Consider the following 45,075-nt stretch of genomic DNA (forward strand, 5'->3'; position numbering starts at 1 on the left):
TCTCGCGCCGTGTCCGACCGCTGGTCAGTGCCAGCCTGACCGCTTCGCGCCGAAACTCTGGCGTCGGTCTGTTTCCGCTTCCCATTGAACACCTCCTGGTTCCTCAGTTGGTGCTCTCCACATTTCCCGGGCAAGTCCAAGGCGGTGAAGAATGACATAGCCACCGGCACCAATCTTGTGCCGCGCTGAGCAACCCGGTACCTCGTATAAAACCACTGCCAGAAAGGCCCTCTGAGATGACCGCTGCTGACCCGATCACCTGTCCCGTTTGCGCTGGTCAGACGTATGAGGTACTGGGCCCCTACCGGTCCACGACAGTGTCGCTTGGCAATCGCGACAAGGTCGAGTGCAGCGCCTGTGGGATGGTTTTTGCGGCCCCGGTTCCAGATGAGGCACTGTGGGATGCCTACAACGCGGACTACTTTCAGGAGGCCCATGGCGGCGCGACCGAGGCACCTCAAGCAATCCTGTTTCGCAAAGCTATTGCACATGTGCGGTATGCCTTTGTCAAACAGGCCGCCACACAGATGGGTCTGGAGCTGAAAGCGGTTCTGGAGGTTGGTGCGGGCCATGGCGAATTCATGGAAGACGCGCTGCGCGATACGCCCGGCCTGTCTTATACCGTTATCGACACCGACAAGTCGGCTCTGGCCGCGCTGAAGGCCAAGGGTGGACAGCCCGTCACGGATTTCGGAGTCGTGCCCGCCACATCGCAGGACCTTGTGGTGCTCAGCCACGTGCTTGAACATACACGTGACCCGGTTGGGTTCCTGCGCGCCTGCTCCAAGACACTGCGCGCGGGCGGGATTGTCTATGTCGATGTTCCTTGTCTCGATTATCTCTACAAAGACATCGACGAGCCGCATCTGTTGTTCTTTGATCGCCCGTCCCTGGAAAACGCCCTATCCAACGCCGGTCTCAGTCTCCAAGATATCGGCTATTTCGGTGCGCTTCATGCGGATATTCGCACCGAGATACGACGGCCTCGCGCGCTGCGGCTGGCCCGCAGACTGGGCTCGCTTGCCACCAGCTGGAGCCTGCCCCAAATGCCCCTCGCCGAACGTGCGGTCATTGCGGGTTTCGCGGCTCAGAAACGTCAAGAGGGGCCGGCGCGATGGTTGCGGGCGATTGCGCGCAAATGAAGGGCTCCAATCCGTCTGTCAGAAGGGAAGATGGTCAGGAGATGTGGCTGGGGAAAGCTAATCTGCCAGGATACCCTTCGTTGAAATCGAACTTGCGGACTGGACCAAGGTAATGGATATTCGGCTAGCTGGGGTACTTGCGGGCTATCACGTGTTCTCCCAGTACATCATTTAGCACCAAGGCGAATCGATTTTGCATATATTATCTGCCTCGTCTCGTTCGCAATTTTCGAATGCCTTTGCGCACTCGTCGGCACAGGTCTACATAAGACATTTGGTAGAGTATGTAGCGCGCCAATGGGCAGTATCGGGTGGGCGTCTCAACACCTTCCGGCCCGGTTTCTTTCCCACCATATGGAACCGCGAGCATTTCATAACACCTGAACGAGAGGCCGCGGCCTTGGGTCATACATCGATGAAACGCTACGGAGGAGTTGCCGAATTGGTTGGTGCCTTTATCTGGTCTTTTTCGAACGTAAAGAACTTCGTAAGAGAGGCCGAAGTCGCATTTGACGGCGGTTACTCCGCCATGACGATCTGAGGCGCGGCATGGCTGGAACCGTAGCCATCACAGGGGCGAGCCGAGGCCTCGGTCGCGATCTCGCCGTTGCATTTGCGGCGGCAGGTTGGTCGGTGTTCGTCGGCGCCCGCACGGAAAGTGGTATTCAAAACGCCGCTCACGGGATCTGTTTCGTGGCCATGGATGTGCGCGAGGAGCAAGAACATCACAAACTGGCGGCGCAAGCAATTGAAGAAACCGGGAGACTGGATTGCTACATTAACAATGCCGGAGTGTCGGCATGGCGTCCCATCGAACGCATTGATGAAGATTTTTTGGACGAAATGCTCGCAGTCAACCTCAAGGGTGCCTTCTGGGGGTGCAAGGCTGCCGCTGCTCGCCTAAGCGCAAGCGGCACAATTCTCAATATTTCGAGTTTGGCTGCCAAACGTGGAACCATCAACAATTCTGCCTACTGCGCGGCAAAGTTCGGCATAACAGGCCTGACCCAGTCCATGTGCAAAGAGCTTGGGCCACGCGGAATTCGTGTCAATGCACTATGTCCAGTGTTGGTACGCACTCCGGGCCTAATGAGCGCCCTTGCCGAGAACGACGCACCTGCTGCGGGCGATCCGGACACCTTTCTTGACCAGTTCCGGCAGACTCAGACGGCTTTAGGTCGTCTGCCTGAAGGGAATGAGGTTGCGGCGTTAGCTCTGTTTTTGACATCTCCCGCGGCGTCCGCGATCACCGGGCAAAGCATCAATGTGGATTGCGGAGTTTTGCCGCAGTGACCGATAAACAGCGAATCATTGGGGTTATTCCGGCGCACCTCGCTTCGGTTCGTTTCCCGCGCAAAATTCTTCACGATTTTGCTGGATTGCCGATGATTGAGCATGTCCGCCGTCGAGCAAAGCTTGTTCAAGGGCTAGATGATGTAATCGTGGCTACTTGCGACGATGAAATCGAGGCGGCGATAACGGCATTCGGGGGATCGGTGGTCAGGACAGGCAACCACCACCGCAACGGCACTTCACGCGCTTCTGAGGCGGTCATCGGAATGGATTGTTCTCATGTCGTTCTATTGCAAGGTGACGAGCCGCTCCTACTACCGCGCCATATCGAGGCGTTGATCGTGGAAATGCGGGCGCGACCTGAGGCCGATGCTTGGAATGCTACCGGGCAAATTCAGTCCGACGAAGAACTTGATCGGCATTCCTTTGTGAAGTGCTCGATCGGCGCCAACGGTCAGATATTATACTGTTTCCGGAGATCGCCATCGACCGCTTCCACGGAAGTGCAAAAAAGCTATATACGAAAGATACTTGGCCTTTTCGGGTTCACCCGTGGCTCGCTGCTCGCGGTCTCGTCAGCCCAACCCTCAGTGGTTGAGCAGCGAGAGTCCATTGAACAGATGCGTATTATTGAAATGGGCGGGCTGTTACTGTCAGTCCCAGTTGACATCTCTCTTCCATCGGTCAACGAGCCACATGAGGCTGCGATTGTCGAAGAACGATTAATAACTGATCCCGAACAAAAGGCGCTGCTCGCCGAGATCGGTGTTCGGTAGTGCCCACAGTTCTTGAGGCGCACCCTGACTTGGCCCGCGTGCGCCTGCTCAGCTGCGATGTGGACGGAGTTTTGACCGACGGGGGACTCTACTACGGAGCCGAGGGCCAAGAAATGCTTCGGTTCAATGTTCTGGATGGTCTTGGTTTGCAGAAACTGATGATTGCTGGTTTGACCGTCGTTATCGTCTCGCAAAGCGAGAGTCCTATTATTACTTCGCGCGCCAGAAAACTGGGAATCTCACATTGCCTGACTGGGATCGACTGCAAACGCGCGCCGATTAAGGCACTTGCCGACCGAGCGGGGTTGTCGCTAGCCGAGGTTGCGCACATTGCCGACGACGAAAACGACCTATCCCTTCTACGGTCCGTTGGCGTGGCAGTCACGGTGCCGAACGGCTTGGCGAAGGTTCAAGCGGTTGCAAGGTTCGTTACGCGAGCGCACGGCGGAAACGGAGCGGTTCGCGAATTAGCAGAGGCAATCTTGTCATCCCGCGTCCATTTTGGTGCGGACCCCGGACATTCATGTCCCTAGTAGGCCTGTTTAGCGTAAGCGCGGACCGGACAGATCTAGGTGCTTGAGCACCGGAGGATTCTTGGACTACGCGTTGACGATCCGCACCCTGTTGCTGCCGGATACGTCATCGGCCAGGACAGCCCCGCGAAGTTGGATGAGGTCGCAGGACTGACGGCGCGGGATATTGCTGGCACGGCGCTGAGCATAGCACAGATGCGCTTCGGGGTCATCACGGGCTAAAGCCGAGGTGCGGCAGGCTTGTGCTGCACCGTTAGTCGACTTAAGGGATTTTCGAATGCACGCAGACCAGCCTCACGGGTCCTCAAGTCAAAAGCCGAAAGTGGTTCTTCGGGTCCTCCTATTTTGCGCCTTCGCTCTGCTCAGCACCTCACCAGGTGGGACCGTATTCATGGCGCTCTTTGCGTTGCCCGCGCTCTACTTGGTCCTTACGCGGCAGTGGTGTCTCGTTTCTGACGCACTTTCCACCCTCCTTTGCGTTTCAGGGTACGCTATGCTCGTTGTGGTGGACCTCCTGAACGGCGCACCAGCTTCCGCACTTAAGGGGACCGCGATAAACTACCTGCCGATCTTGGCGATCCCTTTTGTCGCGACTGGTGTCAGCAATCTGAGGATATCGTCAAAGGACATTGATTTCGGATTCAAACTAGCGGCATACGTCGCGATTGCTACGGGATCGTTCAATTACCTCACAGCCCTCGATTCCGCGGAAGAGACGGTATCGAGAGGGATCAATCTCAACCAGATCCCCTATGGATTTATCTGCGGGGCACTGAGTGGCCGCTTTCTCGCGGTCTCGATAAAGGGAGTAGGATTCCGCCTAGCACATGACCTGACTATCGCTGTAGCCTTGTTTGTTGTCGTCGCACTGACCTTCAGCAAGCTCGCTTGGGCTTCATCCCTGACAATTATCTTCTGCGTATTGGCTCTGAATGTCTCGATAAGATTTCTGCCCCTATTGGCAATCGGGTTCGTCGCGACGACGGCGGCTTTTCTGGCGCTGTTCGCGATCTTCGTTCCCGCAGCCTGGGTCGAGGTCACTAATTTTGCGGACGCCCTGAGAACACTCTCGCAGACTGGCTCTTCAGACGACGGATCAGTGGGCAGTCGTTTGCTGCTGTGGCAACTGGGCCTCACGGTTTTTACGGAGAACCCGATCCTTGGCGTTGGGCTGAACGCGGTCTCAGCAGAGGCACTTGCGGTTGCCCAAGATACTGCAGCAGATCGCACTGCCTTGGTTGGCACATTCTCACATCTCCACAACGATATTATCGTTCATCTGGCTGCTTTTGGCGTATTTGGTGCGATCTTCGTGCTAGGGTTCTTCTTGTTGATCTGGCGGACCGCACGCGAAACCAGTCTGGAGGGCCACCAGGTATTCCTCTGGTCTCTCATCCCGGGAACACTTGTATACATGAGCGCTGATGTTGTCTTCAACATGGACGCAATCACTGCAGCCTTCGCGCTAATCCTTGGGACGTCGATGTCCAGCCGAAGACGCAGCTAAACCTCACCCCTTCGCAACGGCTGCGAAAATCCGGTCCGTGTGTTCTTCGAGGTAGATCCGCAGCCAGGGCGTGAAGCGGTCCGGCCAGCGGCGGACTTCGGCGGCAAGGTCGTGGAGGTCGATCCAGCGGGTGTCGCAGACCTCGGCGGGGTCGGGGCCGAGGCGCAGCGTTTCGGTAGCCTCGGCGACGAAGATGTCCACCACCTCGTGTTCGGTCAGCCCGCCGCCCACGTCAGCGCGGTATTCGACGCGGTCGCGGAAGACGGGGGAGAGGCCGGTGATGCCAAGTTCTTCTTTCAGGCGGCGGACGGCGCAGGCACTAGCGTCCTCGTCCCATGCGGGGTGGGTGCAGCAGGTGTTCGCCCAGAGGCCGGGAGTGTGATATTTGCCGAGCGCGCGGCGCTGGATCAGCACGCGGGTCCCGGCCATCACGAAGACCGACACCGCCTTGTGCTTGAGGCCGCGCTGGTGGACCTCCAGCTTTTCGACCGGGGTCAGGGTGCCGTTGACCCAGGCCGGGATCATGTCGGTCATGTGTAGGCGGCAGGGACCAGCCGTGTCAGGTGCGCAAGGTTCTTCAGCCCGATCTTGATGTGCGCCATAGGGCGCGCCGCGACGAGCTTTTTGTTCATATAGGCCTCGAACGTCAGCTTTTGAACGTCGACATCGTGACACAGGGACACGAAGCGTTCGCGCCTCTCATCCGATTTGTAATAGGCGTCCTGCATCGAGCGGAGCACCTTGAACACCGTCTTGTGCTCTTTCATGAACAGCTTGCGGGCCAGCATCAGATCCTTCGCGCGCCCGGTGGTCAGCGCGGCCTGCACGGCGGTTGCCGCGACGCGGCCCCCGACCATCGCGTAATAGATACCTTCGCCCGAGGACGGTGCCACGACGCCCGCGGCATCACCCGCCAGCACCACGTCGCGGCCGTTGTCCCATTTGTCGAGAGGTTTCAACGGGATCGGCGCGCCCTCCTTGCGGATCGTTTCGCAGTCGGTCAGCCCGCTTGCGGCGCGCAGGGCGGTGGTCGCCGCTTTCAGGTCCACGCCATCCACGCCGGTGCCCATGCCGACAGAGGCATGCGCGCCGTGGGGGAACACCCAGCCGTAGAAGTCGGGGCTGATCTTGCCGTCATAGATCACATCGCAGCGCATCGGATCGTAGATCGCGGTCTTGGCGGGGGCGGCGATGATCTCGTGGTAGGCGATGACGTAGGGGATGCGGTCGCCGCCGGGCACCTCGGCGCGGGCGAGGTTCGAGCGGGCTCCATCGGCGCCGATGACATATTTCGTGTGCAGGCGTTCGACCGATCCGGTGACCTTGTCGCGGTAAACGATGGTGGTGTGATCCTCGGCGTGTTCGATGCTCTGGAACGTGCCGGTGATCCGGGTCGCCCCGGCCTTTGCCGCACGGTTCCGCAGGAATTCGTCGAAATGCTCGCGGTCGACCATGCCGACAAAGCCGTTCTCGATCGGGATGTCGACGGCGCGCTGCGTGGGCGAGATCATCCGCGCGGTGGTGATCTTGGCGACGATCTGCGCATCCGGGATGTCGAAATCGGCGATCAGGCGCGGCGGGATCGCGCCGCCGCAGGGCTTGATCCGGCCGGCCCTGTCCAGCATCGCAACTATGCGGCCCGAGCGCGCCAGATCCTCGGCGGCGGTGGCGCCTGACGGGCCTCCGCCCACGACCACGCAATCGTAGATCATCGTCATTCTCCCGGAACGAGGGGGAGGGCGGGCATTTGCCGACCCTCCATGATGCGCAGCGCCATGACGGCGGCGGCAAGGAACAGGGCGGCTTCGATCAGGAACACCGTGCCGAAGGCGGTCGCGTCGGGCAGGCCAAGCCGCAGGACATCGACAGCCGCCGCACCGGCAAGGCCGCCGAACCCGGCGGCGATGGCCTGCGCCGCGCCCCATAGGCCCATGCGCGTGCCTTCGCGGCGACCGCGTCCTTCACCGGCCAGTGCCATCATCGACCCGATGGCCGCGACCGCAAACATGCCGTTGAACAGGCCGAGCGCGACGACGGCGGGCACGAGCGGTGCGCCGGGGCCGAATGAGCCGATAATAGAGATTATGGTAAGCGTTCCCGCCGATCCGATGCAGCCTGCAATGACCCAATTGCGCAAGGAGCCGAACTTGAATCCCGTTGCCGCGATGCCGACGATCAACATTCCAAGGAACACGCCACCATTCTGTGCGCCCGACAAGCTGGTGGATTGCCCGGGCGTAAAGGCGAACACGCGTCCCGCATAGGGTTCAAGGATCAGTTCCTGCATGAAATACGCGATCATCGACAGGAACACGAAAACGGTGAAGTTGCGCGCCTTGGGTTCGGCCCAGATCTCGGCAAGTCCCTCGCGAAACGGCAGCGTCTCGGGGTCGCGGTCGATCTTCAGGCCGCGTTCGATGCCCCAGGTTGCCAGAACGGTCAGCAGCACGGCACCGCCCGCAACCGCACCGACAATGCCAATCAGCCGCGCGGGACCGTACGGGTCCAGCATCGCGCCCACGACGCCAGCGGTCATGGCGATGCCGAAGATCATCATCAGCCAGGTGATCGTCGCGGCCGCCGCCCGGCGACGCGGCTCTGTCGCGGTGGCCAGAAGCGCCAGAAGCGACGTGCCGGATGCTCCGACGCCCAGCCCGATCAGCGCATAGGCGACCACGGACACGGCAAGGCCGAGGGCAAAACTGCTTTCGATCAGCACGACACCCGCAGCGGCGCCAAGCCCGCCAAGCGCCAGCACGATCATGCCGCCGATGATGAAGCGCGTTCTTTGCCCGCCGGTGTCCGACCGGAAGCCCCATTGCGGCCGCGTGATCTGGATGCCGTAATGCAGCGCCACAAGCAGCCCCGGCAGAACGGCGGGCAACGCCAGCTCGACCACCATAAGCCGGTTGAAGGTCGACGTGGTCAGCACCACGATCGCCCCAAGGCACATCTGCACGAGGCCGAGGCGAACGATCGACAGCCAGCCAAGCCTCATGGCAGCACCTCGAGCGACCGGATCGCGAAGGCCGAAACCATCATGCCCGCGACATAAAGCACGACGCCTGTGCCGTTGTACCAGGGCGCCTTGGCCTTGGGGTCGCGCAACAGGACCCGCATCGCGGCAAGCTGCGCCAGAACCAGCGCTATGACCGCAAGCGCGTGCAGCGGACGGTCCCACAGGAACAGCAGGCAGATGACGACAAGCTGCGGAACCGCCATGCCGATGCAGGCGATCCGCGCGGCAACCTCAGGCCCTTCGGTCACGGGAAGCGAGCGCACGCCGGTCTGGCGGTCACCCTCCAGCGCCTTGAAATCGTTGAGCGTCATGATCCCGTGTGCCCCGAGCGCGTAAAGCGTGGCAGTCAGGATCACCGGCGCGGCGGGGGCGCCCTGCGCCAGAACGGCGGCACCGGTGAACCAGGGCAGACCCTCATAGCAGAAACCAACCAGCCCCGGCCCCCACCAGCCCGACCGCTTCAGCCGGATCGGTTTCGCCGAATAGGCCCAGGCCGCGATCACGGCGGCGACGGTGGCGTAGAAGCCCCATGTGCCAAGGAACGAGCCGAGCCACAGCGACAGCGCCGTCATGGCGAGCGCGATATACAGCCCCCAGCGTCCCGGAATGCGCCCTGACGGGATCGGGCGGTGTGGCTCGTTGATGGCGTCGACGTGGCGGTCGCACCAGTCGTTCGCCGCCTGGCTCATCCCGCAGACGACCGGCCCGGCCAGCACGATGCCCAGCACCACCAGCCCCCAGCTCGACCACGGCGACACGCCCGAGGAGACCACGCCGCACAGATACGCCCACATCGGCGGGAACCATGTGATCGGCTTTATCAGCTCCAGCGCGGCGGCGGGCTGCGGAAATCGGCGGGGCTGTATTTGATCGTAGACACTCATGTGTCAATCAAACATGACACTTTTCCCAGAGGCAAGGATTCTCTGTCAGGCAAGCCCATGTTCAACAGTGTTGGCAACTGTTGAACATGCTGCTATGTACAACACCAGTTCGGAGTGTTGAACATGATCCGCCGCCATTCTGCATTGGTGCACGCCGCGTATACCGATCTGCGCTCGCTGCTTGAGGACGACGCAGGATCTGGCCTCATCGGAACCGCGACGCGGGTCGAGCGTGGCGGCCGGGTCTATTGGTATGACAGCTACCGCGTCGGAACCGACGTGCGCAAACGCTACATCGGCGAGGACAGCGACGCGTTGCGCGCCCGCCTCGACCGCGCGATGGACCTGCACGCCGCCACCCGGTCGCGCGACAAGGATCGCGCGCGGCTGGTCCGCCTCTTGCGCGCCGAGGGTGTCATGGGTCTTGATCCGACGACCGGCAGCCTTGTCGCGGCTCTGGCCAAGTCGGGCGTGTTCCGGCTGGGCGGCACCATCGTCGGAACCCATGCCTTCCGTCTCTACGAGCTTGAGTTGGGCCTGCGCTTCGGCGTCGACGATGCCGCCCAGACCGACGATCTGGACATCGCCAGTTTCGAGCGCCTTTCGCTGGTGCTGGACGACCACGCGGAACCGCCGGTCACCAGCGTGCTTGCCGATTTCGCCTTTGATCCCGTGCCCGCGCTCGAGCCCGGGACGACATGGCGCTGGCGGCAGACCAAGGGCACGGCGCTGGTCGAATTCCTGACCCCCGCCTTTGGCGAGGAAGGCCGCCGCCCCCTGCCCGCGCTTGGCGTCAGCGCGCAGGCGCTGCATCATCTGAACTACCTGATCGCAGAGCCGATCACCGCCGCTGTTCCCTACCGGTCCGGTGTCCTTGTGCAGATCCCGAGGCCCGAGCGATTTGCGATCCACAAGCTGATCGTGGCCGACCGGCGTGAGGGACGCGACAGGCTCAAGGCGGAAAAGGACCGCAGGCAGGCGGCGTTCCTGATCCCCGCGCTGGCCGAGGATCGCCCGGGCGATCTTGCCGAAGCCTATGAGGATGCCCTGTCGCGCGGGCCGAAATGGCGCGCCCGGATCGCCGCGACGTTGGCGCGGCGCCCGGACCTGCGCCGGTATCTGGGGCCCTGATCTCACCTGCTTCGAACCGTCAGAGCCGACGCTCAATTTATGTGGGGGCTCAACGCGGACGACGGGCGGTATCGATCACCTCAGCGACGACGGCAAAAATGCCACAAGCCGCCAGAGACGCGCGCTGGGGCCATACGGCAGATCGTTCCGACTTGTCTCTCAAGACAATGAATGCATCACATATTTTCGTTGGGGCAAATTTTCGTTCTGCCGTGCGTCCCGGCCCCTCAAAATCCCTGCCCGCTCATGGGACCATCGCTTCAGGAAAGTTTCCCATGCGCCTTGTTCATGCGTTTGCCTGCTCGTCCGTCCGTCAGTCCGGTATTCGCCAGCGCAGCCTGCGCGGCCGGTGCCGCCTTGGCCGCGCGACGGAACTTGTGTTCGTTATGGCGACGGGGCTCACGCTGGCGCTGGCCGCTCCAGCGGTCGCGCAAACCACCACCTATACCAACAACCAGATCAACAACGATGCACTCAGCACAGATCCAGCCGGGATCACGCTGACGGTCAATGGAATGGATTTTGCCGAACAGCGGGGAATTGTCTCGGGCGGCGGCGGGGTAACCAAGGCGGGAAGCGGTCGGTTGCAGTTGGCGGGCGTCAATACCTACATGGGAGCAACGGTCGTGAGTGCCGGATCGCTTTCGGTGAATGGAAGTGGAAGGCTGGCATCGACCAATATCAGCATCGCGGCTGGTGCTACTGTGGTCACGGATGGCGGTTCTTTTGCCAGCGGTTCGGTGATCGAGAACGCGGGCACCTTTCAACTCCTTGGTGGCTCCGAAAGTATCGCCAGACTGTCGGGAGCAGGCGCTGTGGGCCTTCGTGACGGCACACTGACCCTCACGTCCGGCACCTCCCAGATCGATGGCACAATAACCGCCATAATCGGAGGGCGGGTGGTGGTCGCAAACGGCAGTACGACGACGCTGTCCGGGACGAACACGTTTGCAGGGGCTTCCTTAACCAGCGGCGAGCGGGGCGGGATCACGGTCGGCGGTGGCGGCGCCGGGACGGCGACACTGATCCTTGCGTCCGGCGGGGCGGCTGGGGGTGCGGCAGGACAGATCACCACCGTTGGATCGGTGATCGGCTATACCAACGGCGTGAACATGGCCACGCCCATCGTCCTGAACAGCAACGACACGCAGCTACAGGTGCTCGCAGGCGCGAGCGCGACGCAATCCGGCGCGATCTCGGAAACCGGCGGCGCGCGGGCGCTGGAGAAGATCGGCGCGGGCACGCTGACGCTGACGGGGACCAACACCTTCAGCGGCGGGCTGGCGATCAACGCGGGTGTCGTTCGGGTGGCCAACATCCAGGGCGTGAACACTGCGCTGGGGGCCAATACCGGGCGGGTGACCGTGGCATCGGGTGCAGTGCTGGAGCTCACCGGAGATGGCACCAACTTGAATCCGATCACGATTTCCGGGATCGGAACCGGGTCGGGCGCCATCCTGATGAACGGCTCGAACAGCAGCCTGAACGGTGGGATCATATTGGCGGCGGATGCGACCATCGGCGTCAACGCCGGTATCCTGAACATCGGCCTTCCGATTACCGGAACGTCGCAGACACTCACTTTTTCGGGCGCGCAAATTAAGTTCGTTACCGGGGCCATCGAGACCGGCACGGGCGGTGTCATCAACACCGCTGGCGATCTGTATCTGACTGGGACCAACACATACACCGGCAAGACCATCGTCAATGGTGGACGCATCATTTTGCGCGGTGGCAGCGCGATTACGGATACGGGCGAAGTCGAGGTCAACGCGGGCACACTGTATGTCGATGCCTCGGAGACGATAGGTTCGCTGTCCGGTGCCGGAGCCCTCTTCATCAATTTCAACAGGACGCTCACAACCGGGGGGAACAACGCCTCGACAACCTTCTCGGGCAATGCCACGGGCAATGGCGGTGCGTTGATCAAGCAGGGCACCGGCACCTTCACCCTGACCGGGACCAACACCTACCGCAACGGCACCACCGTGTCGGCGGGCACGCTGGCGGTGTCGGGGGGTGCTGCGCTGGCCGACACCGGCGCGGTCACCGTCGAGGCCGGGGCGATCCTGCGGTTCCTGTCCAGCGAGACGACCGGCACCCTGACCAACCGGGGCAAGGTGGACCTGTCGGGCGGGGCCATGACGCCGGACACCGTGGTGACCGTGGCGGGCAACTATTCCGCCGCCTCGGACCTGATGATCGACGTCACGCTGGGCGATGACACCTCGGCCAGCGACCGGCTGGTGGTCACGGGGGCGACCGGCGGCCTGACGAACGTGCATGTGATCAACAGCGGCGGCACCGGCGCGCAGACCACCAACGGAATTCTTGTCGTCGATGTGCAGGGCGCGTCGAACGGGACGTTCACGCTGGCCAATGGCGATGTTGCCCTGCCCGGCGGCGAGACCGGCCTGTCCGCCGGAACCTACGTCTACGTGCTGCGCAACGTGGGTGGCGACTGGGTCCTGCAATCGGAGTTGCGGCCGACGAACGTGGTGTTCGAGGCGCTGCCTTCGGCGCTTCTGGGCCAGATGCAGGCGGGCAGCCATTCCCAGCGGATGGCCGGGCGGCAGATGCTGACACAAAGCGGCGGCGCGGATGTCGGCCGGGCCACGCTGTCGTTCCAGAACATGCCGCGAGCGGCTGCGCTGTCGGGCGCCTGGCTGACCCTGCGCGGCGCGCACTTCGACGTGACACCGGGCCAGTCCGGCACCGGCTTGTCCTATTCCCAGACGACATGGCGGATGCAGGCCGGTCTTGATCTGGTGCTGGCAGACGGCGCGGGCGGCGTGCTTGTCGGCAGCGCGAGCCTCTTTGCGGGCGGCGGCAGCCTCGATGCGACCTCGACACTCGGGGGCGGCACCGTCTCGAGCGATGCGCGCGGCGTTGCACTGACCGCGACATGGCTTGGCGAGACGGGGTTCTATGCCGACGCCCAGCTGGAATACAGCCAGTTCGACAGCGCGATCACCTCGCGCACGGCTGGCGCGCTGGCAAGCGGCGTCGGCGGCACCGGCTACCTCGCCTCGCTTGAGGTCGGGCAGGCGTTCACCTTGCAGAACGGCCTGACGCTGACCCCGCAAGCGCAACTGTCCTGGGCCGAGGTGCAGATGAACAGCTTCACCGACAGCACCGGCGCCACCGTCGCGGCGGGCGCAAATAACAGCCTGAAGATGCGCTTCGGCCTTGCGGCAGAGCGGTCCTGGACGTTTGGCGGCGGCGCGGACGCAACGGTCTACGGCATCGCCAACGTCACCCACGAGCTGCAGGGCGCCAGCCGCGTGCTGGTCAACGGCACCGCGCTGCAAGCCTCCGCGCCGGACTGGACCGCCGAGTTGGGCATCGGCGGCTCCTACGACTGGCAGGAGGGCGGGCGGCAATCGTCGCTCTACGGCGAGATCACCGCATCGCGCGCCATCTCGGGCGGCAGCCTGTCGGGCCTGTCCGGCGCCGTCGGCCTGCGCATGACATGGTGAGGGCGATGCTGAAGGCGGGATCGCAAACCTGGCACCCTTTCAGGAAATCGTCCGCCCGCAGGCGCAAAGGTTTTGACTCGCTGACGCTGCGGAAGGACACTTAATCCATTCTTTCCGGGTTTGCGGAGACGGATCATGCCCCGGCTCTCTACGGCGACTGTCCTGATTGCATTGTCATGCCCCGGTCTTGCGGCCGGTCAGGATCTCGTGGGTTTTGACCGCGCGAGTTTCGGCAAGGTGGTGCTGTCGCAGGCGCAATCGGGGTTTCCGCAGGTCCAGCTTGAATCCGCGGTCGGCAACTACAACAATGAATCGATCCAGAATTATTCCCCCGGCAGCATCTTTGCGCAAATGGGCCGGTCGGTCGGACGGCTCGATATCCTGACCGATGCGGGGATCTTTCCCTGCACCGCCTTCATTGTCGATGACACGCATCTCTTGACGAATCATCACTGCGTTCCCGGCATCCTCGACAACCCGCAAACCGGGGCGACGCGGATCGAGGCGGTGCAATTCGTCGCGGGTTACACCCGGCAAGGAGTCGAGGAGGGCACCGAGCGGTTCGTGGTGAACCCCGCTCCGGTCGAAGCGCACAGGGACCTCGACTATGCACTTCTGGAAGTGACCGGCAATCCGGCGGCGCGGTTCGGAAGCCTCGCGTTGTCCGACCGCATCGCCGAGGGCGGCGATCCCTACTGGGTCATCGGGCATCCAATGGGCGAAGCGCAGCGGATCAGCCGAGAACAATGCCGCGCCAATGTCCCGCCGCTGTCGGGCGGAGAGTTGCTGCACACCTGCGACACGCTGCCGGGCAATTCCGGCTCGCCGGTGATCGATGCGTCGTTGCAGCGTGTCGTCGGGCTGCATCACGCCGGATCGAAGCGGGACAGCGTGAACTTCGCGATCCCTATGGCCTCGATCCTTGAGAGGTCTTCGGTGTTGCGGGCGGCGCTCGATGCACCTGAGGCCCCTGCCCCGCTGTCAGCCTGTGACCGGATCTTTGCCGAAGCGAAGGAAAGCGGCGCCTGCCATGCCTACGAGGCGATGCAGAGTGTCTGCGCGGGCGATCCGATGGCGGCGCTCGCCACTGCCTTCATTGCGCGCAACTGCACGGCAGAGGCGGTTGCAGTGCCTGCGCCGCCAGTTGTTGCGGCACCGCGGCCTGTCGCGGCGCCTGTTGCCGCGCCAAGCGCGGAGCCGGACGGCGATCTTGCGGCCTTGAAGGCCGAAGAGGCGCGCCTTGCGCGGCAGTTGAACGACGCGATCCGCGCGCTCAACGTGGCGACGATCCTGGGCGACAAGGCAAAGATCGACGCCGCCCGTGCCGACGTTCGCGCGGCCGAGGTGGCGCTGAACGGCGTGACCAACCGGATCACCCGGCTTGATCTGGCCTCCGCGATGCAGACGTTCAACGATCAGGCGCGCGGGCCCGGCATCGACTGGGAACACGGTCAGGTGCGCGCCGACATCCTGCCGCCAGCCAAACCCGGCGATGCAGACCCCTATGCCGATGCCGCACTTGCTGCCGGGCGTCTTGCCGCGATCACCGAAGAACGGCTGACCCTCTGGAACACGCAGACCAACGCTGTGGTGCTGGATCTTGACCTGTGCTGCAAGAAGCTGAAGTCCGTTGCCCTTTCACCCGATGGCCGCTGGATCGCTGTAGGGACCGAGTTCAAGCGGGTCCTCATCTTCGATGCCACGGGCGCGCAGGTCGCGGATTTCGAGGCGCATGGATCGTCCGTCACGGCGCTGGCGTTTGCGCCGGATGGTGCCCGTTTCGCCAGCGCCGCGAGTGACGGAACGTTTCGCATCTGGGCGGCAGACGGCGAGCACATGACAGAGATCGCCGCCCATGCGCGCGGTGTGACGGACCTTGCCTTTGCCGCTGACGGCACGCTGTTCACCACGTCCTATGACAAGACTGCAAGGGCCTGGGACACGGCGACCGGGCGGCAGATCGGCCAGTTCGAGGGGCATACCCAGTTTCTTCTGGCCGCCGGGATCAGCGCGGACGGCAAGACCCTGATCACAAGCAGCAAGGACGGCACGCTGCGCATCTGGGAAGTGGCAACAGGGCGGGAAACCGCCGCGCTCTCGGTCAGCGGTGCGGCGGTCACGGCGCTGGCCCTGTCGCCGGATGGCCGGACACTGGCAACCGGCGATGACGACGGCCTCGTGCATCTGTGGGACATCGCGGCACGGCGCATTGTGCGAACTTTTTCACAGATTCCGTTCAGCGTTGCCGCTACGGTATTCAGCGAGGACGGAACCACTTTGGCCGCCGCAGGGGGAAGCGCAACAGCAGCGCTGTTCCACGCGGCGCGCTAGACGAGACAAGCTGCCGGGCAAACCCCGGCGCAATGGAACCTTTGGGGAGGGACCATGACGATCAGATACCTGGCACTGGCCGCGACCGTGTTGATGCCGCAGCTCGCCGCTGCGCAGGACCTTGTGGGCTTCGACCGCGCGAGTTACGGCAAGGTGGTTCTGTCGCAAACGCAGTCCGCCCTTCCCGGCATGGAATTCGAACTGTCGGTGGGCAGCTACAACAACGAGTCGATCCAGAACTATTCCCCGGACAGCGTCTTTGCGGTGATGGGCCGGTCGGTGGGGCGGCTCGATATCCTGACCGATGCGGGCATCTTTCCCTGCACGGCCTTCATCGTCGACGACCGGCATCTTCTGACCAACTACCACTGCGTGCCGGGTGTCATCGACAACCCCCAGACCAAGGCGACCCGCATCGAGGCGGTGAAGTTCGTCGCGGGATACACGCAGCAGGGCGTCGAGGAAGGCACCGCCAGTTACACCGTGAACCCTGTCCCGGTCGAGGCGCACAAGGATCTCGATTATGCACTGCTGGAAGTGCTGGGTGATCCGTCGGCCGACTACGGCACGCTGCGGCTCAGCCCGCGCGAGGCGAAGGGGGGCGATCCCTACTGGGTCATCGGGCATCCGATGGGCGAGGCGCAGCGGATCAGCCGGGAACAGTGCCGCGCCAACGTGCCGCCGCTGTCAGGGGTGGAACTGCTGCACACCTGCGACACGCTGCCGGGCAACTCCGGCTCGCCGGTGATCGACGCCTCGCTCCAGATGGTGGTCGGCCTGCATCATGCCGGATCGAAGAAGGACAGCGTCAATTTCGCGATACCGATGGGGCTGATTCTTGAACGCTCGTCCTATCTGACGGCCGCGCTGGACTCGCCTTCGGGCGAGCGCCCCGGCGCGGGCACCCGGACGGATGCGCCGGTGGACCCCGGCAGCGCCGAAGTCGCCCTGTGCGACAGCCTTTATCAAGAGGCCAAGACCTATGCCGCCTGCTTTGCCTATCGCGCCTATGCCAACCAGTGCGACGGGCATCCGTTCGTCGGGTTCGCGCGGGCCTACATGGACGACAACTGCGGCGGCGCGCCTGCCCCGTCCGGCGGGACCGAGACGGCAGCGACGACCAAGACCACCCCGCAGCCGCAATCGCAAACACAGCCCCCGGCGCAGACCGGCCCGCTGCGCCCCTGGTGCGCGAATGGCAGGCTCAATGCCACCGAGGCGACGATCTGTCAGGACGCCTACCTTGCCGGTCTCGATGGGCAGCTTGAAGCGGCCTACAATGCCTCTTGGAAGCATGGGCCGACCCAAGCCTACTGGCTCCGCAACACCCGCGACGCCTGCGGCACCGACCGCTCCTGCATCGCCTCCGCCGTCACCGCACGCATTTCGGTCCTCAAGGCCGAGGCGATCGAGAAATCGGGCGGCTCGGGTGCCGCGTCCGGCACCGACTACGTGCTGTCGAACGATCGCTGCTACATCACCGTCGCCTCACGGCAGACGCTGGACGAGGCGCGCAGTTTCGTCTTCGGCACGCTGGCCGATCCCGACAAGGTGCGCATCTTCCAGTCGAACAACGGCTATTACGGCATCACCTACGGCATCGCCCAGCTTGGCACCTCGGACTGGATCCTTTCGCAGTGGAAGGCGCAGGGGCTGATCCCGCAGGACAGTTATTGCTCATCCGGCAGCAATTTCGTCGCCGAAGTCGCATGGTCCGAAGGCGGCGACTCCCCCGCGCCGGAGCGCATGTATGTCGACAACAACGACGACGGCGGCCTGAACGTGCGCACCGGCCCGGGCACGAACTATGACTATTTCACCGAACTGGAACCCGGCACCGAGGTTGAGATCATCGGCGGCGCCGGAAGCTGGTCGAACATCCGCTTTCAGGGCGGCACGCAGGGCTGGGTCTATACCCCGCTGCTGACATCGGCGCGGCCCTATGTGCGCCAGTGCTGGGGCAACGTCGTCAACCTTGGCGCGCGCAACACCTACAACGCCGCCACCGGCGCCGGGTTCCTGTCGGTGCGCAGCGAACCAAACGCCCGCACCGGCGAAAAGCTGACCGAGCTCTATGCCGGCGACCGCGTCAAGGTCCTGGCGCGGCGCAGCGGCTGGGCGCGGGTCTATTGCGTCTCGGGCGCGTGCGAGCGGCCCTATTTCGGCGACCCCGGCGCCAAGGGCTGGTCCTCGGAACTTTATCTGTCGATTTCCTGCTCCTGAGCATTGCACGGAAGGTCCTTGCCATGATCCGCTTTCTTCGCCCCCTTGCCCTGTCGCTGATCGTGGCGGGCAGCGCGGCCGCCGCAAATGACGCGATGCCCCTGCCCGCAGATGCCACCCCGGATGAGGCCGCGGCCTATGCCGTGCTCGACAAGCATTGCGCCCGCTGCCATCAGGACGGCGCGCTCAAGGATGGGCTGACCAAGGCGAAATCCGGCTTCGGCCATGTGCTCGACATCCGGCGACTGGCCGAAGACGCCAAGTTCGTGACCCAAGGCGAGGCGCGCGCGTCCAAGCTGCATACGGTGATCGGGCCCTACAGCTTTCCCTCGATGCCCGACGACTGCACCGAAGATGCCTGTTTCCCCGCGCCCGACGAAATCGCCACCATCGGCGCCTGGATCGACGGGCTGAAAGACGCTGCGCCGCCGCCGCGCAAGTTCCTGCCCCTGCCGGATCTGTTCGCGATGGCGCATCAGGATCTTCTGGCCCAGCCCACCAACCGCCGCGACCGCGTGCGCTATCTGTCGCTGCGCGTCCTGCACAACGACCAGAACGTGAGCCTTGCCAATCTCGATGGATACCGCGCCGCCACGGTCAAGCTGCTGAACGCGCTCAGCTGGAACCCGGTGCCGTATCAGCCGCAATGGGTCGACGAGGAACAGACCCTGATGCGGGTGTTCCTGCCTGATCTCGACTGGGACGCCGCGACATGGGAGCGGCTGGCAGAGGTCTATCCCTACGGCATGACCAGCCCGACCGATCCCAACTTGCGCCCGCTGCAATCGCTGGCGGGAACCGGCGTGCCAGTGCTGCGGGCCGACTGGTTCGCCGCTACCGCCCCGGTGTCGCCGCTGTATTACGACCTCCTCGGCCTGCCGGACACGGTTGCTGGGCTGGAGGCGAAACTGGGCCTGAACATGCTGCGCAACATCCGCGACGAACAGGTGGTGCGCGCGGGATTTCAGGATTCGGGCGTGTCGACGCACAACCGCCTGATCGAACGGCATCCGCTGGGCACCGGGTTCTTCTGGACCTCGTATGATTTCGCGGGTTCGCAGGGGCGTCAAAGCTTCTTCGAATACCCGCTTGGCCCGGTCGAGGCCTTTGGCGAAACCCACGCCTTCCTGCATGACGGCGGCGAGTCGATCTTCACGCTGCCGAACGGGTTTCACGCCTATTACCTCAACACTGCCGATGGCGTGCGGCTGGATGTCGGCCCCACCCAGATCGTGCGCGACGACGACTATACGGATGGCACCGGCGAGGTGGTGAATGGCATTTCCTGCATCTCCTGCCATTCCAAGGGCATCCGCCTGAACGAGGACCGGGTGCGCGATGTGGCGATGGCCGACCTGTCGCTGCCGCCCGACGTGCGCCAGACCATCGATGCGATCTATCCCGGTCAGGACGAGGTCGCGCGCTGGATGGAGCGTGACACCCAAGCCTTCCTTGGCACACTCGCCTCGGCGGGCCTTGACCCCGAGATCAAGGCCGGCGGGCTGGAGCCGGTGCGCGGGCTGTTCGTCTACCATGTCGATCTGTTCGTGAACTTCGCGCAGGCCGCGAACGAACTGGGCCTGACCGAAGACGAGTTGCGCGCCCGCGCGGGATTTGTCGGCGCGGAAATGGCCAGCCTTCTGCTGCGGCTCGACCAGTCACCGATTGCGCGCGACGAATGGACGGCCGTCTATCCCGCCATGCTGGAACGGGTGACGGATTATCGCCCGCTGCCGCACCGGGGACAGGGTTCGGCGGATCTCAGCTATTCGGTGGCGCAAGCGGTCGGTGCCGATTACCAGCCGCCCGCACAGGACGCCGGATACGATCCCGCCGCCCACAGCCTGCCGGTGTCCGGCCACCTGACCGTCTACACCGACAAGCCCACCTACAAGGTCGGTGAGGGCCTCAAGATCATCGTCGAGCCGCGGCAGGATTGTCGCCTGACGCTCATCAACATCGACGACCAGCGGCGGTCCTGCGTGCTATATCCGCACCCGGGCCTGCCGGATGTGCCGATCAAGGGCGGCACGCAATATGTGTTTCCGCCGCAAGGGTCGCTTCGGACTTCGGCGCCGGGGGTCGAGACGATCCTGGCCATCTGCAACGCCGCCGACGCGGCGATCGCGGACGTGCAGCGCGACACCAGCCGGGTGTCCTGCGACGCCTCTGCGCGCAGCGTGGACTATGACGCGATCACCTATGACAGCGTGGTGAACGAGGTGCTGGCGCTGGATTTGTCATCGGACGACAGGACGGCGGGCAACGGCACCACCTATCGCGCCTTGTCCTCGCAAAATCCCGATGTCGCCAAGGCGCAGGTGTCGGCCACCGTGACGGAGTATTGAGCCGATGCGCGCCATTGTCCTTGCTGCCCTGATCGCCCTGCCCGCCGCAGCGCAGGAGAGCGAGATATTCATTCCCGGACAGACCACAGCACCGGTGATCGATGCCGCCCCGGCCAACGCGCTGGCGAACTGCCTTGCCAATCCGTCCGCCGCGACCTGTACTGGCGCCGGGGCCGCGCCCGAGGGGCGCACCTTCGAGAACGCGGGCGGCGGATCGGACATAACCTTCGAGACGCTGATCCTCGATCTCAACGCCGACACCGTGACCGCCTCGCCCGCGCCGCCGCCGGAGACGCCCGACTACGCTGCACCTGTGTCGACGCGCGCCACGGTCGCCCTGCCCTCGGTCGCCATCACCATCGAGTTCGATTTCGACAGCGACCGCATCCGGTATGACCAGACGCCAAAGATCGCCAGCCTGATCGAGGCGTTCCGCGATCCGGCGCTGGCAAGCTACGCCTTCGCCGTGATCGGCCATACCGACGCGAGCGGATCAGACGCCTACAACTGCGATCTGTCGCGCCGCCGCGCGGCCAGCGTGACCGGCACGCTTCTGGCGAACTATGTCGAAGTGTCCCTCACGCCGGTCGGCTTCGGCGAGCATGTGCTGAAGAACACCTACGACCCGAACGCGCCCGAGAACCGCCGCGTCACGTTCCTGCGCCTGCCGGTCGATGCCTCGGCGGTGCTGGCGACCGCAGCATCGGTGTGCGGCGGATACTAAGGAGCGTCGGAAGATCCCCCTCACGAAGGCGTGAGTTTCGAGTCACATCGAAACACTCGGCGAGGTTTCGCCGTGCCTAACGCACAGCCTTGGAACCCTTGGGAGATCAAACCATGAAAAGAACGCTTGTTTCCGGCGCCACCGCCTTTGCCCTGTCCGCCGGCCTCGCCAATGCCGCCGCGCATGAGGCCGCAAACCCCATGGTGGGCGGCGCCGAGATGTTCGCGGACCGCAACATCATCGAGAACGCGGTGAATTCGCCGATCCACACGACGCTCGTCGCTGCCGTCCAGGCCGCGGGGCTGGTCGAGACGCTGCAGGGCGAAGGCCCGTTCACCGTTTTCGCGCCCACCGATGATGCGTTTGGCAAGCTGCCCGACGGCACCGTCGAAACCCTAGTGATGCCCGAGAACAAGGACATGCTGACCGAGATCCTGACCTGCCACGTCATCGGCGCGGCCGCGATGTCGGACGCCATTGGCGGCATGATCGCCGACGACAACGGCGCGCACCCGGTCGAGACGCTGGGCGGCTGCACACTGACCGCCCGCATGGACGGTGACATGATCACCCTGACCGACGAGCAAGGAAATGTGGCCACCGTGACCACCGCCGACGTCAAGCAGTCCAACGGCGTGATCCATGTGATCGACACGGTGATGCTGCCCGCTGCCGAAGAGGCGCCGATGGAAGAGGCCGCGATGGACAGCGACATGTCCGACGAAGAAATGGCGATGGTCGATGATGTGCCCCGTGTCGGCGGCGCCCCGATGTTCCCCTCGCGCACCATCGTCGAGAACGCCGTGAACTCGGCAGATCACACCACGCTGGTTGCTGCCGTGCAGGCGGCGGGCCTGGTTGACGTGCTGTCCAGCGAAGGCCCCTTCACCGTCTTCGCGCCCGTGAACGCTGCATTTGACGCCCTGCCCGCAGGCACGGTCGAGACCCTGCTGCAGCCCGAGAACAAGGACACGCTCACCAAGGTGCTGACCGCGCATGTCGTCGCGGGCACGCTGACGGCAGACGAAATCCGCCGCCAGGAACGCGCCTCGCGCGATGGGTTCTACCACCTGACCACCATTTCGGGTGACGCGCTCTCCGCCCGCGTGGTGAGCAGCGGCAACATCTACATCTACGACGAAAGCGGAAACGCCTACGTCCTGACGCAGACAGACGTGATGCAGTCGAACGGCGTAATCCACGTCATCGAAGGCGTGCTTCTGCCGAAGTAAGCACTGGCCTCTGGTCAAAGCATTGGACCCCTCCGGCAGAGGCCGGAGGGGTCTTTTTGTTGCGGCAGAGAAGCGGATAGAAAAACTCAAGCGCGTGGCGCCAAGCTGAGCGCTGAAGCGCAGTAGTACGTAAGAATGGCCGCAAGGGCACTACCTGCACAAGCAGGCATGATGTTCATGTTCTGCCCCTGAGAACTGGTCTCTGCCGGGACATTCGGCAATCGCCTCGGCACATGCGCCTTCGAGGCTACCGCTCTGATCCAAAACCGAAAAACGCAAGACATCATCCTGAATCGCAAGAAAAAGGCACCCATCTCTGGGTGCCTTTCTTCGTCAATGGTCAGTCGTTCAGCTGGTCAGCCCAGTTTGGCGTCCATCGTAATCTCGGCTGTCAGCAGCTTGGAGATCGGGCAGCCTTCCTTGGCTGCGGTCGCCGCTTTCTGGAACGTCTCGTCGTCTGCGCCCGGGATCTTCGCGGTCACGTCGAGGTGCACCTTGGTCACGGCGAAGCCGCCGTCCTTCTGCTCCAGCTCGACGGTCGCCGTTGTCGCGATTTCCTCGGCGGTCAGGTCGTGCTGGCCAAGGATCATCGACAGCGCCATCGAATAGCATCCCGCGTGCGCCGCGCCGATCAGTTCCTCGGGGTTGGTGCCGGGGGCGTCTTCGAACCGGGTGTTGAAGCCGTATTTCTGGTCCTTCAGCACGCCCGACTGGGTGCTTACAGTGCCGGCGCCGGTCTTCAGATCGCCGGTCCAGATGGCAGAGCCCTTGCGTTTCATGTCGTCTCCTCAAAGATGCTTCAGACTTACGGACCAGATAGTCTGGAATTGCCGATGGCAACCATCAGGTTGCGAAAGTGGTGGCAATGCCCCGGTCCAGCATTGCGTCGAGCGTCTTAGGATCGCATCCGGATTTTCGGCGCGCGATCAGGCCCAGCACCAAGGTAAGCGCGAAGGAGGCCGAGGCCGCCGGGTCGAGCGCCCCGATGGCCCTGTAGCACCGTTCGAACTGGTCCTCGATCAGGCGGAAATGTTCCGTGACGATCCCATCGACAACGGGATCCACGGGCGCGAGTTCCATGTTGCAGTTGGCCAGAAAGCATCCGCGCCGCCCGCCTTCGGGGTCGACGGCCTTGCGTGCCATGTCATGAACCGCGGTCGCGGGATCGGGCGCGGCCCTGCGCGTGGCCTCCAGGCCCCGGATAATCTGCGCCGCGTGAAGCCGCAGCACATGGTGCAACGCCCGCTGCTTGGAGCCGAAGAACGAATAAAAGCTGGACCGCGACAGCCCCGCCTTGGCGATCAGGCTGTCGAGGGTCGTGGCGAAATACCCGTTCTCCCAGAATACGGCCGTGACGTCGCGTATCGCCTGTTCGGCGCTGTATTCTCGTGGCCGGCCGGGCCGGACGATCTGGGGGAGTGTTTCATTCATGTGAGGGAAGCGTCCTCAGGGAATGCTAGTGCAGCTTCACGTCCGGGGGCCAAGGGACGGGCGCGGCTGTGCCGGTCAGCTGCTGTCCTTGTTCACGAGCCCATACTTGCGAAGCTTCACATAGAGCGACTGGCGCGAAAGTCCCAGCATCTCGGCGGCCGCGACGCGGTTGTTCCGCGTGAGTTCCACGGCGGTCTCGATGCACATCTTCTCGACCACGTCGGTGGTCTCGGCGACGATGTCCTTGAGGCTGGCGCTGCCGACCAGCTCCATGACCGACTTCATGCCTTCGGCGTTAGCGGTCATGCCGGGACGGCGCAGCGCATCGACGCGGCTGGCATCGCGCATCACGAAGGCAAAGCACGGGCTGGCCCGGTCATTCAGGTAGGTCGCCGAAATCTCGACGGAGACCTGAGCGCCGTATTCGCCCGACAGCTTGGTCGCATAGAGCCGCATCTGGCCGGACCGCGACGCGTTGTCGGTCAGGACCTTCAGATCGACGGCGCCGCGCGCGAGGTAATCGGACAGCGATTTGCCCTTGGCGTTCGACAGATGCGCGACATCGGCGAGGTTGAGGAAGGATTCGTTGGCCGACAGGATGATCCCCGAGCGGTCGGTAAACACCATGCCGTCCGCGCCGTCCTGGAACAGCGATCCAAGGTTCTCGGCCAATTGGTCGGACACGCCCTCGGTGCCGTCGGCAGTCTCGATCCGGCACAGCAGCAAGCGCTCTCCGGCGGCGCGGAACACGCTGGGCGTGACCAGCAGCTTCTTGCGGGACCGTCGCGCGGTCAGATCGATCGGCTGATCCGAATCGGCGATGGCGGCGCTGGTCAGGTTTTCGAGGAACTCGCCCCGTTTGCGGCCTTCGAATTCCTGCGCAAAGGCGGCGCCCAGAAGATCATCGCGGCTGCCACCGATCTGCAGCGCCGCGGCCGCGTTCAGATCCGCGATGCGGCCCGAGGCGATGTTGACAAAGACCATGGCATCGCGTGTCGCTTCCATCAGGACGCGGTAGCGGGTGTCGAATTCGCGCTTGGCCTCGTAGTCGCGCTCCAGCGCCATCTGCGCCTTGACCAGCTGTTGCTGCATCTCGGCGATGGGGCGCAGGTCGCGGCCAAGCATCAAGAGCGCGCCGTCAGGCCCGATGGAGTGGAACGAATAGCGCACCGGGAATTCCCAAGTGTAGCTGTCCGAATGGTTCAGCTCGATCGGGCGACCTACGAATTCCCCGCCCGAGATAGCCCCGAGCCGGGATTCAAGCTTGGGCACCGATTCCACCGTCAGGACATCGCGGATATCGCGGCCTTCCCAATGGTCGAGCCGACCGTAACTAGCATGTGCGGGATTGATGAGAACCGACAGGATCTTGCCGACATCCGAGATCACGATGGCCACATCGGATGCGGTCGCGATGATGTCGCCCAGAAGATCGGGAGCAATCAGGGGAAGGGAACCGCTGGACCAGTATCTGGATCCGCGCGTCGTCATGCCCTCACCCGGTGGGCCCTGAATTGTGGTGCTGTCATCTGTCAGCGCCTCTCGGTACGACCGGAGCCGTGTTGGGAAGCCATCAGACCGCAAAGGCGCAGAGCCTCGTCAAGATCGTTCGTCGCATGATCAACACCGGTGCGGTTCTTCAGCTCGGCCTCACTTATATGGGTAAGGGACGCGCCGCCCGCAACCAGTGGCACGCCATAACCCAACGACATCCGCAACTTTATGACCAGCTGCGCCACGACATCAAGCTTTTCGCCCTGCGGAACGGTGACAAATGCCGCATCGTAGTTCGCTGATTCGGCGATATCCATCATCGCCCCGTCGCTCTGGCCGATGCACAGGCGCACCGACACACCGGCGCGGCGCAGGCGTCCCACCACGGCGACGGCGCCAAGTGTATGGTATTCATCCTGCGGCACCACAACGAGAGCGGACACCGCGCAGCCGGACTTAACCGACTGCTTCTCGCCCAGCTTTTCGTTCACGTCGCGCAACATCGCCTGAAGCCTCGAGGTACCGATGGTGACATCTGCGAAACTGGTGGTGTCCACACACCATTCATCGCCAAGAAGTCGTGCGGCGGCAGGCACATAGACATCGACGATGGCCTCGTCCGGCACCCGCGCCTTGCGCAGCAGCGCCAGCGCGAAATCCTGCTGTTCAGGCCCCGGACCCCGGATCGCATCGCAGAAGCTGGCAAGAAGATCACTGTCGACCGCCTGCGGCCCGCGCCCTGTTCGGGACACCAGAACATCCAGAACCCGGAAGGCGAGCGACTCGACAGGCTGTCTAATTGGCGCTGTCTGACGCGGCTTTGCAAAGTGCTTGCCGTCAGTCATGGCGAATTCCTCGGGCTGCAGTCTTTGGACCAGATCAAGCCAGGGCGACCAGACCTCCGCAGCGTGAAAGAAGTGTCGGTCAGAGCCCGTGCAATGTCAAAGAGAATTGACAGAGGGCCGCCCGGCCCGGGCAAGCCTTCCCGCCACAGCCTGCAAATCGCCAGCTTTTATTGGCCCGGTTGCGGAAACATCAGGCAGCGCGCCCCGCCGGACGCGCGATTCCGCACGACAATCAAAGTGTAAGTTTGAATTGACACTTTGTCAGGCCGGGGCTTACGCTCAGGTTGACAGTAGGAGGGAGTCGCAGCATGGCCAACCGCCCCGAACACGGAACCGCGGGCGTCCGGCTTTACACAGAGGCCGAGCGCGCACGGCGCGACGCGACCGTCTGGACGCTGGTTCAGGGTGTTCTGGCGCCGCTTCAGTTCCTTGCCTTCGCGGTCTCTCTGGTCTTCGTGCTGCGCTATCTCTGGACCGGCGAGGGGTACGGCGCCGCAACCGTGTCGATCCTCGTCAAGACCGGCTTTCTCTACGCGATCATGGTCACCGGCTCGATCTGGGAAAAAGTCGTGTTCGGCCAGTGGCTGTTCGCGCCCGCGTTCTTCTGGGAGGACGTGTTCAGCTTTGTCGTGATCGCGCTGCACACCGCTTACCTCTGGGCCTTGCTGACCGGGGCGATGGCGCCCGCAGGCCTTATGGTCCTCGCCCTTGCTGCCTATGCCGCCTATGTCGTCAACGCCGGGCAATTCCTGTGGAAGCTGCGCATGGCGCGGCTTCAGGGCGAGGTGGCGGCATGACCGATCAGACCCCCCTGCCCCCCGCACGCGGCTGCCGCGACACGCCCGTTCTCAAGGAACGTGGCCAGCGCGAAGTGTTCTGCGGGCTGACCGGCATCGTCTGGCTGCACCGCAAGATGCAGGACTCGTTCTTCCTGGTCGTTGGCTCGCGCACCTGCGCGCATCTTCTGCAATCGGCTGCTGGCGTGATGATCTTCGCCGAGCCGCGTTTCGGCACCGCGATCCTCGAGGAAAAAGACCTCGCCGGGATGGCCGATGCCCATGACGAGCTGGACCGCGAAGTTGCGCGCCTGCTGTCACGCCGGCCTGACATCAAGCGTCTGTTCCTCGTCGGCTCCTGCCCGTCAGAGGTAATCAAGATTGACCTGTCGCGCGCGGCCGAACGCCTAACCAAGCTGCACGCCCCGCATGTCCGGGTGCTGAACTACTCCGGCTCCGGCATCGAGACGACCTTCACCCAGGGCGAAGACGCCTGCCTTGCCTCGATGGTGCCGGACCTGCCGGAAACCGACGCGCGCGAATTGATGATGGTCGGCGCGCTGCCCGACGTGGTCGAGGATCAGGCGCTGGCGCTTCTGGCGGACATGGGCATCGGCCCGGTGCGCGTGCTGCCCGCCCGCCGCGCCGAGGGCACTCCCGCCGTCGGCCCGAACACCGTCTTTGCGCTGACCCAACCATTCCTTGGCGACACCCATGCCGCCCTGATCCGCCGCGGCGCCACACCCATCGACGCTCCGATGCCCTTTGGCGACGAAGGCACCACCGCTTGGCTCGCCGCCATCGCCCGCGAATTCGGCGTGGATCAGGAAACCTTCGAACGTGTTACCGCTGCCCCCCGCGCCCGCGCGCGCAAGGCGATCGCAGCGCAATCGGCCGCGTTGAACGGCCGCTCGGTGTTCTTCTTCCCGGACAGTCAGCTTGAGGTGCCCCTCGCGCGGTTCCTGACCCGCGAATGCGGCATGACCGCCATCGAGGTCGGCAGCCCCTTCATCCACGGCCAGATCGCCGCGCCCGACCTTGATCTCATGGCCGAAGGCCCGCGCCTGTCCGAAGGCCAGGATGTCGACAAGCAACTCGACCGTTGCCGCGACGCGCGCCCCGACCTCACGGTCTGCGGCCTTGGCCTCGCCAACCCGCTCGAGGCCGAGGGCCTGACGACCAAGTGGGCCATCGAGCTCGTCTTCACCCCGGTACATTTCTACGAACAGGCGGGCGATCTCGCCGGTCTCTTCGCGCGGCCCCTGCGCCGCAAGGATGTGCTCAGGCTGGAGGCCGCAGAGTAACCGATGAAGCTGACCGTCTGGACATACGAAGGCCCGCCCCACGTCGGCGCGATGCGCGTCGCCACCGGGATGACCGGGCTGCACTATGTGCTGCACGCGCCGCAGGGCGACACCTATGCCGACCTGCTGTTCACCATGATCGAGCGGCGCAATCACCGCCCGCCGGTGACCTACACCACCTTTCAGGCCCGCGATCTTGGCTCTGACACCGCCAACCTGTTCAAGACCGCGCTGCAGGATGCCTATGACCGGTTTCAGCCGCAGGCGATCATCGTCGGCGCGTCCTGCACCGCCGAGCTGATCCAGGACGATCCCGGCGGCATGTCGGAAACCATGGGCCTGCCGATCCCGGTGATCCCGCTGGAATTGCCCAGCTACCAGCGCAAGGAAAACTTCGGCGCGGACGAGACGTTCTTCCAGATCGTGCGCACGCTGGCGCAGCCGATGGACCGGACCGAGGCGATCACCGCCAACCTGATCGGCCCCACGGCGCTTGGCTTTCGTCACCGCGACGACATCGAGGAACTGACACGGCTTCTGGCGGACATGGGCATCGGGGTGAACGTCGTCGCGCCGATGACGTCCTCCCCCGCCGACATCGCCCGGATGGGCGCCGCGCATTTCAACGTGCTGATGTATCCCGAGACGGCGGAAACCGCCGCGCGCTGGTGCGAAAAGAACCTTGGCCAGCCCTATACCAAGGTCGTGCCCATCGGCGTCGGCGCCACCCGCGACTTCATCGCCGAAGTGCAGGCGATCACCGGCGTCACGACCCGCCCGGACGAGAGCCGCCTGCGCCTGCCGTGGTGGTCTTCGTCGGTCGATTCGACCTACCTCACCGGCAAGCGCGTGTTCATCTTTGGCGACGGCACCCATGTCGCCGCCGCCGCGCGTATCGCACGCGACGAGATGGGCTTCGAGGTCACGGGCGTCGGCTGCTACAACCGCGAGATGGCGCGCCCGATCCGCGCCCTGGCGCGTGAGATGGGTGTCGAGGCGCTGATTTCCGACGATTACCTGGAGGTCGAGGAAACCATAGAGCGTCTCGCGCCCGAGATGATCCTCGGCACGCAGATGGAGCGCCATATCGGCAAGCGCCTCGGCATCCCCTGCGCGGTGATCTCGGCCCCGGTCCATGTTCAGGATTTCCCCGCCCGCTACAGCCCGCAGATGGGCTTTGAGGGTGCGAACGTCATCTTCGACACCTGGATACACCCGCTGGTCATGGGGCTGGAAGAGCACCTTCTGCACATGTTCCGGGAAGATTTCGAATTCCACGACGACGCGGGCGCCTCGCACCACGGCGGCAAGCACGTCGCGCGGGACGAGACCGGCGATATCCGCCCCGGCGCCGCGCCCGAGCCCGTCGGCACGGGCGACGAGGTTCAGGACCAGACCGGCGCCGACGTGGCCGTCTGGCTTGCCGAGGCCGAGCGCGAACTCAAGAAAATCCCCTTCTTCGTGCGCGGCAAGGCCAAGCGCAACACCGAAAGCTTCGCCGCGATGCGCGGCGTCACCGAGATCAGCGTCGAGACGCTTTATGAGGCGAAGGCCCATTATGCGCGATGACGTGATCAGACCGGCGCCCGCCTACAAGGTGGTGATCGTCACGCTGGACGCCCATTCCGCCGGGCCGGCCGAACGTGTGACCAGACGGCTGGGCGCCGAGTTCCCCGGCCTGACGGTCAAGGTCCACGCCGCCGCCGAATGGGCCGAAAACCCCTGCGCGCTGTCCGAGGCCAAGGCTGATGTCGCCACCGCCGATATCGTGTTGGCGAACCTTCTGTTCATCGAGGAACACGTCGCCGCCATCCTGCCCGAAATGAAGGCCCGCCGCGATCACTGCGACGCGATGATCGGGATCATCGCCGATCCGCAGATCGTCCAGCTGACCAAGATGGGCGATCTGGACATGTCCAAGCCCGCCACGGGCATCTCGAAGCTGATGAAAAAGCTGCGCGGATCGGCCAAGCCGTCCGCTGCGTCGGGCGAAAAGCAGATGACCATGCTGCGCCGCCTGCCGAAGATCCTGCGCTTTATCCCCGGCAAGGCGCAGAACCTGCGCGCCTGGTTCCTGACCATGCAATACTGGCTGGGCGGGTCCGACGAGAACGTCGAACAGATGGTCCGGTTCCTGCTGTCGCGCTACGCAACGCGCCGCGACTGGAAGGGCACCGCGTCGAAGGCGCCGGTCGAATATGCCGAGGTCGGTCTCTATCACCCCGACCTGCCCGATCGCATCACGACCTCGCTGGCCGATCTGCCCAAACCCAAGGCGCCTGTGGCGACGGTCGGCCTTCTGCTGATGCGCTCTTACGTGCTGTCCGGCGATTCCGCGCATTACGACGCGGTGATCCGCGCGTTCGAGGCGCGGGGCATCCGCGTGATCGCCGCCTTCTCGGGCGGGCTCGACGGGCGCCCGGCGATTGCCACCTACCTCAAGGGCAGGGTCGATGCGATGGTCTCGCTCACCGGCTTCTCCTTGATCGGCGGCCCGGCCTACAACGACAGCGACGCCGCGGTCGAGGTGCTGGCCGATCTCGATATTCCCTACATCGCCGCGCACCCGATGGAGTTCCAGACGCTTGGCCAATGGGCCGCGTCGGGTCATGGGCTTGGCCCGGTCGAGACGACGATGCTCGTGGCCCTGCCCGAAATCGACGGCGCGACGAACCCCACCGTCTTTGCCGGACGCCACGGCGCGGGCGGTTGCCAGGGCTGTTCGCACATGTGCCGGGGCGGCGAAGGCAAGGCGATGGCGCCCTGCCATGAACGCATTACCTCGCTTGCCGAGAAAACCCTGCGGCTGGCCACGCTGCGCCGCAAGCAGAACGCCGAAAAAACCGTTGCGGTCGTGCTGTTCGGCTTTCCGCCGAACGCGGGCGCCGTCGGCACCGCCGCTTATCTTTCGGTGTTCGAGAGCCTGTTCAACACGCTGAACCGGATGAAGGCCGAGGGCTACGACGTCAATCCGCCCGCCACCGTGGACGCGCTGCGCGACCAGATCCTGAACGGCAACGCCGCACAGTTCGGGCAAGAGGCGAACGTCGCCGCCCATGTCAGCGCCGACGATATCGTGCGCGGCACCCCGCCGCTGAAAGCAATCGAAGCGGTCTGGGGCCCCGCCCCCGGCAAGATCCAGTCGGACGGGCGCGGGGTCTTCGTGCTGGGTCGCCAGTTCGGCAAGGTGTTCGTGGGCGTGCAGCCGGGCTTTGGCTACGAGGGCGATCCCATGCGCCTGCTGTTCGAGCGCGGCTTTGCCCCGACCCATGCCTTCGCCACCTTCTATCTGTGGATGCGCAACACGCTGAAAGCCGACGTTGTCCTGCACTTCGGTATGCACGGCGCGCTGGAATTCATGCCGGGCAAGCAGGCGGGCCTTGGCGCGTCCGACTGGCCCGACCGGCTGATCGGCGAGATGCCGAACGTCTATCTTTATGCCTCCAACAACCCGTCCGAGGCGTCGCTGGCCAAGCGCCGCTCGAACGCGGTGACGGTGACGCATCTGACCCCGCCGCTGGCGCAATCGGGGCTCTACAAGGGCCTTCTGGAGCTGAAGGATTCGCTGACCCGCTGGCGCGGGCTGGCCCCGGACGCGCATGAGCGCACCGAGCTGGCCGCGCTGATCCGCACCCAGGCCGAGGCGGTCGACATCGCCGAGACCGACCCCGACCGGCTGTGGCTGACCCTGCTGGAAACCGAGGATGCGCTGATCCCCGATGGCCTGCACATCGTCGGACGCGCCAAGACCGAGGCCGAGATCGCCGCCTATCTCGACGTGATGGCGGACCAGTCGGACGATATCCGCGACAAGGCTGCCGCGCTGCTGGCGCTCGATTCCGAACTCGACGGGCTGATGAAAGGCCTGTCCGGGCAGTTCATCCGCCCCGCGCCGGGCGGCGATCTGATCCGGTCCACCGACGTTCTGCCCACGGGGCGCAATATCCATGCCTTCGATCCGTTCCGGATGCCCACAGCCTTTGCGCTGGCGGACGGGGCCAGGCAGGCGGCGCTTCTTCTCAAGACCCACAACGCGATGCCGCGCACCGTGGCGCTGGTGCTGTGGGGATCCGACAACATCAAGTCCGACGGCGGGCCGATGGCGCAGGCGTTGGCGCTGATGGGCGCGGTGCCGCGATTCGACAGCTTTGGCCGCCTGTCGGGTGCCGACCTGATCCCGCTGGAGCAACTGGGGCGTCCGCGCATCGACGTGGTGATGACCCTGTCCGGCATCTTCCGCGATCTTCTGCCGCTGCAGACCCGGATGCTGGCCGAAGCCGCCTGGAAAGCCGCGACCGCAGACGAGCCGCTGGAACAGAACTTCATCCGCGCCCATACCCTCGCCTATGCCGAGGACATGGGCTGCGACTTGGAAACCGCCGCCCTGCGCGTGTTCTCGAACGCGGAAGGCGTCTATGGATCGAATGTCAACGCGCTGGTCGACTCGTCGACTTTCGCCGACGAGGACGAGTTGGCGGACGCCTACGAGGCGCGCAAGTCCTTTGCCTATTCGCGCCACGGCAAGTCCGCCAAGAACCCGGCTTTGCTGCAAAAGGCCCTGAAAGACGTCGATATCGCCTACCAGAACCTCGAGTCGGTCGAATTGGGCGTCACCACGGTCGATCACTACTTCGACACGCTCGGCGGCATTTCCCGCGCGGTGAAGCGTGCCAAGGGGACGGCTGCGCCCGTCTACATCGGCGACCAGACCCGCGGCACCGGCAAGGTCCGCACGCTGCAAGCGCAGATCGCGCTGGAAACCCGCTCGCGCCAGCTGAACCCCAAGTGGTTCGAAGGCATGCTCAAGCACGGCCACGAGGGCGTGCGCCAGATCGAGGCGAGCGTCACCAACACGATGGGCTGGTCCGCGACCACCGGCGAGGTGGAGCCTTGGGTCTACCAGCGCCTGTCCGAGACCTTCGTGCTGGACGAGGCGATGCGCAGGCGGCTGGCGGAGCTGAACCCGAAGGCGTCGGCGCGCATGGCGAACCGGCTGATCGAAGCGTCCGAACGCGCCTACTGGAAGCCCGACGCGGCGACGCTGGCGGCTCTGATGGGCGCGGCGGACGAGTTGGAAGACCGGGTGGAAGGGATCGCGGCGGAATGACCGTGACCTTCGCATATGTGTCGCGCCTGCGGCGCGATCCGGCGGGGGCTCTGCCCCCGCACCCCCGGAGTATTTTGAAGACCAAAGATGAGGGGAACACGCTTCCCCAGAAAGGCACTCCATGAGCCCTCTCGACGCGAAATCCCCGCCCGCCGCCCGCGCCAACCAGCGCGAGCAGGACGGACTGCGCGCCAAGGGACTTGGCGCCCCGCCGCTTTTGCGGGGCCAGGACGGCGAAGGATCGCTGCAGGTTCACCAGGACGATTCGATGAAGATCGAGGGCGCCAAGGTGTTTGCGGTCTACGGCAAGGGCGGCATCGGCAAGTCGACGACCTCGTCCAACCTGTCGGCGGCGTTTTCCAAGCTGGGGCGGCGCGTGCTGCAGATCGGCTGTGATCCCAAGCACGATTCGACCTTCACGCTGACCGGATCGCTGGTGCCGACGGTGATCGACATCCTCAAGGACGTCGATTTCCACGCCGAGGAACTGCGCCCCGAGGATTTCATGTTCGAGGGCTATAACGGCGTGATGTGCATCGAGGCGGGCGGGCCGCCCGCAGGCACAGGCTGTGGCGGCTATGTCGTCGGCCAGACGGTGAAGCTGCTGAAACAGCACCACATGCTGGACGACACCGACGTGGTGATCTTTGACGTGCTGGGCGACGTGGTGTGCGGCGGCTTTGCCGCCCCGCTGCAGCATGCCGACCGCGCGGTGATCGTCACCGCCAACGATTTCGACAGCATATACGCGATGAACCGGATCATCGCCGCCGTGCAGGCGAAATCGAAGAACTACAACGTGCGGCTTGCGGGCTGCGTCGCCAACCGGTCCAAGGCCACCGACGAGGTCGACCGCTACTGCGACGTCGTGGGGTTCAACCGCATTGCGCACATGCCCGATCTGGACGCGATCCGCCGGTCGCGGCTGAAGAAGAAGACGCTGTTCGAGATGCCGGACGACGAGGATATCGTCGCCTGCCGCGCCGAATACATGCGCCTTGCCGAAACGCTGTGGAACGGGACCGAGGGGCTGGCGCCCGACCCCCTGCCCGACCGCGAGATCTTTGAGCTTCTGGGATTCGATTGATGAGCGATCTGTCTTCTCAGCGTATCGATGCGGGCGGCGCGCAGGACAAGGTCCGGGGCGGGATCGCGGCCTATGCCGCGACGCGCGACCGGGTGGAGGCGTATTTCGACCGCACCGCCACCCAGACCTGGGAGCGTCTGACCTCGGACGCGCCGGTGTCGCGCATTCGCCAGACGGTGCGCGAGGGGCGTGACGCGATGCGGGCGCTGATGCTGTCGCGGCTGCCCGAGGACATGCGCGGCGCGCGGGTTCTCGATGCGGGCTGCGGGCCGGGCGTCGCCACGGCGGCGCTGGCCGCGCGGGGTGCGCAGGTGGTGGCCGCCGACATCTCGCCGCAGCTTGTCGGCATCGCGCGCCAGCGGCTTGCGCCGAAGCATGAAGGCCTGGTGCAGTTCCATGTCGGCGACATGACCGACGCAAGCCTGGGCCGGTTCGACTTTGTCTTCGCCATGGACAGCCTGATCTACTACGACCGCACCGCGATCGACCGCGTGCTGGGCGATTTCGGCGCACGGTCTGGCGGGGTGGTGTTCACTGTCGCGCCGAAAACGCCGTTCCTGATGGCGTTCTGGGGCATGGGGCAACTGTTCCCCCGCGCCGACCGCTCGCCGACGATGCAGCCCCACGCGGCAAAGCGCCTTGCGCGCGATCTGCCGGGCGATCTGCGCCGGATCGGGCGGGTCAGCCGCGGCTTCTATATCTCGGAATGCCTGGAGTATCGCCCGTGATCGTCTCGAAGGGTCATATCAAGGCGCTGTCGGCACGGATGCTGCCCTTTGCCGATGCGGTGTCGGACGGGTTGCCGCTTGGCCAGTTGTTGCGGCTGTCGCTGTTCCAGGTGTCGGTCGGCATGGCGTCGGTGCTGCTTTTGGGCACGCTCAACCGTGTGATGATCGTGGAACTGGGTGTCGGCGCGATGATCGTCGCGGTGATGATCGCCCTGCCGGTGCTGGTGGCGCCGTTCCGCGCGCTGCTGGGGTTCCGGTCGGACACGCACCGCTCTGCCATCGGGTGGAAGCGGGTGCCTTACCTGTGGTTCGGCTCTCTCTGGCAGATGGGCGGTCTGGCGATCATGCCCTTCGCGCTGCTCGTCCTTGGCGGCGACACGGTGCACGATGTGCCCTTCGCGGGCGAGGTGCTGGCGGCGCTGGCGTTCCTGTTGACCGGGCTTGGCATGCACATGACGCAGACCGCCGGTCTTGCCCTCGCCTCTGACCGGGCGACGGACGAGACGCGGCCGCGCGTCGTCGCGCTGCTGTATGTCATGTTCCTGCTGGGCATGGGCGTGTCCGCGCTGGTCGTCGGCTGGCTGCTGCGGGATTTCACCCCGCTGACGCTGATCCGCGTCGTGCAGGGGGCTGCGGTCGTCACGATCCTTCTGAACATCATCGCCCTGTGGAAGCAGGAGCAGGTGCGCCCGATGACCCGCGCAGAGCGCGAGGCGCCGCGTCCGAAGTTTTCCGACGCGTGGGCAGATCTGGCGCGGGGCGGCGATGCCGGGCGCCTCTTGGCCGTCGTGGTGCTGGGCACCATCGGTTTCCAGATGCAGGACGTGCTTCTTGAACCCTACGGCGGCGAGATCCTGGGGCTTTCGGTGTCCTCGACCACGCTTCTGACGGCGATGTGGGCGACGGGCGCGCTGGCGGGGTTCGCGCTGGCCGCGCGCTGGCTGATGCGGGGCCACAACACCATGCGGATGGGCGCCAAGGGCATCCTGTTCGGGATTGTCGCCTTCTCGGCGGTCGTATTCTCGGCGCCGATGTCATCGCCAGTGCTGTTCTACGCGGGCGCCTTCGGCATCGGGCTGGGCGGCGGGTTGTTCGCGGTCTCGACGCTGACGGCGGCGATGACGCTGCCGGTCAGCGGGATCGCGGGGCGCGGGCTGGCGCTTGGTGCGTGGGGCGCGGCGCAGGCGACGGCTGCCGGGATTGCCACCGCGATGGGCGGGACGATCCGCGACGTGGTCGATCACGCTGCGATGCAAGGACACCTGGGCGAGGCGCTGGCGACCGCTTCGTTCGGCTATTCAGTCGTCTATCATCTTGAGATCGCATTCCTTTTCGCGACGCTCATCGTCCTGGGCCCGCTGGTGCGGATCACCCTGAACCAACAACCAACTGGCACGGGGGCGGGGCGTATCGGTCTTGCCGACTTCCCGACCTGATTTCGGAGGAACTGACATGGTTGGAGTAACCTTCTTCGGCAACGTCGATCTGGCGCTGCTTGCGATCTGGGCCTTCTGGCTCTTCTTTGCGCTGCTGATCTACTACCTGCAGACCGAGAACATGCGCGAGGGCTTTCCCCTCGAGGACGAGAACGGCGCGGCGTCGGCCAATCAGGGCCTGTTCCCGCTGCCCAAGGACAAGACCTTCAAGCTGCGCGACGGGCGCGGCGAGTTGACCGTTCCGTCGGGCCAGCGCGGCGACCGCACCGATCTGGCGCTTGCGCGCACCTCGGCGTCCGAGGGCTTTCCGCACATGCCGACGGGCAACCCGATGGCCGATGGCGTCGGCCCGGCCTCCTGGGCCAACCGCCGCGACATCCCCGAGCTTGACGGGCATGGCCATGTCAAGATCGTGCCGCTGTCCACCCGCGACGACGTGGTCGTCACCGCCGGTTACGATCCGCGCGGCCTGCCGGTACTAGGCGGCGACGACAACATCGCCGGGACGGTTTCGGACATGTGGTACGACGTGCCGGAAAGCATGATCCGCTATCTCGAGATCGAGCTGAAGGACGGCAGCGGCAAACGCCTCGTTCCGATCCAGATGGCCAAGATCAAGTCCAAGTTCGTGATCGTGCGCTCGCTGACCTCGACCGCGTTTGGCGGCGTTCCGACGACGAAGTCGCCGGCAGAGGTGACGCTGCTCGAGGAAGACAAGATCTGTGCCTACTACTGCGGCGGCACGATGTACGATGTGAACGGATCGAAGGGCTTTTAAGCCCTTCGACGACCACCAGGCACCGGGGAGGACCTGCCATGAGCCATGATGATTTCGCCGTTGAACCGATCCCGGGCCTGCCCGGTGTGCCGCCACGCGGCGAAGCGGTCTTGTGGCAGGGCCGCCCCGACACCTGGGCTTTGGCGCGCGAATCGATGCTGCTGTACTGGGTGGCGGGATACTTCGTCCTGCTCTGCATCTGGCGGGTAACGACAGCGATGCTGTCGGTTCCCACTGGACAGGCGCTGTTGTCAGCGGTGCCGCTGATCGCGCTTGGCCTTCTGGCTTGCGGGATCATCTATGGCATCGCGTGGATCCAGGCACGCGGCACCGTCTACACGATAACCACGGCGCGGGTGGCAGTGCGCGGCGGCGCGGCGTTGACCGTGACCTTCAACCTGCCCTTTGCGCAGATCGAAGGCGCCTCGCTCGATCTCAAGCCTTCGGGCACCGGCACCATCGCGCTTGGCCTCAAGGGCGACAACAAGATCAGCTATCTGGTCGCCTGGCCGCATGTGCGGCCGTGGCGGATGAAAAAGACCGAGCCTGCGCTGCGCTGCATCCCAGAGGCCGCCCGCGTCGCCGACATCCTGCGCGATGCCGCCGAGACGCGCATCAGCCAGCCGGCCGTGTCGATGACCGGCCCCGCCGCGCGCAGCGCCGTGCCTGCCGAATAGGACCTAAGCGATGACCGACAACACAAACACCGCCTTGCCCGACGCCATCGGCTACAAGTCGAACCGTGACCGCGAGATGATCCCGCGTAACCTGCTGCGGGGCATGTTCGCGCTGGCGATGACGTCACTCGCGCTTGTCACCTTCGCTGTGCTGACCGACCGCGACCCCGTCGGCCAGCCAAAACCGGCCGAGGTGACGGAGAGCCGCACGGTCACGCTGGAGGGCGGCGGATCGAAGGCGGTCACCGTCTATGACGAGACCGGCGCGGTGCTTGCCGACCTGGCACACGGAGGCTTCATCACCGTCATCCAGAACGGCATGTCGCGCGAGCGCATGAAACAGAACGTCGCGGGCAACCCGCCCGTCGAGCTGATCCGCTATGCCAACGGACGGCTGACGATCCACGACCCGTCAACGAACTGGTCCGTGGAACTTGGGAATTTCGGAGGGGACAACAAGGCCGCATTCGAACGGCTGATGTCCCGCTAAGTAGCCACTGGAAAGGAACCGACATGGGAGTGTTTACCCGATCAACCGAAACGGCGCCCTGCACCGTCGAGGTCGTTCACAAGTTCGAAGAGCTCAGCGCGCATGTGCGGCTGAACAACGGGGCGGTCATTCACCCCGGTGACACGGTCAAGGTCCACGGCGCGCCGGTGCTGGCGCAATGGGGCGAACATATCGAAGAAGATCGGATCGCGACGATCACTCGGGCCAGCGCAGTGGAACGCCTGTGGACCCGGATGACCGGCGATTTCGAATTCATGGAACTCTGCGAGTTCTCGTTCTCCGAGGAGGCGACGCTATGAACGTCCAGACCAACGCGACGCACACCGCCGACGCCACCACCGTGGAAGAGGGTCTTGCCCTGCAGCAGGAGCAGGCAAAGTTCGACAGCAAGTCGGCGACCGACCTTGCGATGCAGAACACCATCCTGACGCCGCGCTTCTACACCACCGATTTCGAAGAGCTGGACGCCGTCGACGTGACCCCCGTGCGCGCCGACTGGGACAAGCTGATGGACCAGATGCGCAGCGACCCCAACAAGGGCCACTTCCGCAAGACCGAGGACTGGGATCATGTCGACTGGGACGGGATGGAGCCGGAGCTGAAGAAGGAAGTGCTCGACTTCCTGATCTCGTCCTGCACCGCCGAATTCTCGGGCTGCGTGCTTTACAAGGAGATGAAGCGCCGCGGGTCCAACAAGGACATCAAGGAGCTGTTCAGCTACATGTCGCGCGACGAGGCGCGGCACGCGGGCTTCATCAACGATGCGCTGCGCGAGGCAGGCGTCGCGGTGAACCTTGGCTTCCTGACGCGGGAGAAGAAATACACCTACTTCCGGCCCAAGTTCATCTACTACGCGACCTACCTGTCGGAAAAGATCGGCTACGCCCGCTATATCACGATCTACCGCCACCTCGAGGCACACCCCGAGCACCGGTTCCACCCGATCTTCAAGTGGTTCCGTGAATGGTGCAACGACGAGTTCAGCCATGGCGAGGCCTTTGCCCTGCTGATGCGGACCGACCCCAAGCTGACGACAAGCTGGTCGAACAAGCTGTGGATCAAGTTCTTCCTCACCGCCGTCTATTCGACGATGTGGGTCCGCGACCATGCGCGGGTGGCATTCCATGACGCGCTTGGCGTCGACATCGACTGGTATGACCAGCAGGTGTTCGAGAAGACGTCCGAAATCTCGAAGCAGGTGTTCCCGATGGTGCTTGACATCGACCATCCGCGCTGGATGCCGAACCTGCGCAAGCTGGAGACCGCGTTCAACGACATGGACGCGGCGAAGAAGCGCGGCGGCCTCGGCGGGCTTTTCGGGCGTGCCTCGGCCGGGCTTCGGGCGGGGCTGTGCTTTGTCTCGCTCTACACGATCCCGGCGATCCCGAACGAGGTGCCCGCCGACGTGCGCCTGGAGCCGGCGTATTGACCGGGATCGAGCGGTTTCGCGCGGCTGACGCCGCGCGACCGGCTGGGGGGCTTTGCCCCCCAGACCCCCCAGAGGTATTTGGAGACCAAAGATGGGGGGCGCCGTGCTGAGTTCCCCGTGGATCGCTGGCGTTCTGGCGCTGTTCATCTGGTGGTTTTCCACCGGGATCATCCTTGTCGCGGTTAAATCCGCCGACCGGGCGGGACGCGACGGGCATGTGCTCTCGGGGCTGTTGGCCCTGCCGGTGCTGATCTGCGGCGTCTGGGGCGTGATGCAGACGACCGGGCGCAGCGATCCGCTGGCGGTCTACCTTGCCTTCGGCTCGGCGCTGGCGATCTGGGGCTGGATCGAGCTGGCGTTCCTGGCCGGGCTGGTGACGGGACCGAACCGGGCGCCCTGCCCGCCGTTCGTGCCCGAGTGGGAGAGGTTCCTGCGCGCCTGGGGCACCATCGCCTATCACGAGATGCTGCTGGTCATCGCCTTCGTCTGGCTGGCCTGGGTCACCCGCGACGCGGTGAACCCGTTTGCCTTCTGGACCTTCGGCGTGCTGTTCGCCGCCCGCATCTCGGCCAAGCTGAACCTGTTTTTCGGCGTGCCCAAGATCAACACCGAGTTCCTGCCGCGCCCGCTGGCGCATCTGCCGAGCCATTTCCGCCGGGGCCGGCAAAGCTGGCTGTTCCCGGTGTCGATCACCCTTCTGAGCTTCGCGACGGCCTGCTGGCTGGAGCGTCTGTATTCCGCTGAGACCGCGATGGCGGTCGTCGGCTTTGCCCTGCTTTCGGCACTGACCGCCCTTGCCCTTCTGGAGCATTGGCTGATGGTGCTGCCGCTGCCCGACGAGAAACTCTGGCGCTGGATGATTCCCGCGCCCAAACCTGATCCAAAAAGACTGACGAGGGGGGATACCCATGGATTTTGACGCTTTGTTCACTGACCAGATCGACGCGCTGAAGCGGGACGGAAACTACCGCATCTTCGCCGATCTGGAGCGTCGCTGCGGGTCTTTCCCCAAGGCACAGAACCACAAGAGCTGCGGCGATACCCGTGAAGTGACGGTGTGGTGTTCGAACGACTATCTCGGGATGGGCCAGCACCCTGCGGTCATGCAGGCGATGAAGGATGCCGTGGATGCCTGCGGCACAGGCGCGGGCGGCACGCGCAACATTTCGGGCACCAACCACTACCACCTTCTGCTGGAGCAAGAGCTTGCCGATCTGCACGGCAAGGAGGCGGCGCTTTTGTTCACCTCGGGCTACGTGTCGAACTGGGCTGCGCTGTCGACGCTGGGCTCGCGCCTGCCCGGCGCGGTGATCCTGTCGGATGCGGGCAACCATGCCAGCATGATCGAGGGCATCCGCCATTCCCGCGCCGAAAAGGTGATCTGGCGCCATAACGACGTCGAGGATCTGGACCGCAAGCTGGCGGCGATCGGGCCGGACCGTCCCAAGATTGTCGCCTTCGAGAGCGTCTATTCGATGGACGGCGACATCAGCCCTATGGCCGAGATCATTGAGGTCGCGGAAAAGCATGGTGCGATGACCTATCTCGACGAGGTGCACGCGGTGGGCATGTACGGCCCGCGCGGCGGCGGCATTTCCGAGCGCGAGGGACTGGCGGACCGCATCACGCTGATCGAGGGGACGCTGGGCAAAGCCTACGGCGTCGTTGGCGGCTACATCACCGGATCGGTGGCGCTGTGCGATTTCATCCGCTCCTTCGCCTCGGGCTTCATCTTTACCACCGCCCTGCCCCCGGCCGTCGCCGCGGCGGCCACAGCCTCGATCGCGCATCTCAAGCGCTCGCAGATGGAACGCGCCCGGCAACAGCGGCAAGTCGCCAAGCTGCGCGCGGAACTGGATGCCATCGGCATCCCGCATCTGCCGAACGACAGCCACATCATCCCCGTGATGATCAAGGATCCGGTCAAGTGCCGGATGATCTCGGACATCCTGATGGATGACTGGGGAATCTACGTGCAGCCGATCAACTATCCGACCGTGCCCAAGGGCACCGAGCGGCTGCGCATCACGCCCTCGCCAATGCATTCGGACGCGGATATCGCGCATCTGGTCGAGGCGCTTTCAGACCTGTGGTCGCATTGCGCCCTGGCGCGCGCGGTCGCGTAAGAAGCAGCGTGTGGCAGGGTTTTTATCATTGATCGCCTTGCCGCCATCGGCTCTGGTGCTACCGTTGTGCCATCGCCAGCGCGCGGCCATGTCTGGCCCGCCAAGGCCCTGTAACTTGAGATCCAAAGGGAGGAGACTCATGCTCCGTACCACCGCAATTCTCGCCGCAATGACCTTGTCGGCCCCCGCATTCGCGGCAAGCCACGCGACCGGCGACGCCGCTGCGGGCGAAGACGTGTTCCGCCAGTGCATCACATGCCACGTCATCCAGGACGACGATGGCGAGACGATCGCAGGACGCGGTCAGCCGAACCGCGCCGCGCCCAACCTCTACGGCGTCTGGGGACGTCAGGCCGGCACGATCGAGGAGTTCAACTATTCGGACTCGATGGTCGAAGCCGGTGAAGCGGGCCTGATGTGGAACCAGGAAGACTTCGTTGCCTATGTTCAGGACCCGACGGGTTTCTTGCGTGAGTATCTCGACGACAACCGCGCCCGCGGCAAGATGAGCTTTCGCGTCCGCTCCGAGGACGACGCGGCCAACGTCTGGGCCTACCTCGTCCAGTTCGGCGGCGGCGCACCCGAGGGCGAGATGGAAGAAGGCGAAGAGGCCCCGGCCTCGAACTGAGTCATGCTCGATATGCATGATGGAAGCGGCCGCCGGGACCACCGGCGGCCGTATTCGTTTCCGTATCGGCCTGAGGTGAAGATGGCCCTTGCGCAAGGCGAACCCGAGCGACAGCGATGGACATGGCGGACCGCGCGGGATCAATCTGGAGCCTCGATGTCCCGTCCACCAAGAAAACAGTCATGGACATCGATCAGCGGTCGCAGATCATCGCGGCCCGAAGCCGTGAGCCTTTGGCGGCGGAACACGTGGCTCAAGCCACCAGCGCGCACGTTCCCGTTTACGCACCGCCTTGAAACACTGCAATGCTTTGGTTCCATGGAGGAACACATGACGAAGCCCGACTGCTCGTTCCAGTATTCCCCCGCATCAACGCAAGCAATCACGCCAGCCGCCCCCTTCAAACGAATGGGGACAAAGACTGCGGTTTCGCTTAGTCTTCGCGATAACCGTCCCCGGCATTCGAGCTGCCGAATGTCCAATCTTTCGGAAGGCTAGCGCATGAAGATACCCGCCGTTGTCCTGTCGGTGCTGTCAGGTTTGCTGCCTGTCGCCGTATCTGCCGCCGATGATGTGATGATCGTCTACGACGGTTCCAATTCGATGTGGGGACAGATCGACGGCGTTGCCAAGATCACGACTGCTCGGGAAGTCATGGCCGATCTGATCGAGACCTGGCCGCAGTCGACCAACCTGGGCCTTCTGGCCTATGGTCATCGACGCGAAGGCGATTGCAGCGACATCGAACTCATGATCCCGCCGGGGACGGTCGATCGGGCGGCCTTCCTGGAAGCGGTGAACGACATCACGCCGCGCGGAAAGACGCCGTTGACCGACGCCGTGGTGCAGGCCGCCGAGAGGCTGTCGTTCCGCGACAACCCGGCCACGGTGGTCCTGATTTCGGACGGGATAGAATCTTGCCAGGCCGATCCCTGCTCGATCTCGGCTCAGCTTGAGGAACAGGGGATCGCCTTTACAGCCCATGTCATCGGGTTCGACGTCGCTAGTGAGGATCAGCGGCAGCTTTCGTGCATCGCGGAGAATACCGGTGGAACGTTTGTCGCGGCGCAAGATGCCGACGAATTGCGCACTGCACTCGCGCAGGTGCAGCAGGTTATCGAGACGCTTCCCGCCGTGAAACCAGAGCCGGTTCCCGAGCCAGAACCCGAGCCTGAGCCCGAGCCGGTACAGGAGGTGTCGATATCGGCACCGGGAACCGTGGTCGCTGGAACCGTGTTCGATGTCACCTGGAGCGAGGCGCTCAACACGCTCGACATCGTGCTGATCGCTCCGGCTGGATCAGACGACGAGGCGAGGGAAAGCTACGTTCCCGTCCGCACGAATACCGAGGGCGAATTGACCGCGCCCGCCCAGCCCGGGCTCTACGAAGTGCGATACAGGCTGGACGCGGGGCGGGTCATTCTGGCCGCCACGCCGGTCGAGGTGGTTGCCGCAGAGGTCAGCGTGACAGCACCCGCAAAAGTGGTCGCCGGAACCGTGTTCGACGTGACGTGGAGCGAAGCGCTGAACACGCGCGACATCGTGCTGATCGCTCCGGCCGGGTCGGACGACGAGGCGCGGGAAAGCTACATTCCCGTCCGCACGAATACCGAAGGTGAATTGACTGCGCCTGCCCAGCCCGGGCTCTATGAGGTGCGCTATCGGCAGGACGCGGGGCGGGTCATTCTGGCGTCTACCTCTGTCGAGGTGGTCGCCGCCGAAGTCAGCGTCACCGCGCCCGCCAAGGTGGTCGCCGGAACCGTGTTCGATGTCTCCTGGAGCGAGGCGCTCAACACGCGCGACATCGTGCTGATCGCCCCGGCCGGGTCAGACGACGAGGCAAGAGAGAGCTACGTTCCCGTCCGCACGAATACCGAAGGTGAATTGACCGCACCCGCCCAGCCCGGGCTCTATGAAGTGCGCTATCGGCAGGATGAGGGGCGGGTCATCCTTGCCACCACGCCGGTCGAGGTGGTCGCCGCCGAAGTCAGCGTCACCGCGCCCGCCCAAGTGGTCGCTGGAACCGTGTTCGATGTTACCTGGAGCGAGGCGCTGAACACGCGCGATATCGTGCTGATCGCTCCGGCTGGCTCGGA

General features: G+C 64.4%; 37 protein-coding genes and 1 pseudogene. 30 read left to right on the plus strand and 8 right to left on the minus strand.

The window, feature by feature from the left end; translation table 11 throughout:
* Nucleotides 1–236 precede the first annotated feature (236 nt).
* The 6 genes from KTJ87_RS17510 to KTJ87_RS17525 all read left to right on the plus strand — a co-directional run bounded on the left by KTJ87_RS17510 (nucleotide 237) and on the right by KTJ87_RS17525 (nucleotide 5,251).
* Complete coding sequence (locus KTJ87_RS17510) at nucleotides 237–1,142, plus strand: class I SAM-dependent methyltransferase (protein WP_267140451.1); 906 nt, start codon at nucleotides 237–239, stop codon at nucleotides 1,140–1,142.
* Nucleotides 1,143–1,332: 190 nt separating this feature from the next.
* A complete protein-coding gene (locus tag KTJ87_RS18170) occupies nucleotides 1,333–1,683 on the plus strand; it encodes an SDR family oxidoreductase (RefSeq protein WP_407650514.1) in 351 nt (116 codons plus the stop codon).
* 8 nt (nucleotides 1,684–1,691) lie between these two features.
* Nucleotides 1,692–2,435, plus strand: coding sequence for an SDR family NAD(P)-dependent oxidoreductase (locus tag KTJ87_RS17515; protein WP_267140452.1), 744 nt, complete (start codon nucleotides 1,692–1,694; stop codon nucleotides 2,433–2,435).
* Nucleotides 2,432–3,211 carry a cytidylyltransferase domain-containing protein gene (locus KTJ87_RS17520; RefSeq protein WP_267140453.1) on the plus strand — a complete coding sequence of 260 codons (780 nt, stop codon included), beginning with the start codon at nucleotides 2,432–2,434 and terminating at the stop codon, nucleotides 3,209–3,211. The genes KTJ87_RS17515 and KTJ87_RS17520 overlap by 4 nt, the downstream gene beginning before the upstream one ends.
* Before the next feature lie 38 nt (nucleotides 3,212–3,249).
* Nucleotides 3,250–3,744: a KdsC family phosphatase gene (locus tag KTJ87_RS18175; RefSeq protein ID WP_407650515.1), complete on the plus strand. Its 495-nt coding sequence runs from the start codon at nucleotides 3,250–3,252 to the stop codon at nucleotides 3,742–3,744.
* A gap of 391 nt (nucleotides 3,745–4,135) precedes the next feature.
* Nucleotides 4,136–5,251, plus strand: coding sequence for an O-antigen ligase family protein (locus tag KTJ87_RS17525; RefSeq protein WP_267140454.1), 1,116 nt, complete (start codon nucleotides 4,136–4,138; stop codon nucleotides 5,249–5,251).
* 3 nt (nucleotides 5,252–5,254) lie between these two features.
* Here the strand turns inward: KTJ87_RS17525 and idi are convergent, their stop codons facing one another.
* The 4 genes from idi to chlG are packed head-to-tail and all read right to left on the minus strand — an operon-like array spanning nucleotide 5,255 to nucleotide 9,154.
* Nucleotides 5,255–5,785 (minus strand): isopentenyl-diphosphate Delta-isomerase, encoded by a 531-nt coding sequence (gene idi, locus KTJ87_RS17530; RefSeq protein ID WP_267140455.1) that lies wholly within the window; start codon nucleotides 5,783–5,785, stop codon nucleotides 5,255–5,257.
* On the minus strand, nucleotides 5,782–6,963 hold the full coding sequence (locus tag KTJ87_RS17535) for a geranylgeranyl diphosphate reductase (RefSeq protein ID WP_267140456.1): 1,182 nt from the start codon (nucleotides 6,961–6,963) through the stop codon (nucleotides 5,782–5,784). The genes idi and KTJ87_RS17535 overlap by 4 nt, the downstream gene beginning before the upstream one ends.
* Before the next feature lie 2 nt (nucleotides 6,964–6,965).
* Nucleotides 6,966–8,249: a BCD family MFS transporter gene (locus tag KTJ87_RS17540; RefSeq protein WP_267140457.1), complete on the minus strand. Its 1,284-nt coding sequence runs from the start codon at nucleotides 8,247–8,249 to the stop codon at nucleotides 6,966–6,968.
* Nucleotides 8,246–9,154, minus strand: a complete 909-nt coding sequence (gene chlG / locus KTJ87_RS17545) for a chlorophyll synthase ChlG (protein WP_267140458.1) — start codon at nucleotides 9,152–9,154, stop codon at nucleotides 8,246–8,248. Before chlG ends, KTJ87_RS17540 begins: the two co-directional genes overlap by 4 nt.
* 123 nt (nucleotides 9,155–9,277) lie before the next feature.
* On the opposite strand from chlG, the gene KTJ87_RS17550 reads away from it, so the two are divergent.
* From KTJ87_RS17550 to KTJ87_RS17585, 8 genes and pseudogenes are all read left to right on the plus strand, one after another.
* Nucleotides 9,278–10,285, plus strand: a complete 1,008-nt coding sequence (locus KTJ87_RS17550; RefSeq protein WP_267140459.1) for a nucleotidyltransferase family protein — start codon at nucleotides 9,278–9,280, stop codon at nucleotides 10,283–10,285.
* 275 nt (nucleotides 10,286–10,560) lie between these two features.
* Nucleotides 10,561–13,764 carry an autotransporter outer membrane beta-barrel domain-containing protein gene (locus KTJ87_RS17555; protein ID WP_267140460.1) on the plus strand — a complete coding sequence of 1,068 codons (3,204 nt, stop codon included), beginning with the start codon at nucleotides 10,561–10,563 and terminating at the stop codon, nucleotides 13,762–13,764.
* Between the two features lie 135 nt (nucleotides 13,765–13,899).
* Nucleotides 13,900–16,095, plus strand: a complete 2,196-nt coding sequence (locus KTJ87_RS17560) for a trypsin-like peptidase domain-containing protein (protein ID WP_267140461.1) — start codon at nucleotides 13,900–13,902, stop codon at nucleotides 16,093–16,095.
* A gap of 54 nt (nucleotides 16,096–16,149) precedes the next feature.
* Nucleotides 16,150–18,318 (plus strand): trypsin-like peptidase domain-containing protein, encoded by a 2,169-nt coding sequence (locus tag KTJ87_RS17565; protein ID WP_267140462.1) that lies wholly within the window; start codon nucleotides 16,150–16,152, stop codon nucleotides 18,316–18,318.
* Nucleotides 18,319–18,341: 23 nt separating this feature from the next.
* Nucleotides 18,342–20,666, plus strand: a complete 2,325-nt coding sequence (locus KTJ87_RS17570; protein WP_267140463.1) for a DUF4384 domain-containing protein — start codon at nucleotides 18,342–18,344, stop codon at nucleotides 20,664–20,666.
* A 4-nt stretch (nucleotides 20,667–20,670) separates the two neighbouring features.
* Nucleotides 20,671–21,390, plus strand: a complete 720-nt coding sequence (locus KTJ87_RS17575; RefSeq protein ID WP_267140464.1) for an OmpA family protein — start codon at nucleotides 20,671–20,673, stop codon at nucleotides 21,388–21,390.
* Between the two features lie 113 nt (nucleotides 21,391–21,503).
* A pseudogene (locus KTJ87_RS17580) lies at nucleotides 21,504–22,061 on the plus strand (fasciclin domain-containing protein); the annotation flags it as partial.
* 30 nt (nucleotides 22,062–22,091) lie between these two features.
* The gene (locus KTJ87_RS17585) at nucleotides 22,092–22,622 is read left to right on the plus strand and encodes a fasciclin domain-containing protein (protein WP_267140483.1); all 531 of its coding nucleotides are present in this window, start codon (nucleotides 22,092–22,094) and stop codon (nucleotides 22,620–22,622) included.
* Between the two features lie 356 nt (nucleotides 22,623–22,978).
* On the opposite strand, the gene KTJ87_RS17590 is transcribed toward KTJ87_RS17585, so the two are convergent.
* From KTJ87_RS17590 to KTJ87_RS17605, 4 genes are all read right to left on the minus strand, one after another.
* Nucleotides 22,979–23,401: an OsmC family protein gene (locus KTJ87_RS17590; RefSeq protein WP_267140465.1), complete on the minus strand. Its 423-nt coding sequence runs from the start codon at nucleotides 23,399–23,401 to the stop codon at nucleotides 22,979–22,981.
* A 64-nt stretch (nucleotides 23,402–23,465) separates the two neighbouring features.
* Entirely contained in the window at nucleotides 23,466–24,053 is a 588-nt protein-coding gene (locus KTJ87_RS17595; protein WP_267140466.1) for a TetR/AcrR family transcriptional regulator, read from the minus strand.
* A 75-nt stretch (nucleotides 24,054–24,128) separates the two neighbouring features.
* On the minus strand, nucleotides 24,129–25,544 hold the full coding sequence (gene ppsR, locus KTJ87_RS17600) for a transcriptional regulator PpsR (protein WP_267140467.1): 1,416 nt from the start codon (nucleotides 25,542–25,544) through the stop codon (nucleotides 24,129–24,131).
* 41 nt (nucleotides 25,545–25,585) lie between these two features.
* The gene (locus tag KTJ87_RS17605; protein ID WP_267140468.1) at nucleotides 25,586–26,392 is read right to left on the minus strand and encodes a cobalamin B12-binding domain-containing protein; all 807 of its coding nucleotides are present in this window, start codon (nucleotides 26,390–26,392) and stop codon (nucleotides 25,586–25,588) included.
* A 308-nt stretch (nucleotides 26,393–26,700) separates the two neighbouring features.
* Between KTJ87_RS17605 and bchF the strand changes: the two genes are divergently transcribed.
* The 16 genes from bchF to KTJ87_RS17685 form a co-directional block, all read left to right on the plus strand.
* Nucleotides 26,701–27,189, plus strand: coding sequence for a 2-vinyl bacteriochlorophyllide hydratase (gene bchF / locus KTJ87_RS17610; protein WP_267140469.1), 489 nt, complete (start codon nucleotides 26,701–26,703; stop codon nucleotides 27,187–27,189).
* Complete coding sequence (locus tag KTJ87_RS17615; RefSeq protein WP_267140470.1) at nucleotides 27,186–28,472, plus strand: ferredoxin:protochlorophyllide reductase (ATP-dependent) subunit N; 1,287 nt, start codon at nucleotides 27,186–27,188, stop codon at nucleotides 28,470–28,472. Before bchF ends, KTJ87_RS17615 begins: the two co-directional genes overlap by 4 nt.
* A gap of 3 nt (nucleotides 28,473–28,475) precedes the next feature.
* Nucleotides 28,476–30,041 carry a ferredoxin:protochlorophyllide reductase (ATP-dependent) subunit B gene (bchB, locus tag KTJ87_RS17620; RefSeq protein WP_267140471.1) on the plus strand — a complete coding sequence of 522 codons (1,566 nt, stop codon included), beginning with the start codon at nucleotides 28,476–28,478 and terminating at the stop codon, nucleotides 30,039–30,041.
* Entirely contained in the window at nucleotides 30,031–33,579 is a 3,549-nt protein-coding gene (locus KTJ87_RS17625) for a magnesium chelatase subunit H (protein ID WP_267140472.1), read from the plus strand. Before bchB ends, KTJ87_RS17625 begins: the two co-directional genes overlap by 11 nt.
* A gap of 268 nt (nucleotides 33,580–33,847) precedes the next feature.
* Entirely contained in the window at nucleotides 33,848–34,666 is an 819-nt protein-coding gene (gene bchL / locus KTJ87_RS17630) for a ferredoxin:protochlorophyllide reductase (ATP-dependent) iron-sulfur ATP-binding protein (RefSeq protein WP_267140484.1), read from the plus strand.
* Between the two features lie 62 nt (nucleotides 34,667–34,728).
* Entirely contained in the window at nucleotides 34,729–35,394 is a 666-nt protein-coding gene (gene bchM / locus KTJ87_RS17635) for a magnesium protoporphyrin IX methyltransferase (protein WP_267140485.1), read from the plus strand.
* Nucleotides 35,391–36,830, plus strand: a complete 1,440-nt coding sequence (locus KTJ87_RS17640; protein WP_323371854.1) for an MFS transporter — start codon at nucleotides 35,391–35,393, stop codon at nucleotides 36,828–36,830. The genes bchM and KTJ87_RS17640 overlap by 4 nt, the downstream gene beginning before the upstream one ends.
* A gap of 16 nt (nucleotides 36,831–36,846) precedes the next feature.
* On the plus strand, nucleotides 36,847–37,608 hold the full coding sequence (gene puhA, locus KTJ87_RS17645) for a photosynthetic reaction center subunit H (RefSeq protein WP_267140474.1): 762 nt from the start codon (nucleotides 36,847–36,849) through the stop codon (nucleotides 37,606–37,608).
* A gap of 38 nt (nucleotides 37,609–37,646) precedes the next feature.
* The gene (gene puhB, locus KTJ87_RS17650; RefSeq protein WP_267140475.1) at nucleotides 37,647–38,285 is read left to right on the plus strand and encodes a photosynthetic complex putative assembly protein PuhB; all 639 of its coding nucleotides are present in this window, start codon (nucleotides 37,647–37,649) and stop codon (nucleotides 38,283–38,285) included.
* A gap of 10 nt (nucleotides 38,286–38,295) precedes the next feature.
* Nucleotides 38,296–38,775: a photosynthetic complex assembly protein PuhC gene (puhC, locus tag KTJ87_RS17655; protein WP_267140476.1), complete on the plus strand. Its 480-nt coding sequence runs from the start codon at nucleotides 38,296–38,298 to the stop codon at nucleotides 38,773–38,775.
* Between the two features lie 23 nt (nucleotides 38,776–38,798).
* The gene (locus KTJ87_RS17660) at nucleotides 38,799–39,095 is read left to right on the plus strand and encodes a hypothetical protein (protein WP_267140477.1); all 297 of its coding nucleotides are present in this window, start codon (nucleotides 38,799–38,801) and stop codon (nucleotides 39,093–39,095) included.
* Nucleotides 39,092–40,225: a magnesium-protoporphyrin IX monomethyl ester (oxidative) cyclase gene (acsF, locus tag KTJ87_RS17665; protein ID WP_267140478.1), complete on the plus strand. Its 1,134-nt coding sequence runs from the start codon at nucleotides 39,092–39,094 to the stop codon at nucleotides 40,223–40,225. The genes KTJ87_RS17660 and acsF overlap by 4 nt, the downstream gene beginning before the upstream one ends.
* A 103-nt stretch (nucleotides 40,226–40,328) precedes the next feature.
* On the plus strand, nucleotides 40,329–41,144 hold the full coding sequence (puhE, locus tag KTJ87_RS17670; RefSeq protein WP_267140479.1) for a putative photosynthetic complex assembly protein PuhE: 816 nt from the start codon (nucleotides 40,329–40,331) through the stop codon (nucleotides 41,142–41,144).
* Nucleotides 41,134–42,351, plus strand: coding sequence for a 5-aminolevulinate synthase (hemA, locus tag KTJ87_RS17675; RefSeq protein WP_267140480.1), 1,218 nt, complete (start codon nucleotides 41,134–41,136; stop codon nucleotides 42,349–42,351). Before puhE ends, hemA begins: the two co-directional genes overlap by 11 nt.
* Nucleotides 42,352–42,490: 139 nt before the next feature.
* Nucleotides 42,491–42,979 (plus strand): c-type cytochrome, encoded by a 489-nt coding sequence (locus tag KTJ87_RS17680; RefSeq protein WP_267140481.1) that lies wholly within the window; start codon nucleotides 42,491–42,493, stop codon nucleotides 42,977–42,979.
* A gap of 501 nt (nucleotides 42,980–43,480) precedes the next feature.
* On the plus strand, nucleotides 43,481–45,075 hold a 1,595-nt coding region (locus KTJ87_RS17685; protein ID WP_267140482.1), incomplete at its 3' end, for a vWA domain-containing protein.

Source organism: Anianabacter salinae, from assembly GCF_019061145.1.
In the GTDB taxonomy this organism is placed as follows: domain Bacteria; phylum Pseudomonadota; class Alphaproteobacteria; order Rhodobacterales; family Rhodobacteraceae; genus Anianibacter; species Anianibacter salinarum.

What these genes read in the sequence shown, in the direction of transcription:
- KTJ87_RS17510 (WP_267140451.1), top strand. Translation starts at nt 237, where the DNA reads ATGACCGCTGCTGACCCGATCACCTGTCCCGTTTGCGCTGGTCAGACG.
- KTJ87_RS17515 (WP_267140452.1), top strand. Translation starts at nt 1,692, where the DNA reads ATGGCTGGAACCGTAGCCATCACAGGGGCGAGCCGAGGCCTCGGTCGC.
- KTJ87_RS17525 (WP_267140454.1), top strand. Translation starts at nt 4,136, where the DNA reads ATGGCGCTCTTTGCGTTGCCCGCGCTCTACTTGGTCCTTACGCGGCAG.
- idi (WP_267140455.1), bottom strand. Translation starts at nt 5,785, where the DNA reads ATGACCGACATGATCCCGGCCTGGGTCAACGGCACCCTGACCCCGGTC.
- KTJ87_RS17535 (WP_267140456.1), bottom strand. Translation starts at nt 6,963, where the DNA reads ATGATCTACGATTGCGTGGTCGTGGGCGGAGGCCCGTCAGGCGCCACC.
- KTJ87_RS17540 (WP_267140457.1), bottom strand. Translation starts at nt 8,249, where the DNA reads ATGAGGCTTGGCTGGCTGTCGATCGTTCGCCTCGGCCTCGTGCAGATG.
- chlG (WP_267140458.1), bottom strand. Translation starts at nt 9,154, where the DNA reads ATGAGTGTCTACGATCAAATACAGCCCCGCCGATTTCCGCAGCCCGCC.
- KTJ87_RS17550 (WP_267140459.1), top strand. Translation starts at nt 9,278, where the DNA reads ATGATCCGCCGCCATTCTGCATTGGTGCACGCCGCGTATACCGATCTG.
- KTJ87_RS17555 (WP_267140460.1), top strand. Translation starts at nt 10,561, where the DNA reads ATGCGCCTTGTTCATGCGTTTGCCTGCTCGTCCGTCCGTCAGTCCGGT.
- KTJ87_RS17560 (WP_267140461.1), top strand. Translation starts at nt 13,900, where the DNA reads ATGCCCCGGCTCTCTACGGCGACTGTCCTGATTGCATTGTCATGCCCC.
- KTJ87_RS17565 (WP_267140462.1), top strand. Translation starts at nt 16,150, where the DNA reads ATGACGATCAGATACCTGGCACTGGCCGCGACCGTGTTGATGCCGCAG.
- KTJ87_RS17570 (WP_267140463.1), top strand. Translation starts at nt 18,342, where the DNA reads ATGATCCGCTTTCTTCGCCCCCTTGCCCTGTCGCTGATCGTGGCGGGC.
- KTJ87_RS17575 (WP_267140464.1), top strand. Translation starts at nt 20,671, where the DNA reads ATGCGCGCCATTGTCCTTGCTGCCCTGATCGCCCTGCCCGCCGCAGCG.
- KTJ87_RS17585 (WP_267140483.1), top strand. Translation starts at nt 22,092, where the DNA reads ATGGACAGCGACATGTCCGACGAAGAAATGGCGATGGTCGATGATGTG.
- KTJ87_RS17590 (WP_267140465.1), bottom strand. Translation starts at nt 23,401, where the DNA reads ATGAAACGCAAGGGCTCTGCCATCTGGACCGGCGATCTGAAGACCGGC.
- KTJ87_RS17595 (WP_267140466.1), bottom strand. Translation starts at nt 24,053, where the DNA reads ATGAATGAAACACTCCCCCAGATCGTCCGGCCCGGCCGGCCACGAGAA.
- ppsR (WP_267140467.1), bottom strand. Translation starts at nt 25,544, where the DNA reads ATGACGACGCGCGGATCCAGATACTGGTCCAGCGGTTCCCTTCCCCTG.
- KTJ87_RS17605 (WP_267140468.1), bottom strand. Translation starts at nt 26,392, where the DNA reads ATGACTGACGGCAAGCACTTTGCAAAGCCGCGTCAGACAGCGCCAATT.
- bchF (WP_267140469.1), top strand. Translation starts at nt 26,701, where the DNA reads ATGGCCAACCGCCCCGAACACGGAACCGCGGGCGTCCGGCTTTACACA.
- KTJ87_RS17615 (WP_267140470.1), top strand. Translation starts at nt 27,186, where the DNA reads ATGACCGATCAGACCCCCCTGCCCCCCGCACGCGGCTGCCGCGACACG.
- bchB (WP_267140471.1), top strand. Translation starts at nt 28,476, where the DNA reads ATGAAGCTGACCGTCTGGACATACGAAGGCCCGCCCCACGTCGGCGCG.
- KTJ87_RS17625 (WP_267140472.1), top strand. Translation starts at nt 30,031, where the DNA reads ATGCGCGATGACGTGATCAGACCGGCGCCCGCCTACAAGGTGGTGATC.
- bchL (WP_267140484.1), top strand. Translation starts at nt 33,848, where the DNA reads ATGAAGATCGAGGGCGCCAAGGTGTTTGCGGTCTACGGCAAGGGCGGC.
- puhA (WP_267140474.1), top strand. Translation starts at nt 36,847, where the DNA reads ATGGTTGGAGTAACCTTCTTCGGCAACGTCGATCTGGCGCTGCTTGCG.
- puhB (WP_267140475.1), top strand. Translation starts at nt 37,647, where the DNA reads ATGAGCCATGATGATTTCGCCGTTGAACCGATCCCGGGCCTGCCCGGT.
- puhC (WP_267140476.1), top strand. Translation starts at nt 38,296, where the DNA reads ATGACCGACAACACAAACACCGCCTTGCCCGACGCCATCGGCTACAAG.
- KTJ87_RS17660 (WP_267140477.1), top strand. Translation starts at nt 38,799, where the DNA reads ATGGGAGTGTTTACCCGATCAACCGAAACGGCGCCCTGCACCGTCGAG.
- acsF (WP_267140478.1), top strand. Translation starts at nt 39,092, where the DNA reads ATGAACGTCCAGACCAACGCGACGCACACCGCCGACGCCACCACCGTG.
- hemA (WP_267140480.1), top strand. Translation starts at nt 41,134, where the DNA reads ATGGATTTTGACGCTTTGTTCACTGACCAGATCGACGCGCTGAAGCGG.
- KTJ87_RS17680 (WP_267140481.1), top strand. Translation starts at nt 42,491, where the DNA reads ATGCTCCGTACCACCGCAATTCTCGCCGCAATGACCTTGTCGGCCCCC.